Annotated in this window: 48 protein-coding genes and 2 pseudogenes (2 of these 50 only partly in view); 17 read left to right on the top strand and 33 right to left on the bottom strand. The window is 73.5% G+C overall.

The features are described from left to right. On the top strand, nt 1–797 hold the 3' portion of the coding sequence (locus tag AB0O53_RS18435) for a DUF418 domain-containing protein (protein WP_365196715.1). It extends 460 nt beyond the left edge of the window; the window shows 797 of its 1,257 coding nt (coding positions 461–1,257); its start codon lies off the left edge, out of view; it ends in the stop codon at nt 795–797. A gap of 18 nt (nt 798–815) precedes the next feature. Here AB0O53_RS18435 and AB0O53_RS18430 read toward each other — a convergent pair whose 3' ends face one another. After that, nucleotides 816–1,409 (bottom strand): MBL fold metallo-hydrolase, encoded by a 594-nt coding sequence (locus AB0O53_RS18430; RefSeq protein ID WP_350993565.1) that lies wholly within the window; start codon nt 1,407–1,409, stop codon nt 816–818. A 130-nt stretch (nt 1,410–1,539) separates the two neighbouring features. On the opposite strand from AB0O53_RS18430, the gene AB0O53_RS18425 reads away from it, so the two are divergent. Then, nucleotides 1,540–2,448 (top strand): GlxA family transcriptional regulator, encoded by a 909-nt coding sequence (locus tag AB0O53_RS18425; protein ID WP_350993765.1) that lies wholly within the window; start codon nt 1,540–1,542, stop codon nt 2,446–2,448. 17 nt (nt 2,449–2,465) lie between these two features. On the opposite strand, the gene AB0O53_RS18420 is transcribed toward AB0O53_RS18425, so the two are convergent. Continuing rightward, nucleotides 2,466–3,545 carry a DNA polymerase III subunit beta family protein gene (locus AB0O53_RS18420; protein WP_350993567.1) on the bottom strand — a complete coding sequence of 360 codons (1,080 nt, stop codon included), beginning with the start codon at nt 3,543–3,545 and terminating at the stop codon, nt 2,466–2,468. A 342-nt stretch (nt 3,546–3,887) separates the two neighbouring features. On the opposite strand from AB0O53_RS18420, the gene AB0O53_RS18415 reads away from it, so the two are divergent. Next, nucleotides 3,888–4,949 carry an AraC family transcriptional regulator gene (locus tag AB0O53_RS18415; RefSeq protein ID WP_350993569.1) on the top strand — a complete coding sequence of 354 codons (1,062 nt, stop codon included), beginning with the start codon at nt 3,888–3,890 and terminating at the stop codon, nt 4,947–4,949. Nucleotides 4,950–5,019: 70 nt separating this feature from the next. On the opposite strand, the gene AB0O53_RS18410 is transcribed toward AB0O53_RS18415, so the two are convergent. From AB0O53_RS18410 to AB0O53_RS18400, 3 genes are read right to left on the bottom strand one after another with little or no spacing between them, the layout of a single operon-like run. Further along, nucleotides 5,020–5,373, bottom strand: coding sequence for a UBP-type zinc finger domain-containing protein (locus AB0O53_RS18410; RefSeq protein ID WP_350993571.1), 354 nt, complete (start codon nt 5,371–5,373; stop codon nt 5,020–5,022). Next, nucleotides 5,370–6,845, bottom strand: coding sequence for an ATP-binding protein (locus AB0O53_RS18405; protein WP_350993573.1), 1,476 nt, complete (start codon nt 6,843–6,845; stop codon nt 5,370–5,372). Before AB0O53_RS18405 ends, AB0O53_RS18410 begins: the two co-directional genes overlap by 4 nt. Then, complete coding sequence (locus tag AB0O53_RS18400) at nt 6,842–8,518, bottom strand: NAD(P)/FAD-dependent oxidoreductase (protein ID WP_350993575.1); 1,677 nt, start codon at nt 8,516–8,518, stop codon at nt 6,842–6,844. Before AB0O53_RS18400 ends, AB0O53_RS18405 begins: the two co-directional genes overlap by 4 nt. Nucleotides 8,519–8,786: 268 nt before the next feature. On the opposite strand from AB0O53_RS18400, the gene AB0O53_RS18395 reads away from it, so the two are divergent. From AB0O53_RS18395 to AB0O53_RS18385, 3 genes are all read left to right on the top strand, one after another. Continuing rightward, the gene (locus AB0O53_RS18395) at nt 8,787–9,284 is read left to right on the top strand and encodes a hypothetical protein (protein WP_365196710.1); all 498 of its coding nucleotides are present in this window, start codon (nt 8,787–8,789) and stop codon (nt 9,282–9,284) included. A gap of 70 nt (nt 9,285–9,354) precedes the next feature. Continuing rightward, nucleotides 9,355–11,172, top strand: a complete 1,818-nt coding sequence (locus tag AB0O53_RS18390) for an RNA ligase family protein (protein ID WP_365196879.1) — start codon at nt 9,355–9,357, stop codon at nt 11,170–11,172. Beyond that, nucleotides 11,159–14,059 carry a poly(A) polymerase gene (locus AB0O53_RS18385; protein WP_365196708.1) on the top strand — a complete coding sequence of 967 codons (2,901 nt, stop codon included), beginning with the start codon at nt 11,159–11,161 and terminating at the stop codon, nt 14,057–14,059. The genes AB0O53_RS18390 and AB0O53_RS18385 overlap by 14 nt, the downstream gene beginning before the upstream one ends. A 62-nt stretch (nt 14,060–14,121) precedes the next feature. On the opposite strand, the gene AB0O53_RS18380 is transcribed toward AB0O53_RS18385, so the two are convergent. From AB0O53_RS18380 to AB0O53_RS18370, 3 genes are all read right to left on the bottom strand, one after another. After that, a complete protein-coding gene (locus AB0O53_RS18380) occupies nt 14,122–15,039 on the bottom strand; it encodes an NADP-dependent oxidoreductase (RefSeq protein WP_350993769.1) in 918 nt (305 codons plus the stop codon). 123 nt (nt 15,040–15,162) lie between these two features. Further along, nucleotides 15,163–15,759, bottom strand: coding sequence for an HD domain-containing protein (locus AB0O53_RS18375; RefSeq protein ID WP_350993581.1), 597 nt, complete (start codon nt 15,757–15,759; stop codon nt 15,163–15,165). A 74-nt stretch (nt 15,760–15,833) separates the two neighbouring features. After that, the gene (locus AB0O53_RS18370; protein ID WP_365196705.1) at nt 15,834–16,910 is read right to left on the bottom strand and encodes an RNA ligase (ATP); all 1,077 of its coding nucleotides are present in this window, start codon (nt 16,908–16,910) and stop codon (nt 15,834–15,836) included. A gap of 205 nt (nt 16,911–17,115) precedes the next feature. Between AB0O53_RS18370 and AB0O53_RS18365 the strand changes: the two genes are divergently transcribed. Beyond that, complete coding sequence (locus AB0O53_RS18365; RefSeq protein WP_365196703.1) at nt 17,116–17,859, top strand: SDR family oxidoreductase; 744 nt, start codon at nt 17,116–17,118, stop codon at nt 17,857–17,859. A gap of 15 nt (nt 17,860–17,874) precedes the next feature. Here AB0O53_RS18365 and AB0O53_RS18360 read toward each other — a convergent pair whose 3' ends face one another. After that, on the bottom strand, nt 17,875–18,651 hold the full coding sequence (locus AB0O53_RS18360; RefSeq protein ID WP_365196701.1) for a peptidoglycan-binding domain-containing protein: 777 nt from the start codon (nt 18,649–18,651) through the stop codon (nt 17,875–17,877). 423 nt (nt 18,652–19,074) lie between these two features. Between AB0O53_RS18360 and AB0O53_RS18355 the strand changes: the two genes are divergently transcribed. Next, nucleotides 19,075–19,542: a hypothetical protein gene (locus AB0O53_RS18355; protein ID WP_365196699.1), complete on the top strand. Its 468-nt coding sequence runs from the start codon at nt 19,075–19,077 to the stop codon at nt 19,540–19,542. 10 nt (nt 19,543–19,552) lie between these two features. Here AB0O53_RS18355 and AB0O53_RS18350 read toward each other — a convergent pair whose 3' ends face one another. Further along, nucleotides 19,553–19,870, bottom strand: coding sequence for a hypothetical protein (locus AB0O53_RS18350; protein WP_365196696.1), 318 nt, complete (start codon nt 19,868–19,870; stop codon nt 19,553–19,555). Nucleotides 19,871–19,974: 104 nt separating this feature from the next. Between AB0O53_RS18350 and AB0O53_RS18345 the strand changes: the two genes are divergently transcribed. Beyond that, on the top strand, nt 19,975–20,430 hold the full coding sequence (locus tag AB0O53_RS18345) for a hypothetical protein (RefSeq protein WP_403138311.1): 456 nt from the start codon (nt 19,975–19,977) through the stop codon (nt 20,428–20,430). A gap of 94 nt (nt 20,431–20,524) precedes the next feature. Then, nucleotides 20,525–21,391 (top strand): GNAT family N-acetyltransferase, encoded by an 867-nt coding sequence (locus AB0O53_RS18340; RefSeq protein ID WP_365196693.1) that lies wholly within the window; start codon nt 20,525–20,527, stop codon nt 21,389–21,391. Here AB0O53_RS18340 and AB0O53_RS18335 read toward each other — a convergent pair. Beyond that, nucleotides 21,382–22,371, bottom strand: a complete 990-nt coding sequence (locus tag AB0O53_RS18335) for a helix-turn-helix transcriptional regulator (protein ID WP_365196690.1) — start codon at nt 22,369–22,371, stop codon at nt 21,382–21,384. The two genes, AB0O53_RS18340 and AB0O53_RS18335, sit on opposite strands and share 10 nt — an antisense overlap. Nucleotides 22,372–22,472: 101 nt before the next feature. Here AB0O53_RS18335 and AB0O53_RS18330 point away from each other — a divergent pair, with 101 nt between their 5' ends. Beyond that, entirely contained in the window at nt 22,473–22,883 is a 411-nt protein-coding gene (locus tag AB0O53_RS18330; protein ID WP_350993599.1) for a DUF3224 domain-containing protein, read from the top strand. A 91-nt stretch (nt 22,884–22,974) separates the two neighbouring features. Here the strand turns inward: AB0O53_RS18330 and AB0O53_RS18325 are convergent, their stop codons facing one another. Both AB0O53_RS18325 and AB0O53_RS18320 read right to left on the bottom strand, forming a co-directional pair. After that, nucleotides 22,975–25,716, bottom strand: coding sequence for a DNRLRE domain-containing protein (locus AB0O53_RS18325; RefSeq protein WP_350993601.1), 2,742 nt, complete (start codon nt 25,714–25,716; stop codon nt 22,975–22,977). Nucleotides 25,717–25,915: 199 nt separating this feature from the next. Beyond that, entirely contained in the window at nt 25,916–26,506 is a 591-nt protein-coding gene (locus AB0O53_RS18320) for a helix-turn-helix domain-containing protein (RefSeq protein ID WP_350993602.1), read from the bottom strand. 79 nt (nt 26,507–26,585) lie between these two features. Here AB0O53_RS18320 and AB0O53_RS18315 point away from each other — a divergent pair, with 79 nt between their 5' ends. Then, nucleotides 26,586–28,154 carry an MFS transporter gene (locus AB0O53_RS18315; RefSeq protein ID WP_350993603.1) on the top strand — a complete coding sequence of 523 codons (1,569 nt, stop codon included), beginning with the start codon at nt 26,586–26,588 and terminating at the stop codon, nt 28,152–28,154. Here the strand turns inward: AB0O53_RS18315 and AB0O53_RS18310 are convergent. Further along, complete coding sequence (locus tag AB0O53_RS18310) at nt 28,078–30,012, bottom strand: glycoside hydrolase family 5 protein (protein ID WP_365196687.1); 1,935 nt, start codon at nt 30,010–30,012, stop codon at nt 28,078–28,080. The two genes, AB0O53_RS18315 and AB0O53_RS18310, sit on opposite strands and share 77 nt — an antisense overlap. A gap of 258 nt (nt 30,013–30,270) precedes the next feature. Here AB0O53_RS18310 and AB0O53_RS18305 point away from each other — a divergent pair, with 258 nt between their 5' ends. Beyond that, nucleotides 30,271–30,573 carry a hypothetical protein gene (locus AB0O53_RS18305; protein WP_350993606.1) on the top strand — a complete coding sequence of 101 codons (303 nt, stop codon included), beginning with the start codon at nt 30,271–30,273 and terminating at the stop codon, nt 30,571–30,573. Nucleotides 30,574–30,613: 40 nt separating this feature from the next. Beyond that, nucleotides 30,614–31,375 (top strand): annotated as a pseudogene (locus AB0O53_RS18300) (transposase family protein); the annotation flags it as partial. A gap of 161 nt (nt 31,376–31,536) precedes the next feature. Here AB0O53_RS18300 and AB0O53_RS18295 read toward each other — a convergent pair. The 4 genes and pseudogenes from AB0O53_RS18295 to AB0O53_RS18280 form a co-directional block, all read right to left on the bottom strand. After that, nucleotides 31,537–32,073 (bottom strand): hypothetical protein, encoded by a 537-nt coding sequence (locus AB0O53_RS18295; protein ID WP_365196686.1) that lies wholly within the window; start codon nt 32,071–32,073, stop codon nt 31,537–31,539. A gap of 28 nt (nt 32,074–32,101) precedes the next feature. Then, nucleotides 32,102–33,135 (bottom strand): annotated as a pseudogene (locus tag AB0O53_RS18290) (transposase); the annotation flags it as partial. A 79-nt stretch (nt 33,136–33,214) separates the two neighbouring features. Next, the gene (locus AB0O53_RS18285; protein ID WP_365196683.1) at nt 33,215–36,358 is read right to left on the bottom strand and encodes a lantibiotic dehydratase; all 3,144 of its coding nucleotides are present in this window, start codon (nt 36,356–36,358) and stop codon (nt 33,215–33,217) included. After that, nucleotides 36,355–37,707 (bottom strand): lanthionine synthetase C family protein, encoded by a 1,353-nt coding sequence (locus tag AB0O53_RS18280; RefSeq protein WP_350993610.1) that lies wholly within the window; start codon nt 37,705–37,707, stop codon nt 36,355–36,357. Before AB0O53_RS18280 ends, AB0O53_RS18285 begins: the two co-directional genes overlap by 4 nt. A 1,323-nt stretch (nt 37,708–39,030) precedes the next feature. On the opposite strand from AB0O53_RS18280, the gene AB0O53_RS18275 reads away from it, so the two are divergent. Beyond that, nucleotides 39,031–39,492 carry a Crp/Fnr family transcriptional regulator gene (locus tag AB0O53_RS18275; RefSeq protein WP_206309825.1) on the top strand — a complete coding sequence of 154 codons (462 nt, stop codon included), beginning with the start codon at nt 39,031–39,033 and terminating at the stop codon, nt 39,490–39,492. A gap of 53 nt (nt 39,493–39,545) precedes the next feature. Here the strand turns inward: AB0O53_RS18275 and AB0O53_RS18270 are convergent, their stop codons facing one another. After that, on the bottom strand, nt 39,546–41,999 hold the full coding sequence (locus AB0O53_RS18270) for an ABC transporter permease (RefSeq protein WP_365196680.1): 2,454 nt from the start codon (nt 41,997–41,999) through the stop codon (nt 39,546–39,548). Then, the gene (locus AB0O53_RS18265; RefSeq protein WP_350993612.1) at nt 41,993–42,730 is read right to left on the bottom strand and encodes an ABC transporter ATP-binding protein; all 738 of its coding nucleotides are present in this window, start codon (nt 42,728–42,730) and stop codon (nt 41,993–41,995) included. Before AB0O53_RS18265 ends, AB0O53_RS18270 begins: the two co-directional genes overlap by 7 nt. 327 nt (nt 42,731–43,057) lie before the next feature. Here AB0O53_RS18265 and AB0O53_RS18260 point away from each other — a divergent pair, with 327 nt between their 5' ends. Next, complete coding sequence (locus AB0O53_RS18260; protein WP_350993613.1) at nt 43,058–43,501, top strand: SSI family serine proteinase inhibitor; 444 nt, start codon at nt 43,058–43,060, stop codon at nt 43,499–43,501. Nucleotides 43,502–43,574: 73 nt separating this feature from the next. On the opposite strand, the gene AB0O53_RS18255 is transcribed toward AB0O53_RS18260, so the two are convergent. The 3 genes from AB0O53_RS18255 to AB0O53_RS18245 all read right to left on the bottom strand — a co-directional run bounded on the left by AB0O53_RS18255 (nt 43,575) and on the right by AB0O53_RS18245 (nt 45,890). Then, nucleotides 43,575–44,432 carry a GNAT family N-acetyltransferase gene (locus AB0O53_RS18255; protein WP_365196677.1) on the bottom strand — a complete coding sequence of 286 codons (858 nt, stop codon included), beginning with the start codon at nt 44,430–44,432 and terminating at the stop codon, nt 43,575–43,577. 94 nt (nt 44,433–44,526) lie between these two features. Then, entirely contained in the window at nt 44,527–45,333 is an 807-nt protein-coding gene (locus AB0O53_RS18250; protein ID WP_350993617.1) for a hypothetical protein, read from the bottom strand. A gap of 107 nt (nt 45,334–45,440) precedes the next feature. After that, on the bottom strand, nt 45,441–45,890 hold the full coding sequence (locus AB0O53_RS18245; RefSeq protein WP_350993619.1) for a hypothetical protein: 450 nt from the start codon (nt 45,888–45,890) through the stop codon (nt 45,441–45,443). Nucleotides 45,891–46,052: 162 nt separating this feature from the next. On the opposite strand from AB0O53_RS18245, the gene AB0O53_RS18240 reads away from it, so the two are divergent. Then, complete coding sequence (locus AB0O53_RS18240; protein WP_350993621.1) at nt 46,053–46,790, top strand: SIR2 family NAD-dependent protein deacylase; 738 nt, start codon at nt 46,053–46,055, stop codon at nt 46,788–46,790. Between the two features lie 80 nt (nt 46,791–46,870). Here AB0O53_RS18240 and AB0O53_RS18235 read toward each other — a convergent pair whose 3' ends face one another. The 10 genes from AB0O53_RS18235 to AB0O53_RS18190 all read right to left on the bottom strand — a co-directional run. Then, nucleotides 46,871–47,353, bottom strand: coding sequence for a VOC family protein (locus AB0O53_RS18235; RefSeq protein ID WP_350993623.1), 483 nt, complete (start codon nt 47,351–47,353; stop codon nt 46,871–46,873). Nucleotides 47,354–47,478: 125 nt separating this feature from the next. Beyond that, a complete protein-coding gene (locus AB0O53_RS18230) occupies nt 47,479–51,054 on the bottom strand; it encodes a CDP-glycerol glycerophosphotransferase family protein (RefSeq protein WP_350993625.1) in 3,576 nt (1,191 codons plus the stop codon). Between the two features lie 190 nt (nt 51,055–51,244). Further along, the gene (locus AB0O53_RS18225; RefSeq protein ID WP_350993627.1) at nt 51,245–51,619 is read right to left on the bottom strand and encodes a hypothetical protein; all 375 of its coding nucleotides are present in this window, start codon (nt 51,617–51,619) and stop codon (nt 51,245–51,247) included. A gap of 106 nt (nt 51,620–51,725) precedes the next feature. Next, entirely contained in the window at nt 51,726–52,136 is a 411-nt protein-coding gene (locus tag AB0O53_RS18220) for a roadblock/LC7 domain-containing protein (RefSeq protein ID WP_350993771.1), read from the bottom strand. An 80-nt stretch (nt 52,137–52,216) separates the two neighbouring features. Continuing rightward, nucleotides 52,217–53,008: a transcriptional regulator gene (locus AB0O53_RS18215; RefSeq protein ID WP_350993629.1), complete on the bottom strand. Its 792-nt coding sequence runs from the start codon at nt 53,006–53,008 to the stop codon at nt 52,217–52,219. Continuing rightward, the gene (locus tag AB0O53_RS18210; protein WP_350993631.1) at nt 53,005–53,418 is read right to left on the bottom strand and encodes a hypothetical protein; all 414 of its coding nucleotides are present in this window, start codon (nt 53,416–53,418) and stop codon (nt 53,005–53,007) included. The genes AB0O53_RS18215 and AB0O53_RS18210 overlap by 4 nt, the downstream gene beginning before the upstream one ends. A gap of 160 nt (nt 53,419–53,578) precedes the next feature. Then, nucleotides 53,579–53,821, bottom strand: a complete 243-nt coding sequence (locus tag AB0O53_RS18205; RefSeq protein ID WP_030818314.1) for a helix-turn-helix domain-containing protein — start codon at nt 53,819–53,821, stop codon at nt 53,579–53,581. Between the two features lie 116 nt (nt 53,822–53,937). After that, nucleotides 53,938–54,558 (bottom strand): DUF6461 domain-containing protein, encoded by a 621-nt coding sequence (locus AB0O53_RS18200; RefSeq protein ID WP_365196670.1) that lies wholly within the window; start codon nt 54,556–54,558, stop codon nt 53,938–53,940. A 57-nt stretch (nt 54,559–54,615) separates the two neighbouring features. Beyond that, on the bottom strand, nt 54,616–55,179 hold the full coding sequence (locus AB0O53_RS18195; protein ID WP_350993635.1) for a TetR/AcrR family transcriptional regulator: 564 nt from the start codon (nt 55,177–55,179) through the stop codon (nt 54,616–54,618). A 161-nt stretch (nt 55,180–55,340) separates the two neighbouring features. Beyond that, on the bottom strand, nt 55,341–55,572 hold the 3' end of the coding sequence (locus AB0O53_RS18190; RefSeq protein WP_365196667.1) for an APC family permease. The gene runs 1,730 nt beyond the window's last position; 232 of the gene's 1,962 nt are visible here — the last part of the coding sequence; its start codon lies off the right edge, out of view — the gene reads right to left on this strand; the stop codon is at nt 55,341–55,343.

The raw sequence follows: 55,572 nt of genomic DNA, 5'->3' as shown, positions 1-55,572 counted from the left end.
GTGCGTCGGTGGTGGTGGGGCCGCTGCTGTCGTTCCTCCTGGGCCCGCTGTTCGGGTACGGCTCCTCCGGGCGCGGCCTGGTCCCCGAGGCAGCCGACCTGACCAGCTGGCCGGGAGCGGGCGCGGTGGTGGTCGAACTGCTGCTGACCGGGGCGTATCCGCTGGCCACCTACTTCCCGTACGTCCTGGTGGGAATGGCCCTCGCCCGGTTGTGCGACGTGCGGGAGCGGGTGATGGCCCGGCGGATGGCGGTGTGGGGCACGGCCGCCGCGGTCGCCGGGTACGGCGCCGCCTGGCTGGCCACCCATGTGTTCGGTACCCGGCAGCGGCTGCTGGAGGCGATAGCGGTCCACCATCCGGAGGCCATGGCCGCGGCCGACCCCGTACGGGAGGTGCTGAGCGGCCAGTTCGGCGCCGTGCCGAGCACCTCCTGGGACTGGCTGCTGCTGGCCGATCCGTACAGCCAGACCCCGTTGGAGACCCTCGGGAACGCAGGTGTCGGGTGCGCGCTCATCGGCCTGTGCGCCCTGGCCGCGCGGCACGCGGTGGGCGTCCGCCTGCTGCGGCCGCTCACGGTACTCGGGGCGATGGCGCTGAGCGCCTACGTCGCCCACGCACTGGTCCTGGCCGGCCCGGCCCACGGCGCCGCTTCCTGGTGGGCGTTGCTCGCCTTCAGCGGCGCCGCCCTCACCCTGACCTGGGTCTGGCAGCGGATCTGGGCCGACAGCCCCCTGCGCCGCGGGCCGGTGGAACACGCCCTGCGCCTGGCCACACAGGCGGGCGGCCGGGCCCGCTGAACCCTTGCGGTCGCGGTACTAGCGCGGCGTGCTGTCGTCGGCCTTGAACGGGGCGCCGTGGCCGGGCACGATCAGGTCCGCGGCCGCCAGCACCCGCAGCCGGGAGGCGCGCAGGACCTCGCGGTCGGGGGCCACCGGGTCGTCCGCCGGGCCGTCCGCGTGCCACCACAGGTCACCGGCGAAGGCGACCACGCCCGCGTCCGTGCCGGCCAGCAGCGTGATGTCCTCGGTGCTGTGGCCCGGGGTGCGGATCAGCCGCAGCGACGGGGTGAGTTCGTATCCCTCGGCGTCGCGGTTGCGCCACTGGTCCCCGCGGTACTCCACCTTGTGGTCGTGGACCAGGGCCCGCCCGAACAGGCCCACGTTCATGGTGTTGTCCGGGTGGTGGTGGCTGAGCACCACGTCGGTGATGTCGTCCGGCCCGAGCCCCAGCTCCGCGAGCGGGGCCAGGATGAGGTCGGGGCTCGCCACCATGCCCGGGTCGAAGATCACGTGCCGGCCGGCGTCGGACACGTAGGAGACGGTGGCGGCGACTCCGGGGCCGGTGGAGCCGACGTATCCGGTGGTCAGAATCGTGTGTACGGCGCTGCGGCCGAGCGGTGCGTCTGTCATGCCCCCATCCTCCGGGCCGGGGGCGGCCGTTCACGAGTGGCACATCTGCCACCCATCGCAGGATTAGTGCCACACTGCACGCGTGCCTGCCTTCGTGTCCGTCGCCGCGTACGCCCCGCCCGGAGTCGGCATGCTCGCCGTCGGGATCGTCAGCGAGGTCTTCGGCCCGCGCGGCGGAGAACTGCCCGGCTTCGACTTCGCCCTGTGCACCGAGCGGCCGGGGCCGGTCCCGACCGACCTCGGGGTGCCGCTCGCCATCGCGCACGGCCTGGACCGGCTCGCCGAGGCCGATCTGGTGATCGCCCTGCCGTGGACCGGCTTCCGCACGCCCCCGGCTCCCGCCGTGCTCGCTGCGCTGTCGGCCGCACACGGACGCGGCGCCCTGGTCGCGGCCCACTGCGTCGGCGCCTTCGCGCTCGCCGCCGCCGGACTGCTCGACGGCCGGCGGGCCACCACCCACTGGCGGTTCGCCGAACTGCTCGCCGGCCGCCACCCCGGGGTCCGCGTCGAACCCGACGCCCTCTACATCGACGAGGGGACGGTCCTCACCGGCGCCGGAGCCGCCGCGGGCTTCGACCTCTGCCTGCACCTGCTGCGGCGGGAGTACGGAGCCGCGGTGGCCAACACGATCGCCCGGGACATGGTGCTGCCCTCCCACCGCGACGGCGGGCAGGCACAGTACCTGGCCGCTCCCGTGCCCGAGGACTGCGGCGACGAGCGTCTCGCCGAGGTGCTCGCGTGGGCGGTGCAGAACCTCCACGAGCCGCTTCCCGTCGCGGAACTGGCCCGGCGGGCCCTGATGAGCAAGCGCTCCTTCGCCCGCCGCTTCGCCGCCGCGACCGGCACCACCCCCCACGCCTGGCTGCGGAACCTGCGCCTGAGCAGCGCCGAGGAACTCCTGGAGACCACGGACCTGCCCGTCGAGGAGATCGCACGCCGCGTCGGCTACGGAAGCGCCGCCATCCTGCGGGACCAGTTCGTGCGCCGCCGGGGAGTGCCGCCCCGCTCCTACCGCCGCTCGTTCACCGGCACGCCGTGACGGTCGGTCGTTCCGGGTCAGTCGTCCAGGCGGACGGGCATCAGGATCGAGAAGGTGTCCTCGGTGTCGGTCCGCCGGACGGCCAGCGGCGCCGTGGGGGCGCCGGCCTCGACGACCAGCCGGTCCCGGGCCCCGGCCGCGAGGGCCTGCAGCAGGAAGGTGCGGTTGACGGCGACGTGGTCCGGGGCGCCCCGGCCGTCCTCGCACACGGTCACGGCGCCGTCGGCCACCTTGAGCACGCTGAGGTCGACGAGCGGGCCGTCCGGCTCGGGCCTCTCGCCCTCCCGGACGGGGCCGGTCTCCACCGCGCGGCGGAGCGCCGCGACGTCGACGAGGGCCCGGCGTCCCGCCGGCAGGCGTACGAGGCGGCGGTGGTCGGGGAATTCGTGGTCGAGGCACCGGCCGGCCGCCTCGTGGTCCCCCGAGCGCAGGGCCACGCGGTCGCCGTCCACGGTCAGCAGGACGGACGCGTCCTCGCTCAGCAGGGCCCGCATGGCGTCCGCCAGCCGGGAGGGCACGATCACCTGGACGCGGGGTCCGTCGTACCCGGCGGCCCCGGACCGGGCGACGGCCATCCGGTACCGGTCGGTGGCCGCGAGCCGGAGCGCCCCGCCGTCGATGTCGAACAGGACGCCTGCGAGCATCGGCAGTTCCGGGTCGGTACCGGCGGCGAAGCGCACCGAGTCGAGGGCTTCGGCCAGTTCCGGTGCGTGGAGGGTGAGCCGGACGGTGGCGGTGCGGAGCGAAGTCATGGGGTTCTCCCTGCGTTCGAGTAGCGCTCGGACCGCGGAGAACTCGCTGCGGGCATCGTTCAGCCCCTGCTCCAGGCGGCGAAGGTGTGCCTGGAGGAGCCCCCGTACCAGGTCGGTGTCCGCACCGGACAGGCCCGCCAGCACCAGCCGGATGTCCGCCAACGGCATGCCCGCCCGGCGCAGCCGGGCCAGCACCCTCGACTCGTCGAGCTGTTCGGGGCCGTACCAGCGGTACCCGGTCACCGGATCCACCCGGGCCGGGACCAGCACGCCGGCACCGTCGTAGAACCGGAGCGCGCTCACGCTCAGGCCGCTGTCCCCGGCCATCTCACCGATGCTGCGCATGTCGTTCTCCACACCCGAACTCTGCGCCCTCCACCAGGTCGAGGGTCAAACAGCGTCCGCCGCGAGGGACGGGAGGCGCCTGCGCGTCCTCGGTCCGAGCCCCCCACCCCCGTGGGGGGACTCCGATCCGGACGGGGCCTCCCGTACACGTCTCCGGGTGCCGGGGCACCCCGCGAGAACGATCACCACGCTAGGCCGGGGAGGCCGACCCGACCCATGGCAGCGGACGTCAGCAAGGGGACCGAACGCGCCAAGGAGGGACCGGCCACGCCGAATTGGGGACATCAGGACCCACATGGCGACGATGTGCTGGCATTTCGCGCTCGTCTATGCTCACCACCTGTGGTCTCGCATGCGCATCCGGGGACGACGTCCTCCGCCCTCACCCGCCTGAACGTCAGTGCCGCACGTCTGCTCGGGCTGCCCCCGACCGGGTACGCGCATCTGCTGGGCATGTCGCCCGAGCACCTCAACGACGACCTGTACCGGCCCCCCGCCCTCACGAGCATCCGCATCGCGGAGCTGGCGACCGTCCACGCACACTGGACCGAGGTGGCCCTGCTGCTGGCCCGGCAGGCGGACGTCGGGAGCCTAGGGGTCTGGGACTACCTGATCACCTCCGCGCCCACTCCGCTCGAAGGGATCCGGGACGCCGCGGCCCACCTCGCCACCGTCCTCGACACCAGCACGGACGACCTCCGCGTCACCGAGGACGGCGGCCGCGTCACCCTCAGCCATCTCAACAGGGGCGATCTGGCCCACGAGGCGGCCTGCGCCGTCCGCGCCTGCGCCCTGGGCCTGTACCTGCGCCGGCTGCGCGAGGCCGCCCAGCGGCCCCTGGTCCCCCTCCACGTGGCCCTGGCCGCCGATGCGCCCCGCCGGTACGACGCCCTGATCGAGCTGTACGGAACGCGCGCCATCGAGTTCGGGGCCCCGGTCAGCTCGATCACCTTCCGCAGCGCGGACCTGACCGCACCGGCGCCGCACGCCCAGCCGGGGCTGTCGGCGGTGCTGCGCAGGCACGCCGACCAGACCCTGGCCGCGGCCGTCCCGCTGCGCGACTGGCTGGACCTCTTCCGCAGCGCGCTCGTCTCCGTCCAGGACGAGGGGGGCCCAGCCCTGTCCACCGTCGCGCGGCGCATGGCCGTCAGCCCGCGGACGCTCCAGCGCCGGCTCGACGAACACGGCACCACCTGGAGCGCCGAGGTCGAGGCCGTACGCCGGGACCACGTCGCGCGGCTGCTCCACACCACCGCGCTGAGCGTCGACGCGGTGGCCGCCCGCAGCGGCTACGCCGATGCCCGCGCCCTGCGCCGGGCCGTCCGGCGCTGGTACGGCACGACGCCCGCCGCGCTGCGCCGCGCCGGCGACCGGCAGGCCGGGGCCCTGGAGCCCGCCCGGTAGCGCGCTCGCGCCGACGCCCCGGCGGGACGGCGGGTCAGCGGGTCGGCAGTGCAGGCGGCGGGTCAGCGGGTCAGCGGTGCAGCCGGCGCGTCCAGTCCTCCGGCACCCGGTCGGCCGGTCCGGGGGCCGGCTGGTCCGCGGGGTGCTCGCCCGGCGGGGCCAGCGGGGGCCCGGACTCGTACATCTCGCCGGTGTCGTAGTCCCAGAACCACTGCTCGCCCGGCTCGAAGCTCTGCACCAGCGGGTGCCCGGTGGCCTTCCAGTGGGCGGTGGCGTGCTGGGCGGGCGAGGAGTCGCAGCAGCCGACGTGGCCGCACTGTGCGCAGCGCCGCAGGTGGAACCACCAGCCGCCGACCGCGTCGCAGTCGGCGCAGCCGGTGCCGGTCGGCGGGGCGGTCGGTTCGATCCCCTTGATGTCGCTCATGCGGGCTCCTCGGCGGTCTCGGTCCCGGGCGCGTCGTCGGGCTCCGGTGCGGTCAGCGGCAGCAGTACCTGGAAGCGGGTGTCGCCGGGGGCGGATTCGACCTGGAGGCTGCCGTGGTGCTTGTTGACGACGATGCGCCAGGAGATGTCCAGGCCGAGGCCGGTGCCCTCGCCGACCGGTTTGGTGGTGAAGAAGGGGTCGAAGATGCGGCTGCGGATGTCGGCGGGGATGCCGGGGCCGGTGTCGCGGAACTCCACCAGCAGCCGTTCCCCCTCCCGTGCCGTGCGGACCGTCAGGGTGCCGTCCTGCCCGGTGCTCCCGATGGCGAAGACGGCGTTGTCGATGAGGTTGGTCCACACCTGGTTGAGTTCCGCCGGGTACGCGGGCACGTCGGGCAGGGAGCGGTCGTAGTCCTTGACCACCCTCACCCGGGGGCCGATCTTGCCGGACAGCATCAGCAGGGTGCTGTCGAGCAGTTCGTGGACGTCGACGACCCGGGTCGGCGCCCGGTCCAGCTGCGAGTACTGCTTGGCGGCGTCGACGAGGTGGGAGATGCGGGTGGTGGAGTCGTCGATCTCGTCCATCAGCAGCTCGGTCTCGACCGAGTAGTTGAGCCAGCCGATGGCTCCGGGGAGGATCTCCTCGTCCACGGCCGCCGCGACCTGCTCCAGCCAGTCCACGTCGAGTCCGGCCTGGACGAAGGTCGGTGCGATCCGCCACCCATCCGCGATGCCGTGGTCCTCGAGCCAGTCCCCGAGCTCGTCCTCCCGGTCGGACGCCTCCAGCGGGCTGAGCGCCGTCGCCTTCGCCACGCGCTCCACCGTGCGCTCCTGCACCTCGATGAGGTCGGCGATCGCCTCGCGGGAGTAATCGCCCTGGGCGATGACCGCGAGCTTGTGCCGCATCTTGCCGACGCGTTCGCGCAGGGTGGCGGTGGCCCGGACGGCCGCCGCGGCCGGGTTGTTGAGCTCGTGGGTGAGGCCCGCGGACAGCGATCCGAGGGCCAGCAGCCGTTCGCGCTGCCCGATGGCCCGCTGGGTGTTCCTCGCACCGAAGAACAGCCCCTCCAGCAGGTGGGCGGCCATCGGGAACCACTGCTGCATGAAGTCCGCGAACGCCTGCGCGGGCAGCACGAAGAACCGGGTCGGCTCGGTGACGCGCATCGAGTTGGTGTAGGTCTGGGGCACGCGGTCGCCGAGATAGGCCTGCATGGCGCCCGCGTACACGCCGCGCTGCGAGGTCCGGCTGACCTCGATGTCGTCGCCGCCGACCCGGCGGGACAGCACGACGGTGCCCTCGATCATCACGTAGAAGCAGGTGGCCGGGTCGCCCTCGGTGTAGACGGGGCCGGTGTCGAAGCGCTCCACCCCGCCCTCGGAGCACAGTTGCCCGAGCTGCTGCGGGGTGAGCTTCTCGAACAGGAACAGCGAGGCGATCTCCTGCGGGTCGCAGTGCACGAACTGCCCGCTCATGACTGCTCCAGGTAGCGGTGGACGAGCATCACGGCCATGGCTCCCTCTCCGACCGCGGACGCGACGCGTTTCGCGGACTGGGCCCGCGCGTCGCCCGCGACGAACACGCCGGGAATGTTGGTCTCCAGGTGGTAGGGCGGCCGGTCCAGCGGCCACTCGGCGGGCGGCCGCCCGTCGGGGGTGAGGTCGGGGCCGGCCAGGATGAAGCCGCGGTCGTCGCGCAGTACCGTGCCGTCCAGCCAGTCGGTCAGCGGGGCCGCGCCGATGAAGACGAACATCCACTGCGCGTCGACGAGTTCCGTCGTACCCGTGTCGACGTCGCGCAGGGCCAGCCGCTCCAGGTGCTCCTCGCCGTGCGCGGCCTCGACGACGGTACGGGTCCGCACCGAGATGTTCGGCGCCTCCTCGATCTGCTGGATCAGGTAGTACGACATCGACGCGGTCAGGGACTGCCCGCGCACCAGCAGCGTCACCGACTTCGCGCCCCGCGACAGGTACATGGCCGCCTGGCCGGCGGAGTTGGCGCCGCCCACGATGTACACGTCGTGGCCCTGGCAGGAGGCGGCCTCGGTCAGCGAGGAGCCGTAGTACACCCCGCGGCCGGTCAGGTCGTCACAGCCCGGCGCCATGAGCTGGCGGTAGGAGACGCCGGTCGCCAGGATGACGCTGTGCGCGGCGACGGACGAGCCGTCGGAGAAGCGGACGACGCGCGCGGGGCCGTTGACCTCCAGGCCGGTGACCTCCCGTGCCGTAAGGATCTCGGCGCCGAACCGGCCGGCCTGGCGGCGGGCGCGTTCGGTGAGCTGGGCGCCCGAGACGCCGTCGGGGAAGCCGAGGTAGTTCTCGATGCGTGAGCTCTGCCCGGCCTGCCCGCCGGTCGCCGACCGCTCGACCAGTACGGTCCGCAGTCCTTCGGAGGCCCCGTACACGGCGGCGCCGAGCCCGGCCGGGCCGCCTCCGATCACGACGAGGTCGTAGAAGTCGGCGGCCGGTGTGGTCGCGAGACCCACGTGGGCGGCCAGGTCGGCCGCCTCCGGCTCGATCAGCACGGTGCACTCCGGGGTGACGACCAGGGGAAGCCGCTGTCCGTCGGCCCCGGCGGCCTCCAGCAGCCGCCGCCCCTCGGGCTCGTCGGAGGAGTACCAGCGGTACGGCACCTGGTTGCGCGCCAGGAACTCCCGTACCTGCGAGGAGCGGGCCGACCAGCGGTGCCCGACGACCTTGGTGGCGGGCACGGGCCGGTAGTCGCTGGCCCGCCAGGCCGCGAGGAGGTCGTCGACGACCGGGTAGAGCTTCTCCTCGGGCGGGTCCCAGGGTTTGAGGAGGTAGTGGTCGAGGTCGACGACGTTGATCGCGTCGATGGCCGCGCCGGTGTCGGCGTAGGCGGTCAGCAGGACGCGCCGCGCGCCCGGGTACACGTTCAGGGCCTGTTCGAGGAACTCGATGCCGTTCATCTGCGGCATGCGGTAGTCGGCGAGGATCACCGCCACCAGGTCGCCGCGCAGTTTCAGCTCGTGCAGTGCCTCCAGCGCGGACTCGCCGGACTCGGCGCGCACGATCCGGTACCCGGCGCCGTAGTGGCGCCGCAGGTCGCGGGCGACGGCACGGGAGACCCCGGGATCGTCGTCCACGGTCAGGATGACGGTCCGCGCCGGTTCGGCGGCCTGTGTCATGCGTCTCCCAGGGGCGGCCCGGTCCGGCGGCGCGGCGAGCCGCCCGCGCCGGTTCCCGCCCATCGTATGTTCGATCGTCCGGATCCGCTCCGGAACGGGAGCCGATCCGCTCCGGGCCGTCACGGAGCGTGCGCGTCCGCTCCCCCGCCGAGCACGCGGGAGCGGTGTCGCCGGTGCGGTCGCCGAAGGGTTCCGGGTCGGCGGGCCACCGTCACCCGACCGTGTGATCGGCGCGGCCCGCGCGGCGCCGGTGCGGCAGGGTGGACGGATGCAGCTGCGCCGGGTCCTGCCCCTGACACTTGCCGCCCTCGTCATGGCCTCCGGATGCGTGACGGTGCATCCCGCTCCCGCCCGCGCGCCGGACGCGCCACAGCCGGACACCGCCGGACACCGCGGCATGGACCACGGGGTGCGGCGTGAACCCACCCATGCGGCAGGGCCGTTGGTCCTGCTGCCGTCCGCGACGGCCGCGGAGCCCGCCTCGGATCCGGGCGAACCCGCTCCCCCGCCGGCGTCGGCGCCGCACCCGCCGGCCGCCGCGCCCGAACGGCCCGCCCCGCAGGTGCGCCGGCCGCGCGGGGCCGAGCCCCCCAGGGCCTCGAAGCCGGTGAAAGCGGCGGGGCCGAAGGCCCGGGCGAAGGCCCGCCGGCAGCCGGCGGCGCCCGCGAAGTCCCGGCCCGCCCCGGGGCGTTCCTACGACATGGCGCCCCTGTGCGAGGCGGCGAAGGGGACGGTGTCGCCGGCCATCGTGGCCCTCTGCCGATGAATTGGGTGGAGCCGCCCGCTCCCGCATACCTACAGTGACGGCGGACCACGTCGTCGAGCCGGAGCGGATCATGCGCACCCACTATCCCCGTACGCACCATCTGCCCTGGTCGCCCGGGGCTTCGGCGGACGACGTCCGGGCCGTCGGGTCGGCCGGGCTGGCCGGACGGGAGGTCGTGGTCACCGAGAAGCTCGACGGGGAGAACACCACCCTGTACGCGGACGGGCTGCACGCCCGCTCGCTCGATTCCGGGCACCACCCCTCACGGGCCTGGGTCAAGGGCCTCCAGGGGCGGATCGGACCCGGCATCCCGGACGGATGGCGGGTGTGCGGGGAGAACCTCTACGCCCGCCACTCCATCCCGTACGAGGACCTGGACAGCTGGTTCTACGGTTTCTCGGTCTGGGACGGGGACCACTGCCTCGACTGGGACCGCACCGCAGGGTTCCTGCGGGGCCTGGGCGTGCCCACCCCCCGCGTGCTGTGGCGCGGCACCTTCGACGAACGCGCGCTGCGCGGGCTCAGGCTCGACACCGCCCGGCAGGAGGGCTACGTCGTGCGCACGGCCGCCGGCTTCGACCGTGCGGACTTCGCCGGTCGTGTGGCCAAGTGGGTGCGGGGCGGCCACGTGCAGACCGACACCCACTGGATGTACGCGGAGGTCGTGCCCAACGGGCTCGGTCCGGCGGCCCCGTTGTGGGCGGTGCGCTCGGGCGCCGAGCCCGATGCCGCGGCCCTGTCGGCCGCCGTCGGCACGGCCCCGGACCCGGACACGGACACGGACACGCTCGCCGATGCCTCGGAGGTCGCCGAGGCCGCCGCCCGGATCGACGCCTCGGGGCGGATCGACGCCTCGGGGCGGATCGACGCCTCGGGGCGGACCGGCGAGGACCGGCTGGCCGGGGTGCTCGCCGCCGTGCTGCGCCGCGAACCGCGGGCGCGGGTCGCGGCGCGGCTCGCCGCGGGACCGGCCGGCATGCGCCTGGCCCGGCGCGTCGGCGACCTGCTCGGGCTGTACCCCCGCCTCCAGCGGCCGTTCCCCGACGCGGACCGGCGGGCGGGGCTCGTACGGATGGCCGCCGCGGCCGATCTCGGGGTGCTGCACGCGCTCGCCGGGGCCCTGGCCGACGGGCCCGGGGCGCGCGAGTGCGTGGAGTGGTCCGCGCTGTGGGCCGAGGAGGCGGGTCTGCTCGGCGGTCCGGATCCACTGGAGTCCCTGCGCCTGGCGCTGCGGGAGCCCCTCGCCGGGCTGGGCGCGGACGCGGCCGACCGCTGCTGGGCGCAGGCCCGGAGCGCGTTCGCGGACGGCAGGATCTCCGGGTCCGCGGTCGAGGAGGCCGTGGCGGCGACGTGGCAGTGGCGCGACGGATCGTTTCCCCGGCTGGTGCAGCTGTGCGGCCCCTCGGGCAGCGGGAAGAGCACCTTCGGCCGCGGCCTGCCCGGTGTGGACGCGTACGTGTCTCTCGACGACCTTCGTACGGAACGGGGTTCGCGTACGGACCAGCGGGCCAACCCGGACGTGCTGCGCGAGGGCCTGGACCGGCTCGACGCCGCCCTGGCCCGCGGCGGGACCGTGGTGTGGGACGCCACCTCGCTCACCGAGCAGCAGCGCGGGCTTGCCGCCGCGGTGGCGCGCCGCCGCGACGCGCTGGTCACCCATGCCGTGGTGCTGGTCGAGGAGGCGGAGCTGGAGCGCCGCAACGGTGTCCGCCCGCACCCGGTGCCGCCCGCGGTACTGGCCTCGCAGCTGCGCCGGTTCAGCCCGCCGTACGCGGGCCGCGCACACCGTACGTGGTACGTCGGTGCGGGCGGGGACGTTCAGGACACGGCGGGCACCCTCGTGGCGGGCCCGGTCACGGCGGGCGGAGGTCGCGATGCGGACCAGTGAGCAGCTCTACCACCAGGTCCGCTGGGACCCCCGGTTCGATCCGGCGCGGTTCGTGCTCGGCCTGCTCCAGCGCGGAGCACCGCCCAAGCGGGTCCCGCTGCCCTCCTTCGTGCCCGGCGGCGACATCCCCTGGCACCGGGTGCTGTTCGTCGAGGCGGACGGCGAGCTGGTGTGGGACCGGGCCACCGGTGTGGACCTGATCGACTCGAACGCGGCGGGCCGGGTCCGCGATCCGCGCCTGCTGCGCTCCCCCTTCTTCGGCGCGCGGACCCCGTACGCGTGGGATCCGGCGGGCGGCGGCGCCTGGCGTCCCGCCCAGGCCGGCCCCGTGGACGCGGCGGCGGCGCCGTCCTCGGTGCGGCTGCTGACCTGGAACACCCTGTGGGACCGCTACGACGCCCCGCGCATCGCCACCGCCCGGCGCAGGCCGCTCCTGCTGGACGATCTGGCCGTCGCGGACGCCGATGTGATCGCCCTCCAGGAGGTCGAGCCCGAGCTGCTCGGCATGCTGCTGGCGGCGCCGTGGGTGCGGGCCGGTTACACCCTGGGCACGGATCCCGGCGGCCGGGACGTCGCCGAGTGCGGGCTGCTGGTGCTGAGCCGGCTGCCGGTGCGCGAGGCGGGCCTGCACGTGTTCCGCGCGCACAAGGCGGTCACCGCCGTGACGGTGGACACCGCGGCCGGGCCGCTGGTCGTCGCCGCCACCCACCTGACCAGCGACCACACCGAGAACGGGCACGAGCGGCGGGAGGCCGAACTGGCCCGGCTCGCGGAGGGCCTGGGCGGCGTCGACGCCGGTGTGGCCCTGCTCGGCGACTTCAACGACGGCCGCCACGGGGCCGAGGGCCCGGCGCCCGCGCTCGGCATGCGGGACGCCTGGTGCGAGGTGCACGGGGCGGCGGACGCCACGCCGACCTTCGACCCGGTGGCCAATCCGCTGGCCGCGGTGGGTTCGCTGACGGGCCGTGCCGCCCGGCTGGACCGGATCCTGCTGGGCTCCGCCCCGGCCCGGGTGACGCGGGCGGCGCTGCGCGGTGACTCCCCCGCCCCCGACGGGCTGTTCGTCTCGGACCACTTCGGGGTGGAGGCGACGGTGGAGTTCGGGACGCCGGACGGCGGGCCGGCGCGGCTCGACGTGCCGGCGACGGTGCGGACGGCGGTGGCGTGGCTGCCACCGCACCTCCCGGACGCGGTGCGTCAGGTGCGCCGGGAGCACGACCCGGCGGCCGGGCGCTGGCCCGCGCACGTGAACCTGCTCTTCGGTTTCGTGCCGGAGTCCTCCTTCGCCGAGGCGGTCCCGCTGCTGGCCGAAGTGGCCGCGGGGACCGCTCCGTTCGAGGCCCGCCTGGAGGGCGTGCACAGCTTCGGGCACCGTGAGGAGGCCACCGTCTGGCTGGATCCGGCGGCGGCCGGCGAGGCGCCGTGGCAGGAGCTGCGGCGCGCGCTGGCGGAGCGGTTCCCCGGATGCCGGGGGCGTTCCGGCGCGTCCGGGGGGTACACGCCGCACCTGACGCTGGGACGCAGCCGGGACCCGCAGCGGGCGGTCGCCGCGTTCGCGGCGCGTCTGGGCGGGGCGGTGTCCGCGCGGGTCGGGGAGCTCGCCGTGCTCTCGCGGCGCGGGGACGGGCCGATGCGGGTCCGGGCGACGGTGGCCCTGGGTACGGGCGAGGTGCGCTGGACCCCGGAGCCGCCGGAGCCGCCCGAAGCGCCGGCGGAGCGCCCGTCGGGAGCCGGGGCCGGTCTCGGCGAGTCGGATCACCCCGAACCGGATCACGCCGAGTGGGATCACGCCGAGTCGGTCGCCGCGCGCATCGGGGCGGCGCTGCCCGGCGCGCGGGTGCACGTGGCCGGCTCCCGCCGGATGGGCTGCGAACTGCCGGGTGCCGATCTGGACCTGGTGGCGGCGCTGCCGGGGTCGGTCGACGTGGGCCTGGTGCGCGAGCGGGTGGCGGCCGCGCTGCCCCGGGCCGGCGGGCTGCGCGAGGTGGCGGGGGCCCGCGTGCCGGGCCTGCGCTTCGGTGTCGGCCCGCTGTCCGTGGACCTGGTGGTGGTCCCCACCGGCGACCTGGATCCGGCGCTGGCCGTGGCGCGCCGGGCGGAGCTGGGCGAGGCCGCCTCCGTCGCGCTGAGCGCGGTGAGCGACGCCGACGCCGTACGGGAGGCGGTGGGTGCGGAGCACGCCGCGTTCGCCGCGCTCGCGCGCAGGGTGAAGGCGTGGGCGCGGGCCCGGGGGCTGGACTCGGCCCCGTTCGGGGGCCTGCCGGGACTGGCCTGGTCGGTCCTCGCGGCGCGCACGGTCCAGGAGGCGGGGGCCCTGCCGCCCGACGTCCTGGTACGGGAGTTCTTCGGGCGGTGGGCCGCCTGGGACTGGCGCGAGCCGGTCGCGTGGCGGGCGTCCGCCGCGGGGCCGGATCCGGTCACGGTCCTCACCCCGTCGGAGCCGGTGCGCAGTTGCACCGCGCAGGTGACAGCGGGGCTGCGGGACCTCCTGGTGCAGGAGCTGTACACGGCCTGGGAGCTGCTGGAGTCGGGGCTCGGGCCGGAGGCCCTGGCCGCGGCCGCGCCGCCGCCGCACCGGCGGCACGCCGCCTGGGCGGTGGTGACCGTACGGGCGTCCGAGGCGGAGTTCGAGGAGGTACGGGGCCGGGTGCGCGGGCGGTTGCGGGCGCTCCTCGGGGCGCTGGAGGAGGCCGAGTTCACGGGCGTGCACGCGTGGCCCCGCCCCTTCGAGTCCGGGCCGGGACTGGCCCGGTACGCGATCGGCCTGGGTGCCGCGCCGCCGGACGCGGCGCGGCTGGCCGGGCCGGCCGACCTCTGGCGGGCCGGCCTGCGGGGGGTCGAGGTGTCCTGGGCGGCGGGCGGCGAGGTACCGGACCTGCGCGCCTGAACCGGCGGCCGACGGCGCGCTGGTCAGACCTCGGGGTCAGGCCTCGGGCTCGGACCTCGGGTTCAGATCTCGATGATGATCTTTCCCGCGGTGTGGCCGCCCTGGCTGAGTTCGAAGGCGGCCGCCAGCTCGGACAGCGGGAAGGTCTTGGCGACGGGCACCTTCAGCTGTCCGCTGTCGGCGAGCCGGCCCAGTTCGGCCAGGTCGCTGCCGACGGGGCGGACCCAGATCCATTCGCCGCCGGATCCGAGCACGCTGGGGTCGGCGATGGACGCGTGCCGGCCGTCGTCGTGGAGGACCTCGCGGGTGACGCCGCCGACCCCGCCGACGAAGTCCGCGACGACGGTGGGCCCGTCGGGCACGAGGGCGCGGACGCGGTCGGCGAGCCCGTCGCCGTACGCGACGGGCTCGGCGCCGAGTTCGCGCACCCGGTCGTGGTTGCGGGGGGACGCCGTGCCGATGACGCGGGCGCCGAGCGAGCGGGCGATCTGCACGCCGAGGGATCCGACGCCGCCGGCGGCGCCGTGGATCAGGACGGTGTCGTCCTTGCCGGTGCCGAGGCGGGTGAGCAGCTGGTAGGCGGTGAGGCCGGCGAGCGGCAGCCCGGCCGCCTCGGCCCAGCTCAGCGAGGTCGGCTTGTGCGCGAGGGCGCGGACGGGCACGGTGACGAACTCCGCGAAGGTCCCGCCGTGGACGTAGTCCTTGCGGGCGTAGGCGATGACCTCGTCGCCCTCGGCGTACTCGGGGACGTCGATGCCGACCTTCTCGACCGTGCCGGCGACGTCCCAGCCGGGGACCACGGGGTAGACCACGTCCATGAGGGGGTCGAGTCCGCCCGCCATGATCTTCCAGTCGACGGGGTTGACGGCGGCGCACTTGACCCGGACGAGGACCTCGCCGGGGCCGAGCTTGGGCAGCGGCAGCCGGGTTTCGGAGAGCACCTCCGTCCCGCCGTACGTCTCGTACGCCATCGCCCGCATGGTTTCCTGACCGCTCCGGCCCGACTCGGACATGTACCCGACCTCTCCGTGTGCTGGTGGACCCCGCCCCGGCCCATCCCACCACGCGCGCGGCGCCCCGGCCGCTCGGACACGACCGCCCGCTCAAGGCTCCGCGCGGAACGCGGCCTGGAACGCGAGCCGCCCGTCCGCCCCCTCGGCGATCCCCCCGAGCACACCGTCGAGTTCCAGGTACGCGGCCCAGCGCTCGGCGCCGGTCGCCGCGGCGAGACGGCCCACCAGGAGGTCCTCCAGGTCCTGGACGCGCTTGCCCTTCCACACCTTGTCGGCGGTGCTGACCAGCAGCTCCTCCACGCTCACGGCGTTCCCGTGCCAGGTGGCGTGGGTCGCGGCGAAGCGGGCCAGGTGCTCGGGAAACCCGTGCGCGAGCAGGAGTTCCCGGCCTGCCGGCTCGTGTGCGGAGCCGGGAGCGCTGAGCTCGGCGGTGTGCACCGCCTTGCCGATGTCGTGGGTGGCCGCCCCGAACAGCACGGCCTCCCGGTCGAACTCCAGGGCCGGGCAGTGCGCGGCCAGCCAGTCGGCCAGATCGTGCGCGACGTCGTGCACGAGCCGCAGGTGCGCGGCCAGCCGGGGCGGGGCCGTCAGCGTGCGCAGCAGCGCGGACACCGTCGGCGGCAGGGGCCGCACGGGCGGCTCCCCCGGGCTTTCGAGGGCCCTGGTCAGGGCATCGGTGGCAGGCATCCGGTCACCCTAAGGGGTGCCGTGCCGGTCGGCGTGAGCGCGGCCCGACCGGCGGGACGTCCCCTGACGGGCGATCACTCGTACTCGGTGCCGCCCTTGCGGGTCAGGTAGGCGGGGCTGACGGCCTTGGCGATGGCGCGGCCGCCCACGACCGGGCTGTACCTCTCGGTCGCCGGGCGGATGACCACGCCCTCCCTCAGGTGCACGGCGCGCCCGGAGACCGTCTCGCGGCCGCTCGCGTGCTCCAGCACCGTGTCCAGGTCGTACGGGCCCTCGTACAGCCGCGGCACCAGCGGCAGTTCGCCCTCCGTGAGGACGGTGGCCGGGTCCAGCCAGCGGACCTGTCCGTCGATCTCCGCGGACACGTCGAAGACGGCGTATCCGGGCGGGGTGTCGGCGGTGCGTACGTCGGTTCCGTACCCCAGGTCCTGGACCCCCGCGCCGTACACCTCGCCGAAGATCCCGACCCGTGTCGCGCCGAGGCGTTCGGCCAGGGCCTGGGCGACGGCCGGCACCCCGTGGCCGCGCACCGCCCGCCAGTACAGGTTGCGCTCGTCCTCCTTCAGGGCGAGCCCCTTGGCGCCGAAGCCCTTCGAGGAGACGATGGAGCGTCCGCCCTCGACGACGTACGTGAACAGGCCGGCCGTTCCGTGGAGTTTCTCGGTGAGGACGACGGGCTCGCCGGGCTCGAAGATGTGCGGATAGCGCTGCAGGTTCTCGATGTCCACCCACGGCATCAGGTCGGCGGCGGCCTCGACGTCGCCGCTCATGGTGGTGGGGATGGGCGGGGCCCATTTGGTGATGCCGAGCAGCTCCGCGAAGTCGGTGCCCTCCTTGGCGGCCTGCACGAGGTCGACGTCGGCCAGGGCGCGGGGCCGGCACACCAGGCCCTGCGAGAGTTCGCCGCGCAGCCGGACCGCCTTGACCCGGTCGGCGTTGCCGCCGGCGAGCCGCCCGGTGAGTCCCAGCTCCTCGATCAGTCCGGCGGGCAGCACGGCCTGTTCGGGTATGTAGAGCGCGAAATCGCCGGTGCGGTAGGCGCCCTTGGCGATCACCGCTCGGTAGAGGCCCACCTGGGCCAGTTCCAGCGCGTCGGCGTTGGGATGGTCGTGGACGGTCAGCTCTTCGGCTGTGACGCGCAAGGTCGACATGGGAGGGCTCCAACGGGTCGTCATGGACGGTTCCGACACGCGCGATTCACGGCCGTCGGTTGGCGCGGCGCATCGGTGACGCCACTCTCCGTCCCGCCATTTTCGCTGGTCCAGCGATTATCACGGTGTTAGCCTGCCGCACTGTGCGACGCGAAGGGCGCCCGCACGCGCCCGCTCCACGATCCGCGTCCCGCAGGAGGCTCACATGTCACCTCGTCCGGTCACCGTCGTCACGGGCGGCAGCAGGGGCATCGGCGCGGCGACCTGTCTGCGGCTGGCCGCCGACGGACACGACCTGGTGCTGGGCTACGTGCGCGACGAGGTGTCGGCCGAGGCCGTCGCCGGGCGCGTACGGGCCGCCGGGGCCCGCTGCGTGACCGTACGGGCCGACACGTCCGGGGAATGCGGGGTCGAGCGGCTCTTCGACATCGCCGGCGCCGAACTCGGCACGGTGACGGGCCTGGTCAACAACGCCGGGGTGACGGGACCGCTGGGCCGGCTCGCCGACGCCCGCACCGAGGACCTGCGCCGGGTCGTCGAGGTCAACCTCCTCGGGTACCTGCTGTGCTGCCGCCGGGCCGCCCGCGACATGGCGGCGTCCGGGGGCGGGGCGATCGTGAACGTCTCCTCGGCGGCGGCCACCCTGGGCAGCCCCGGGGAGTACGTGCACTACGCGGCGACCAAGGCGGCCACCGACGCCCTGACGGTGGGGCTCGCCAAGGAGCTGGGCCCGGACGGCATCCGGGTCAACGCCGTGGCGCCCGGCACCATCGAGACCGACATGCACGCCGCGATGGGCGACCCCGGCCGCGCGGCCCGCATCGGGGCCGCGACCCCGCTCGGGCGGCCCGGACGGCCCGAGGACATCGCCGGGGCCATCTCCTGGCTGCTGTCCGCCGACGCCTCGTACACCACGGGCACCGTGCTGCGGGTCGCGGGCGGCCGCTGAGGCGCGGGACCCCTCCTACCGCAGGGCGGCCTGGGTGTTCGGCCCGTAGACGCCCTGGGGGTCGCCCTTGATGGAGCGGTCGCGCTGGAGCTGGCCGACACCGCGCTTGGTCTGGCCGTCGTAGACGCCGGTGACGGAGACGTACGTGAACCCCTGCCCGTAGAGCATCTCCTGGAGGGCGCGCACCTCGGGCCCGCTGTCGCCCATGCGCAGGGTCGCGTACCCGCTCGACGGCCGCGGGGCCGACGCGCTCGGCGTGGCGGGCTGCTGCGTGCCCGGGCCCGCCGTCGCCTCCGGCGTGCCGGAGGCCGTGGCCGACGGTCGCGCGGACCGGGCGGACGGCTCCGTACCGGGGGACTGCGCGGCGGCCTCCGGACTGCGGGCCGGAAGCACCGGCAGGGACAGGTCGGCCGGCGGCCCGGCCCGGGGCGGCTCCGGATCGGGGCCGGTCAGCAGGAGCACGAGGGCACCGACGGCGGCGAGGGCGAACAGGCCGGCCACGGCCACCGGGAGCCGGCTGCGCCGTCCGGGCCCCGCCGCCTCCCGTACCGGGTGCGCGGCGGGCCTCCGGGCCGCGGTGGGCGCGCCCGTCGGCGCCGTGACCGCGGAATCCGGGCCGTGCGCATGGCCGTACGCCGCCGCGCCGTGTGCCGGGCCGGGGAAGGCGGACGGCCCGGTCTGCGGCCAGGCGGGAGTCTCCGCCCGGGCCGGCGGGCCGGAGGGCGCCACGTACGGGCGTACGAGCAGGGCGTCGTCGGGAGCGAGCCCGTTCTCATCAGGGTGCTGGGACATGGCTGTCTCCCGGCTGGGGCGGGGGCCGGCGCGGCGGTGCGGTGCCGGCCCCCGCCCGGCCGGTCAGGCCCTGCGCCGCCGGGCGGCGGGAGCCTGGGGCGCGTCGGCGCCCCGGGCGCCGGACGTGCCTGGTGCCGGAGAACCGCAGATCACCGGCGGGGCGAGGGGTGAGCGAACCGGTATGGACATCTGCGTATCTCCGAGGTGCGGCCCGAACGGTGGTTCTTGATCGGGCGCACTCTCGCCCTCCGGCCCGGGCCGGGTCAAGCCCCGTGTCCGGTCTGCTCACTTCCGTCCGGTCTGTCGGGCACGATCCGTCAGCCGGGGCTCCCACACGCCCGTCCGTGCCCTCGGCCGCCCGCTGTCACCCGGACGCGTGAGGCGGTGGGCGGGACGCGCCGGGCCGTACGGCAAGGTGGTCGGATGCAGTTACGCCGGGCCCTGCCCCTCTCCCTCGTCGCGCTCCTGGCGAGCGCCGGCTGTGTCTCCGTCGGTCCGCAGGACCCGGCTGCGGTTCCGTCTCCCGTACGGGGGGCCGTGCCGGCGGCCGACGCGCCCGGGCGGGCCGCCTCGCCGGGCCTGCCGCTGGGGCAACTGCCCGCGGCCGTGGCGCCCGAGCCGTCTGCGGACAGCAACCGGGGACCGGCCGCGGACGGGGACGCGGCCGCGGAGGGTGACGGGGACCGGGCTCCCGCCCGGGTCTCGCCCCGTGAGCGGGCGCGCGCGAAGCAGGCGGCCCCGCCCCGGCGGACGCGCGTGCCCGGGGCCGTGACCGCGCACCCGCGCCGCAGGCCGGTGGCGCCGCCCCGGCCGGACGAGCTGTGCGCGGCGGCCGACGGCGTCGTGCCGCCGTCCATCGTCGACCTGTGCGTGCGGCAGTACGAACGCTGACCGGGCAGCCTCAGCCGGCGTGGACCCGGTCGCGGGGGCGCAGGCCGCGGGCGCGGGCGCAGCGGCGGACCGTGTCGCGCCGTGCGGTGCGCAGCCGGTGCAGGGTGGTGTGGCCGCGCCGCTTCCACTCGCCCCGGGGCAGGGCGGCGCGCTGTCCGCCGCCCGCGATCAGGGCGTTGACCGGGGTCATCGGGTCGGCGGCCATCGCCTTGGCGAACAGGACGCCGACCACGAGCGGGACCAGGGCCACGGCCAGGGCCGAGCCGGCGGTGGTCACGTGCTGCATGCGCGGGCGGGCGGTCGCGCTGCGCGGGGCGTCGTCGTTCATGGCCCCATTCGACCAGCGGCGGCGCTCCGGGGAATCGGGGCGGATACTCAGGCCGTTGGGCGTGAGGTACTCAGGTGTGGCACACGGACGGGTGGGTGGTGGGGGTGGTGACGGATCCGGGGCGGGGCTTCGAACCGGCGACCGGCGACGGTGCCGCAGCGCCGCCCGGGCTGCGGGAGGCCGAGGTGCGCACGGCGTACGAGGGCCTGCTGCAGATCCGCCGCCTGGTGGGCGGCTCCGCGGGGGCGGGGGTTCCCGCGCCCTGGGAGGTACGGCAGGTGCCGCGTGCGGTGGCCCTCGTACTGGAGGCGGCGGGGTTCACGCCCTCGGCGCTGGATCCGCAGGGGCGCCGTACGCGGACGGGCTACCGGGTGGCCGCCGGGTCCGGACCGGAACGGGTGGAGGTGACCTGGGTCGGGCCGCCGGGCGGTGGCGCGGCCGGGGAGGAGCAGGAGCGTCTGACGGCCTGCGCGGCGGTGCTGGAGGAGTCGGGGTGGGTGTGCCTGCTGTACCGGGGCCCGCGCCGGCGCCGTTTCCTGGAGGTGGAGCCCCCGCGCTGACCGCCACGGCCGGGGGCCGCGCCGGGCCGGCGGCCGCACCGGGCCGGGGGTAATCCGGTGGCCGCGGGGCCGTGCGCGCGGCGAGACTGGCCCGATGGGCATGCTCGACACACAGGCGGACCGCGTCGGCCGCGGCGAGACCGTGGAATTCCGGCCGACCGGCGGGTCGATGGTGCCGCTGGTGCACAGTCGGCAGAAGGTGCGGGTCGCACCGGCGGACCCGGCCCTGGTCGAGGTGGGCGACATCGTCCTGGCCCGGGTGGCGGGCACGGTCCACCTGCACCTCGTGTCGGCGGTGGACGCACCCCGCCGGCGCGTGCAGATCAGCAACAACCGCGGCCGCGTCAACGGCTGGACCGGGCACGACCGGGTGCTGGGCATCTGTCTTGCCGTGGACGACGTGCCCCGGCCGGGGGCGGCCTCGAAGGTGCGCAGGCCACCGGTCCGTCCGGTCGCCCTGGCCACCTCCCGCCTGGAGCTGCTCCCGCTGCTGCCGGAGCACGCCGACGAGATGGGCCTCGTCCTCGCGGATCCGGCCCTGCACGCCTTCACCGGCGGTGTGCCGCTGTCACGGGAGGCGCTGCGCGCCCGCTACGAGCGGCTCGCCGCGGGCTCCCCGGACCCGGGAGTCGTCTGGGCCAACTGGGTACTGCGGCTGCGCGGGACGGGGAGGCTGGTGGGCACCGTCCAGGCCACGATCACCCCGGCCCGCGGCCTCGCGGAGCTGGCCTGGGTCGTCGGTGTCCCCTGGCAGGGCAGGGGCTTCGCCTCGGAGGCCGCCCGCGCCCTCGCGGCCTGGCTGGAGCGGCTCCCCGTCGACCGTCTCGTCGCCCACGTCCACCCGGACCATGCCGCGTCGGCGGCGGTCGCGCGGGCCTGCGGGCTCCGCCCGACAGGGCATGTCCAGGACGGCGAGGTCCGCTGGCAGTCCGCCGTCCCCCGGCCCGGCGCTCACCCGTAGCGGCCGGCGAGGGTGGCCACCGTTTCGGCGAGGGCGCGGCGCAGTTCGGGCGGGCCGAGCACCTCGGCCTCCGCGCCCAGACGCAGGAGGTCGCCGACGGCGAGGGTCTCGGACTCGACGGCGAGGCTGATCCGGACCCAGCCGTCCGCGTCGGGCGGGCCGGCATCGGCGAGGGCCCGGGTGCCCGCCGCCCCGAACTGCATCGGCAGCAGCTGCCGGCCGCGCGGGGAGAGCCGCACCTGCGCGGTCCGCCGGCGCAGGGCGGCGTCCAGGCGGTCGGTGGACTCCTGCCAGTACGCGGCGAGTTCGAAGCCGGCGGGGCGTTCGAAGCCGTCCTCGGCGGTGTCCACCTCCAGGAACCGGGCGACGCGGTAGGTCCGTACGGCGTCGGCTCCGGCTCCGGCTCCGGCTCCGGCTCCGGCTCCGGCGACCAGGTACCAGATGCCGCCCTTGAGGACGAGGCCCAGCGGGTGGAGTGCGCGCCGTACCTCGCCGCGCGGGCGGTGGTAGCGGGCGTGCAGGACGCGCTGGTCCCAGACGGCCCGGGCGATGCGCGCGAGGTGCGGCACGGGGTCGGCGTCGCGGAACCAGGCCGTCGCGTCGAGGTGGAAGCGCTCCTGGATCCGCCGGGCCCGTCCGGCGAGCCGGCCGGGCAGCGCGGCCTGGAGCTTCAGCTGGGCCGCGGCCAGGTCGGCACCCAGTCCGAGGTCCTGTGCGGGTCCGGGGGCACCGGCCAGGAACAGCGATCCGGCCTCGGCGTCGGTGAGGCCGGTGAGGCGCGTGCGGTAGCCGTCGGCCAGCCGGTAGCCGCCCGCGGGGCCGCGGTCGGCGAGGACGGGGACGCCCGAGGCGCTGAGCGCGTCGATGTCGCGGTAGACCGTGCGCACGGACACCTCCAGCTCGGCGGCGAGCTCGGGGGCGGTCGTCAGGCCGCGGTTCTGGAGCAGCAGGAGCAGGGAGAGGAGCCGGTCGGCGCGCATGGCGGCCATTGTCGCCGTACCTGACAGGAGGTGTCAGGTACGGCTGCCAGCCTGGGGGAACGCCGGGCGGAGGGACCGTCCGGCCGACCGGGAGGACCGTCATGCCCACGCCCGTGGAGACCCGTGGCCGCTTCACCTTCGCCGGCTGGGAGGAGACCCCCGTCGGACCGGTGGGGGCGGCCCCGCGGCTCGCCCGTGCCCACGTCACCAACGCCTTCACCGGTGGCGTCGAGGCGGCCGGCACCAGCTGTGACTACACGATCGCCTACACCGGTGAGAACACCGGGAGTTACAGCGGGATGGAGCTGCTGTCGGGCAGCGTCGACGGCCGCAAGGGCAGCTTCGTGCTGGAGGAGCGCGGCACCTTCGACGCGGGCGGCACCGTCTGCCGTTTCGAGGTGGTCCCCGGCTCCGGTACCGGGGACCTCGTGGGCCTCACCGGTTCCGGCGGCTTCACCTACCGCCACGGCGACACCTCCGTGGAGTACGCCTTCAGCTACGCCCTGGCCTGACCCGGGCCCGGACCTGCCGGGAGGCGCGGACCGGTGTGGTCCGCGCCCCCCTGGCGCCCGGCCGCCTCAGGTCACGGCGCGCCGCCTCAGGTCACGGCGCGCCGAAGGTGAGCGTCAGCTGCGGCGTGCCCTCGCCGGCCTGCGCCTCGGAGGACCACAGCCACAGGGCGTCCGTGCCGGAGCTGCTCAGCGCCAGCCCGAGGCTGCCGCCGAGCGCCCCGGCGACGGGGCCCGTCGTCAGCGTGGCGGTGTGCACCGCCGAGCCGTCCGGGATCCCCGGGTAGCTCCCGAGGGCCGGAGTTCCCAAAGCCGGGCGGTTGTTGTACGTCGTACCGCCCTCGCTCCACGCGCCGGTGACCGGGACGACCGAGACGGTGTCCGTCGTACCGGCGCCGCTCATCGTGCTCGTCTTCACGCCGAGCACGGCCGACTTCAGGACCGTGCCCGCGGGTGCGGCCGGCAGGTCGAAGCGCAGGTAGCTCGCGTAGAAGGAGCTGCCGCGCACCGCGAGCGAGGAGGAGGTGCCGTAGTTCGTCCCGGGGGCGCCCGCGTTGGCGTAGGTGTCCTCCGCGGCGGTGACCTGGACCACCGAGTCGGCCGGGGCGGTGGCGAGGGCGTAGTGGTTCTGCACCTGCGCCGCGCTCAGGACGGTCGGGTAGACGGCGCTCTCGTCGAGCTGTCCCGCCCAGAACTCGCTCGTCGGGCGGTCGGGCCAGCCGCCGAGGCTGTCGCCGCCCGCGTGCCAGTAGCCGGTGTAGTTCTCGTGGGTGGTGACGGCCAGGGTGCCGCGCTGGACGCCGTCCACGTAGAGGGTCATGCCGCCGGGGCCCTGGGTCGCGACGGCATGGTGCCACTGGTTGTCGTTGTACGCGCCGGTGGTGGTGATGGTGCGGGTGGCGCCGGTGTAGACGCCGAAGACCAGCCGGCCGTCGTTGGTCATGTAGAGGTGCTTGTCGTACTGGTTGCTGCCGCGGTCCTGGTTGCTTCCGAAGCCGAAGAGCTTGCCGCCGCGGGTGGTGTTCGTCCGGAACCAGGTCTCGACGGTGTAGGCGCTGCCCACCGTCTGCCGCTTGTCCGCGTAGATCCGGGTGTCCGTGCCGTTGAAGCCGATCGCCGTGCTCGCGCCGGAGACCGCGCCGGGCGTCTGCCGCAGGGCAGGGGCGTTCATGTGCACGCCGTTCTGGTTGCCGCCGGCGGAGGAGTCGGCGACGTAGGGCAGCACCGGGTCGTCGTAGCGCCAGTAGACCTGGGCCCCGTCGGCGCGGACCCGGCTCGGGTAGCTCTCGGGGCCGGTGGGGACGGTCACGCTCGCGGTGGCGGACAGGGCGCTGGTGTTGCCGGCCGCGTCGGAGGCCGTCACCCGGTAGCTGTACGACTGGCCCGCCGCGACGGTCGTGTCCGTCCAGGAGGCCTGCGGGCGCTTGAAGAACAGCGAGTCGGCCGTGACCGTGCCGATCGGGGTGGCCGAGCCGTTGCGGTAGATCCGGTAGGTCAGCGCACTGTCGTCGAGGTCGAGGCTGGTGCGCCAGCGCACCTGGACCTCGCCCGGCGCGAAGCTCGCCGCGCTCGCCACCGGCACGGTGGGCGCACCCGTGTCCCCGGTGGAGGCGAAGCGGGTCAGGCTCTGCTGCGCCGCGCCGTTGACGGTCGTGAACTCACCGCCGACCCACAGGTACTGCACCCCGTTCTTCGAACCGACCTCCATCACGCGCGGGCCGATGCCCTCGCCGATGCCGTCGTTGGTGTCGGGGGACCAGCCCAGCTTGCCGATGCCGCCGGTGGGCTGGGCGAGCAGGTGGTGGCGCTGCCCGTCGGGGAACTCCCCCACGAGGGAGCAGTCGTGCGCGTGCGAGGCGCTGTAGAGGACGTTCTGGTACGGCAGGACGGCCTGGGTGGCGCCGAGGCAGGTGTCGCGCCAGCGCTGGCCGAAGCCCGGCAGGTCGAGGGCGATCCGGCCGTCGAAGACGCCGCCGCCGGTGCCCTCGTTGGCGGTGTAGAAGCCGGTCGCGTCGGTGGCGATGTCCTTGACGACGGAGTTGGTGTCGATGAAGCCGGGGTAGGACTTGGTGAGCGCGCCGCTCGCCGCGTCGACGACGGCCAGCGCGTGGGTGTTCGTCCCGTTGACGGTGAAGAAGTCCCCGCCGAGGACGACGTTCTCGCCATCCGGGGTGACCTCGACGGCGCGTCCGGGCTCGTCGGCGTCGGCGGTGAAGGGCTTGAGGGCTCCGTCGGCGGCGCCGACGGCGGCGAAGCGCTGGCGTGGCTGGCCCGCGACGGTGAGGAAGTCGCCGCCCGCGTAGACCGTGTCGCCGGTGACGGCGAGGGCCCGGACCGTGGCCGCGAAGGCCGGGCGGAAGCCCGTCTTCACCGTGCAGGTCGCCACGTCGATCGCGGCGAGACTGGAGACGGCGGTGCCGTTCACCGCGCCGAAGTACCCGCCGGCGTAGAGCGTCGTCTTGTCCGGGGAGAGGGTGAGCGCGCGGACCGTCGCGGTGCCGGAGCCCACGGTGAAGGACAGCTTGCAGGAGGTCGGCGCGCCCGTCGCGGCGTCCAGCGCCACGAAGTTCACGGCCTGCTGTTCGCTGCCGGCGCCGCCCGCGGGCGGGCGCACGGTGGAGAAGGTGCCGCCGGCGAAGACCTGTCCGCCGGCCTCGGCGAGGGCCCATACGACGCCGTTGGGCTGCCAGGTGGGCAGTGCGTCGGCGGTGAAGGCGACGGGCGGTGTGATGGCGGCCGCCTGCGGGGCGAGGGCGAGGCCCACCAGCCCTGCTCCGGTGGCGGTCAGGGACAAGGACAGGGCGAGAGAGAGCGCCGGCCTACGGGATCTGCGCATGAACCCCCCAGTTGAGTGTGCGGTGCGGCCGGAAGGCGCCACTGGCGAGGCATGGCCGGAAACCGCCGAACAGGTGTCCGCGACGATGCTTACGGGCGCACCTTAGATCGGTTCGGCGCTCCGTTCACCCCACTTGGCGCATTTCGGCGACGAGATCGCGCCAGAACCCGTCCGCCGGCCACTCCTCACCCACGGTCCGCTACTGTCCGCGCGGCTTGGCGCGGACGTGCATGCGCTCCCCCTGGCGTCCGAACAGGCTGAGGATCTCCACGGGCCGCCCCTCGTCCGCGCTGGTGAACCAGTGGGGCAGCCGGGTGTCGAACTCGGCCGCCTCGCCGGGCCCGAGGACCAGGTCGTGGTCGGCGAGGACCAGGCGCAGCCGCCCGTCCAGCACGTAGAGCCACTCGTAGCCCTCGTGCGTCCGGGGATCCGGCTCGGCGCCGCGGTAGGGGATGAGCATCTTGAACGCCTGGAGCGGGCCCGGGCCGCGGGTGAGGGGGACGACCGTCCCGCCGCCCGGCAGGGTCCGGGGCGTCAGCCGCACCCGGGGATCCCCGACCTCCGGGGCGCCGACCAGCTCGTCGAGGGGGACGCGGTAGGCGGCGGCGAGCGGCAGCAGCAGTTCCAGGCTGGGCCGGCGTCCGCCGGACTCCAGCCGGGACAGGGTGCTCCTGGAGATGCCGGTCGCCTCGGAGAGCGCGGCGAGGGTGAGGCCGCTCTTGGCGCGCAGCCTGCGCAGGCGGGGGGCGACCTCGTCGAGGACCGCTTGGTGGTTCGGCGGTGTGTCCATGCCCGCCATTGCACTGCGCCGTCCCGGAATCGGCAACAGGCTTTGCCGTAGAGGCACCGCGGGCCGGAGGCTGCCCGCCATGAACACCACCGCGGTCCCCGCGTCCGCCGCCCGGCCGGCCCTCGTCGGCCTGTCGCTCTCCATGCTGCTCACCGCGCTCGGCACGAGCATCGCCCCCGTCGCCCTGCCCACGCTGGCGCACGCCTTCTCCGCCTCCTTCCAGGAGGTCCAGTGGGTCGTGCTCGCCCATCTCCTCACCGTCACCGCCCTGGTCGTCGGGGCCGGAAGGCTCGGCGACGTCCTCGGCCGCCGCCGGCTGTTCCTGGCCGGCACGGCGCTCTTCACCGGCGCCTCGGTGCTGTGCGGCGCCGCGCCCTCGCTGTGGCTGCTGATCGGCGCGCGGGCGGCCCAGGGGGTCGGCGCGGCCGTCATGATGGCCCTGACCATGGCGTTCGTCGGTGACGCGGTCCCGAAGGCGCGGACCGGCCGCGCCATGGGCCTGCTCGGCACGATGTCCGCGGTGGGCACCGCCCTCGGGCCCTCGCTCGGCGGCGCCCTCATCGCCGGGTTCGGCTGGCGGGCGCTGTTCCTCGCCAATGTGCCGCTGGGCCTGCTGACCCTGTTCCTGGTCCGCCGCCACCTGCCCGCCGACCGGCCGCGCGGCGGGTCCGGGGCAGCGGCCGGAACAGGGCCGACGGCCGGAGCCGGCGCCGGACGCGCCCGCTTCGACGGCGTGGGCACGCTGCTGCTCGCTCTGGCCCTGGCCGCCTACGCCCTCGCCATGACCCTCGGCCGCGACGGTTCCGGTCTCCTGCGCACGGGGCTGCTGCTGGCCGCCGCACTGGGTGCCGGACTCTTCGTACGGTCGCAGGCGCGGGCGGCGTCGCCGCTCCTCCCGCGGTCGGTCCTGCGCACCCCGGGCCTGCGCGCCGCTCTCGCCACGAACGCGCTCGTCTCCACGGTGATGATGACGACGCTGGTCGTCGGCCCCTTCCAGCTCTCCCGCGCACTCGGGCTCGGCACCGCCCTCACCGGGCTCCTCCTGGCGGTCGGCCCCCTGGTGGCCGCCGTGGCGGGGGTGCCCGCCGGGCAGCTCGCCGACCGCTTCGGCGCGCCCCGTACGACCGTCGTCGGCCTGGCGGCGACGGCCGCCGGAGCGCTCGCCCTGGCAGTGGGGCCGGCGGGGTTGGGGGCCGTGGGCTACGTCGCCCCGCTCGCCGTGCTGACCGCCGGGTACGCGGTGTTCCAGACGGCGAACAACGCGGCCGTCATGGCGGACGTTCCGTCGGACCGGCGGGGAGTCGTCTCCGGCGCCCTGGGCCTCTCGCGCAACCTCGGTCTCGTCACGGGCGCCTCCGTCATGGGCGCGGTGTTCGCGCTCGCGGCGGCCGCGGGCGACGTCGCGACGGCGTCCCCCGCGGCCGTGGCCGCCGCCACCCGGATCACCTTCGCGGTGGCGGCCGCCCTCGTCCTCCTCGCTCTCGCTCTCGCTCTCGCCGTCGCCGCGGGCGGCCGGACCCGGTTCCGGCCCCGGTTCCGGCCCCGGTCCGGCGCCGCCCGTACGGCGGACCTCACCCCGCGTCGGGACCCGGCAGGGGACGGCACAGCAGCGCGGCCGGGGACGGACGCGACGCGACCCGGGTCGTGAAGGCGATGCCCGCCGCGTACTCCGTGGGCAGGCACTGGCCCTTGTAGTGGCCGAGGGCGTAGTCGCCGCCGGGGCCGCCGGGCGGGCGGTTGTCGCCGCGGTCGAACCAGAGCGTCCGGCCGCCCGCCGGGAGGGCGGTGCGGGCCGGGGCGCACAGCGCGGCCGAGACCCGCTCGCCGCGCAGGCTGTATCCGGTGAGGAACTGTCCCGCCGGGCACTGGAACTTCGTGTACCCGCCGGCCCAGTCGCCGCCGGCCGGGACGTAGCGCTCGTCGCGGACCACGGTGTGCCCGCCGGTCGGGGCGCGCAGGGCGGAGGTGGTGCACAGGCCGCGGCCGCCGGTGTGGGCGAGGCCGGTGAGGCGGGAGCCGTCGGGGCAGACCGCCTTGCGTGCGCCGCTGTCCCAGTCCCCGCCGGCCCGGGTGAGCAGTGAGGCGTTGTGGTCGCGGTGGTCGGTGGTCAGCTGGTACCAGGAGGTGGTGGCGGGTACGGGCCCGGTGCGCGCGGGGGCCGTGAGGAGCCCCGACCAGCGTGCGGTGCGCCAGTCCCCCGCGTCCAGGACTCCGGAGCGGCGGCCGGCCGCGTCGTAGCGGAGCATCGCCCAGCTGTCGCCGCCGGGTGCGCCCTGCGCGTCGGTGCTCCAGCCGACCAGGGGCCAGTAGGCGAAGTCGGCGTCGGTGCGGGCCAGCTGTCCGGTGAGGCGGTCGAACCAGGTCCGCGGGGCGGCGCCGGTCTCGTCGGCCCCGATGCCGAACTCGCTGATCCAGACGGGGGCGGTGAAGTGCGCGCCGGTCTCCGCGGAGACGAAGAAGGCCTGGTCGTAGAGGGTCTGTTCGAGCTGCGCCGCGCTCATGTCCTGGTAGCGCAGGTCGCTGGTCTCACCGATGCCGGTGGCTCCGCTGTGGTGGGGGCCGGTGTACCCGTAGAAGTGGGCGGAGTAGACGAGCTTGTCGGAGACGACCAGGGTGTGCGAGAGGGTCCGCGCGGGGGTGAGGGTGGGGCGGCCGTGCGGGAAGCCGTCGATCGGCAGGCCGTACCAGTTGATGCCCTCGACCACGATCAGCAGGTTCGGGTTGGCCTCGGTGAGGATGCGGTCGGCGGCCTCCTGGGCCGCGGCGTGCCAGTCGTGGTTGTCGCCGAGGCCCCAGTTGGGGTCGTCCCAGACGTCCCGGCGGACCTCGTTGTAGAGGTCGGCGCCGACCACGCGCGGGTTGTCCCGGTAGCGGCGGGCGAGGAAGACCCAGTCGTCGGCCCACTGGGCCGTGGAGCGGCCGCTGTTCCAGCGCTCGTTGCCGTCGAGGCCGCAGCACCAGCGGGTGGTGACGGTGTGGTTGTTGAGGATGACGGCGAAACCGCCGTCGGTCAGGGCCGCGACCACCGCGTCGAAGATCTGGAGGGGGGTGCGTCCGCGCAGGGCCGGGTTGGCGGCGACGGCCGCGTCCGGGACCGGGGTGGTGGTCCGCAGCATCTCGTTGGAGAAGGGCAGCCGGATGCTGTTGAGGCCCAGGGCGCGGAAGTCGGCCAGCAGGGTGGGCAGCGGGACGCGGTCGAGGCCGAGCGGGATGCCGTTCGCGTTCTGGCCGCTGTGGTGCGTGGCGGGGTCGTTGCGGTCGCCCGAGCCGTTCCAGGAGCCCTGGGCTCCGTCCCAGTTGCCGGAGCGCAGCCGGAAGCGGTTGCCCTGAGCGTCGACGATGTACCGGCCGCGCGTGGACAGCGGCGGCGTCCAGGCCTCGGCGGCGCCGGCGGTCGTGGCCGCCTCGGGCGCCGGGCCGGCCTCGGGTGTCGCGGCGGCCTGGGCGGGCAGGGCGCCGGCCGTGAGCAGCAGGGCGCACAGGACGGCGCGTAACAGGCTCTTCATTTCGCTCCCACCGGGTCCGGCCGCCCGGCCGGGCGGTTGCCGCGGGCCAAGTTACCGGCGGGTCGCCGCCGGGGGAAGTCGAACGCCCGCACGCTTTCGGGGGTGCTCCGCGGCTGTCGCGGCCCGGGCCGGAACCACCGGATCCGGCCGCCCGCGCCCGCTCACGCAGGGTCACCCTGCGGAAACGGCCCCGCGCCGCTCCGCGCCCCTCTACCGTGCCCTGAGGGAACGGGGGCGCGACGGCGGAGGGCGGGGCGGATGAACGACGAAGAGGACATGCGGCTGGCGGGGATGACGCCCGAGATCTCCCGGCGCACCCTCGTCATGCTGCGCGGCCTCGCCGGCCTGGAGCCGCCCGAGCAGGTCCCGGAGGAGGCCATGGTCGTGGCCGACGCGGTCCTGGCCGAGTACGGCACCGACGGGCTCCGGGTCCTGGTGATGACGCTGGCGGCCTGGGCCACGGCCCAGATCGAGAACGTCGCCGAGCTGAGCGGCCGCAGCCACGAGGCGGTGCTGGACGCGATGGAACTGGCATGCCTGGAGGCGAACGCGGAGGACTAAAGGGTGTTGCAGAACGCTCACTTCCGGGCATTTTGCCTGTATGGGTGGGGAGTTGAGGGCTGAGCCGGTGTGGGTGGAGACGTTCACGGGCTTGCGGATGGACCGGTTCGCGAAGCTGGTGAAAGTGGTGAAAGAGCGGGGCGGGACCGGTCCCGGTGGTGGCAGGCCGTGGTGTCTGCCGCTGGCCGACCGGGTCCTGCTGGTGGCCGTCTACTACCGCACGAACCTCACCATGCGGCAGCTCGCCCCACTGTTCGGGATCTCCCCGACCACCGTCTGCCGGGTCGTCCACCGCCTGCGTCCGTTACTGGCCCTGGAGCCAGCCCTGCGGCCGGTTGCCGACGTCGACCGGCTGTGGATCGTGGACGGAACCTTGATCCCGGTCCGCGACCGCACCGTCGGCGCCTCGTCAAGGAACTACCGGTTCTCGGCGAACGTGCAGGTCATCATCGACGCGGACAGCCGCCTGGTCGTCGCCTCGGCCCGGCCGGCGCCGGGGAACAAGGCCGATGCCCACGTGTGGCGGGAGTCGGGTCTGTCGGCCGCGGCCGCCGGAACCACGGTGATCGCGGACGGCGCCTACCTCGGCACCGGCCTGATCGTCCCGCACCGCAAGAGAGCAGGACGTCCGCTCCTGCGCGGACAGGAGGAGGACAACGCCGAACACCGCCGGGTCCGCGCCCGCGTCGAGCACGCCTTCGCCCGCATGAAGAATTGGAAGATCCTCCGTGACTGCCGCCAGAAAGGAGACTGCCTCCACCACGCGGTCCAGGCCGTCGCCACCCTGCACAACCGCACCCTGACACGGTCAAACAACAGGCCAGACATCACTCAGACCTGCCCGAAACAGACCTGCTGCAACACCCATTAGCTTGACGTTTGACCTCAGTGCGACGGTTCCAAGGCAGGCAGTCAGCATCAAGTCAAGCCGGAGCACACTCGCGTAGCCTGGATCCGGCAAGGTCACGGGCCTGTGTTGCCCTCGAAAGCGCCCAGGTTGATCAGGCTTATTCGATCGTCCCAGGCGTCCCACCGCACATGCTTCTGCGCGCCCCAGTAGTAGTTGTCGTAGCCCATGAGGTCGCCATACGCCTCGTCTTCGTGCGCCCTGTCGGGTGTGCCGAACACAGCCAGGAGATCCTCGTACGAGTTCAGGTGGGCGAAATGGGAGAGATGAGGTCCGTAGATCGCGAAGCCGACGACGGCCCCGGCTCGAATCTTGTAGGTGAGCTTGTCGGCGCAGTACAAGAACCCGTCTGACTGGGCAGCGTGGTCGACGACCTCGTCGAGGGTCAGCCGCCGCCCGTCGGCGTTGTAGTACTCGCTGTCGATGTTGGTCCCGCCGCGGTACCGGGCGACTATGGAGGACTGGGCCTGGATGATGATCCGGCGTGGAATGCTGGCGGCTGGTGCTCCCAGGGGCGTGCCGCCCATCTCGACGGTCGTGAGGTCGAGGCGTGGTCGGGACAGCACGTCCAGGTTGTCGAGGATCTCGATCATCGTCAGAGTCTAGGCTTGGCCTGCATCCAGTGCGCCGGGGTTTGGTGCCGACCTTGTGGTGGGCGCGGCGGGTGTAGGGCTCGCCGGTGGCGAGGACGCGTCCGACGTCGTAACGGGCGGCGGGCCGCAGGTTCTTCGAGCCGGGTGGGCGGCCGGGGCCGGGTCGGGTGGGTTTCGGTGCACGGGCGGGCGTGCCCGTCTTCGCGTGCAGGTTCCTGAACCCCCGGCGGACGCGGGCCGGGGTGAGTCTGTTCGGTTCCGCCGGTCGCTCCCACGGCCGGCGGAGATCCGCGGTGAGGGGACGGGCGAGGCGGAGTTGAGCGTGGGCGGCCAGGACGAGCCAGGTCCAGCGGTCGGCCGCGGCGGAGTCGCGGAGCCTGGGCCGGGTCCAGCCGAGGGTCTGCTTGAGCAGGCGGAAGGTGTGTTCGACGTCGAACCTTCGTAGGAGCGCCCGCCAACACCGATCGACATCCTCAGGCCGCGGCCCCGATGCCCGACCACCCCAGCCAGACCGGCTTGTTGACCCCGCCGCTGGGCAGCTTCGCCACAGTCAACCGGATGACCGTGCCCTCGATGATCGGCAGCGGTCCTTCGTAGTTCCCCCACGCGGCCCTGCGGGTCAGCCGGGGGTGGACCTGGTCCCACGCCCGGGCGGTCGCGGTCCCGTACCGCTCCGTGTGTGGCAGAACGACCGATCCGAGCACGTGTCCGCGTCCGGCCGCAACCACGGAGAGACGTCCACCGCGAGCACCAGACGCCCGTCGGCGGCCCGGGGCAATGGCACCCCGACCAGGGCTCGGCGGAGCCGTTCGACGTCGACCCGGCCCCGGTTGAGTCCGCGTAGAGCGCGCCGTGTCCGCGACGGCGCTCGGGGGCGAGGGCAAGGTCCACGAGCGTGCGGACCGGACCGTCGGTGCACAACAACGCGTCGCACAGCTGGAACAGGGCGCCACCCCGGGAGAACAGGGACGCGTACATCTCCGCGCGGAACCCGGTCACCGCGGCGAACGCGTCTCGTTGAACCCCGTACTCGACCTGTTCCACGATCCGGCAGTGCGGCATGGTCGAGTCTCACAGCGCCCCCGCTCGGAACGCTCACCCCTGACAGGCCTTTCAGCCACCCGTCCGAACAAGGTCGAGGTCACCGCTCGAACGGAGCCCGGAACAAACCTGCGCGGGTTCGTCGGAGCAGTTCGAGAACCAGACGCTCCTGGTTTCTGTCCGTACCAAGGAGGCGGTTTGCATGCATGTGGACGTAGTGGCGGTTCAGCACGGTGCGCGAACACTGCAGCTTGTTGTCGCGGTGCAGCAGGTCGAGGAGGTCGAGGGCCGGTCTGAGTGCCAGGCGCCGGGCCCGCAACAGGCGAGTGGTCTCCGCATCACAGGCTCCGGGGCAGCCGAGTACGCGTCGGAGGGTTGCCTTGCGCTCACGGTAGGCGTTGCCGCCCATGCGTGAGGAGAGCGGGAAGGGCTCGTAGGAGAAGCGCGCTCTCTCCTCCGGGTCCACGCCGAAACAGTCGAGCAGGTCATCGATACTGATCACCGCGAGGTCCTGCATGCCGACTGTGATCAGGCCCTCCTTGCTCGCCTGTAGCAGGTCGCCGACAAGCGGACTGTCTGCGGTGAAAATCGCTTCCGCCGCCCGCATCCCGGCCTCACCGCCATAGCGCTCGACCTCGCGTTCGTACGTTTCGAATGAGAACCTCGTGCAGATGCCGCTTGCCGACAGGTCGGCTGCCCACGCGCAGACCTGTTCCAGCAGCGGACCGATGAGGGCGGACGGTTCTCCATGGAGCCGGACGCGCAGGTGTGGTTCCGGGTCGGCGTAGCGGACGAAGTACCAGCCGTCGCACAGCCCCGAATGCGTCGCAAATTCCCCGAAGGCCCGCAGCGGACCCGCAACCACTTCGTCCTGCTGCCAGAGGCTGCAGTACAGCTTCAGATAAAGCCAGTCGCTGCCCGGCGGGCGGAGCCGGGAAGGCGGCTCAACGACTTCGACAGGAGGCAGTGGACATGCGGGGGTATCGGCCTCGCGTCGGGTGGGACGCTGAACCAGGGGGACCACGATCTCACACAGGTGATCACCCGCCTCTCCAGGCAGCCACGCGTCATGAGGGCCTGGCAGCGCTTCCTGGACCACTGCCGAGCCGCCTGCGGGAAGCCCTTTCAGCTCTTCCCGCAGCAGCTCGACATCCTGTGGTGACGTGAGATCAAGGAGCAGCCGGTTGTCACCGACGGCCAGGTAGACGTCCCGAGGAACGCCCCATTTGATTTGCCACGCACACAATGCACTGGCGAAGCGGTCGCTGGAGTCGGGACGTAGCTCGCCGTCGGGATCGAGGCGCCACTGGGCGAGGGAAAGGATGCTGCGGCCACGCTGTATCCGAGGCAGGAACGGGAGGCCAGCGGCCGGGCCCCAGGAGAACGGCATGAATTGGCAGCGTCCGTCGGTCGCGGCATCGAGCAGGAAGCGAGCGGCGGCGGGTGCCATCCGGGAGTTGAGCATGTGTCCCTGATGTCCGACCACTTCCGCTCCTCCCTCGGGCCAGCTCACGACGAAGCGCCCGGACCGGACGCCGACCATGAGTTCTTCGAGGGGCACGACGCTCTCGGTCGGCACACCTGGCCAGCTGCCGATGACGATCTCGTGTGATCGCATCGCGGGCCTGATCGCCACGTTGGCGGCACGAGCCCGCTCTGGTGCGTAGACCAGCTCGGCCATCACCGTGTCAGGGAGCAACTGCTGCTCTGCTTGTACGACCTCCTCCAGCGCGGCGTGCGCGGCAGGTCCCAGCAGCGCGGCGAAGCGCCCGAGGCCACGGCCCGCAGCAGGTGCACCGAGGTTTGGCCCGACGACGAGTTGGAAATCGCCGGCATCGAGGGCCGGGAGGGACGGGGCCGTGAGGAACAGTGAGAGGTCCAGCGACAGAGGGCAGTTGTCGGGGGTGGGATTCGAGGTGGTCAGGCAGGCGATCTGTTCGTCATCGAGCTCCACTACTGTTCGATGATCACGGTTGGCCTGCAGTGCGAGAGTGAGAAGCAGTTGGTTGCGCCTCTGATGGTCTCGTGTCTCGCCTCCGTTCGTGGTGCGATCGTACGGAGTTCCAAGCCCCGTTGAGGGATCGAGCAACTCCAGCAGCCGGACCTGACGCTCGGCCCCGTACCGGGCCTCGAAAGCATGCCGGTAGCTTTCCAACGCCTGTGTGCTGGCCGGACGAGGACTGAGCCGGAGGAGGAGCTCGGCTGTGGTGGCTGCTTCGGCACCCACAGTGGTGTGCAATCCCATGCCTTGGAGGGCGAGTGCCATGTCGGTCTGCACGAGGCTTCGGGTGGCCCGACCAGCGTCCGACGAAGCTGGGTGAATCCGCTCCATACGGCGGGAAAGGGCCGACCAGTGCGCGGCTCGCTCGGTGAGTGCGATCAGGTCCCAGCGGGCCAGCTCCTCCATCAGCGCTTCGAGCTCGCAAGCCGTCTGCTGGCCTGCGGGAATCGCGGCCAGGCATGTGAATACATGCGAAGCCGGGTCGCCTCCGGTGAGAGGTGGGTGAAGTTCCGAGAGGAGGAAGCCTTGGGCGCAGAGCTCGTCCACCAAGTGGGCGGCGATCTCGGGCGTGGCGCCGGGAATGCGCAGGACTTCGCTCGCCAGTTGTGCCGGTGTGGCGGGGACCCGGGCTGCTTCGAGCACACACCGGACCGCCTCGGTGGCGCGAATGGATGTGCCGGCATGGGGACCATCGGGCACCAAGGCCCGATTGCCCTGCATCGTGACCGTCGAATCCGTGATGTAACGCAGCCCGGCGCGGATGGCGGGGTCGCGTTCGGCTCGAGCGACCAGATCGAGCAACCACGACATGTCGGGGCGGGTATGCGTGCGCGGGGGCGAGGCAGCAAGGGCGAGGTCCGTCGCCGAGGCCCATTTCAGCAGTGCGACACCCGCGAAGAGCCCGAAGGGCGTCGGCCGGGTACTCATCCTTGTGACGTACCGTCGCACCTTCCGGCGTAGCCGCGGTGCTTCCTGGCTCGACGGACGTGTTCTCTCCAGCGCGGCGGCCAGATCGGGACTTGCGAGCGCGATCGCAACCCGTACCCGCGGATCACGGGGCAGGAGAGAGCCGCTGGAAGTAGCCGCCGCCGATGCACACCGGGCACTCACGGGAAGTAGCGGAGCTCTCGCCAGCGCCCACGGCAGCGGCTCGTACAGTGATGTACTCGCCGTCCCGGCAGCTCGGCCGGGGTTCCCCTCGCTGCTGGGGCGCGACCTGGCCGCGGGTTCGTTCCTGGTCATGACAGAAGGAACATTCGGTCCCAGGCCGGCTCGGCACCGGTTGCGGCGGCGAGAAGCACCATCGCAACCCCGGATGCCCCGCTGAGAAGGTCTGCTCGATCCACGTAGTTGCTTCCCCGTTCCAAGTCCGCGTAGCCGAAGGGCCTGTCGTGTTCGTAGGCTCCCAGCAACTGATCGACGAGCTTTCGGGCCCCGCCGGCCAGCACTTCGTCGCCCGTGTCGTGAGCGAATCTCAGAACGATGTGAAGCAAACCGGATACTCCGTGGCAGAAGGTCGATGAATCGACGTGCCGCTGGTCGACGGGGCTCCGGAGCACGCTTGCGATCGCCTCGACCGCCAGACGACGCCAGCCTGAGTGCTCCAGCGCCTCGCCTGCCAGCCACAGGGCTCGGGCGACCCCGGGGCCTCCGTAGCACCAGGCGCTGCGTGCGCGCCTGGAGCCACCGGCGGGTGGCAGTGGCCCGGTCGGCGGGGCAAGCGGAAGAGCCGCCGGCCAAGCGGCTCCCCAGGCATCGTGGACCTGATGGGCGACGAGCCATCCGGCGAGACTGCTGACGGCTTCGGCCTGCCCGGGCACCTCGTACCCCGCGCACAGGGCAAGCGACAGCACGGCCAGCGGACCCGGTATGCCGTGCGCAAGACCGCAGTTGAGACATCCCGACGGGAAGAAGTCGCGCATAGGGTCATTGCGGAGGAACTCGGGCGGGGTGGCCCAGCGAGGGATGCCATCCGTCGGTGCGGCCAGCTGGACCAGAGCCGTGAGGAGCTCTGGCAGAAGGCGGTACGGGTCTCTTGCCAGGAGGTACGCCGCAATCCCGCTCGCCCCGGAGACCACGTCGAAGGCGCTCACCGGCATGCCGGTGGCATCCCTCCGAAGTTGCGCCGCGATCGACGCCGCGCGGGGCACAAGATCCTGGTCGAGGGCGGATAGCAAGCGTCGATATCGCTCGCCGTCCCGGCTGAGCGAATGTACTGCGAAAGCCAGGCCGCTCAGACCGGCAAAGAGGCCAGAGCTGAGCTGGGGGGACCGCTGTGCGGCGCGCGTGCTGGCGACGAGGAATTCGTGGCCGACCGCGTCCCAACCCGCGTTCGGCAGACACTGATCGACGTAGGAGCACACCATGGCGATCCCGGCGTTACCACTGGCAAGCCCGTGTGGTTGCCAAACGATCGCGTCCGGAAACTGCGTCTGGCGATGTGCAGCGGCCAGCGCCTCCATCAGGATTCTATGGTTGGTGACGCGCCCGACGATGTCCTGGGCAACGAACAGCGCTGCACTTTGCTGGCCCGCGCTGAGGATGCTCGTCCAGGGACGAGCGGACTTCGTCTGGAGAGGGGAATCCGGCACCGGACCTCCAAGGTTGGAAGGCGTGCCTGCTCAGGAAAGCGTTCGCGCGACGGTGACGGCTAGCAAGTGCCAACGCAGAAGGTGGGGACATCGGTCGGGTTCGGAATGGGGTCCGGGTCATCCGTGTAACAGCCGCGCCCCTCACCCCGGCAGGTCAGTTCTCCACAGGTGGAGCACGTCTCACCGCAGGTGAGATAGCAGGTACAGGTCCAACTGTCCGACCACTGCTCCTCTGGACACGTTTCACTGCTATTGCAGCAGTCGGTATAATATCCCGTTTGAGTGGAATTCTCATACGTGCGGCGGGATCTACTGGGAATGCGCTGGATATCGAGATCGAATTCATCGGGATAGCGTACTGAGCGGCTACGCGTGTACTCGATCTCCGCCCCCTTCTTGAAGGTGATTCTAGTCGCTTCCTCATCGGGGAATGGCGGGCGATCCGGAGGGATACGAGAGACACTCACCACGTCTTCGGTGGCGAATTCCGCGAAATGGTCGAGCCTTTCTGTGAAGTACAAGCGCCGATGCCCCGGACGGTCGCTGTCTCCCAAGAGACCCTTCAGCGTCAAACCCGCGACTGGGGGCTCGCTCGGTGTCGGCCGCAACTCGTCGACCAATGGATCTTGAGGACCGTTAATGTCCTTGAATCTGTAACGACCTGCAGCGTCGGCTTGATCAGGCATCGTCTGCTCCTCTTGGGAGCTGTGGGACCACCGCCTGCGAATCGTGGGCAGCTCCCCAACGGCTGGGCCTCGGAGCCGGAACCCTTCTTCCAGTGTCTGTCGCTCGGCGAGCGTCTGCCAACCGAGCAACGGACGGCGCAACCGCGCTGTACGGGGGTTCGACTGAGACTGTGTCCTGCGAGGGGGTTGCAGGGGTCGCAGATGTGCGCGGCTTCGAGTGACGCCGGCCGAGGCGGTCGGCGTGATGCCTGAGCCGTCGCTTCGCAGAGTTGCGAAACGCAGGGTTGGGCTGTGCAAGTCCTGAAGCGGGACTGGGCAGTGACAGCGGAGCTGGTCACATGAAGAGGATGAGGCGCAGGGGTCGTCAGAAAGACCCCCTCGCCCCACACCGAGATCATCACGGCACGGGACGAGGAGCACAGCCCACTTCCAAGACACGGCCTGGGAGGGATCCGACGGAGCGGAGCCGGGTAGCGCGGGAGACGACCCCTGGGCGCCGCTCGGCGGTGCCGTCCCCCGCCCCAGCACCGCCGCCCCCGCAGCCGAGAAAGGGGCGTCGCGGGCCGGTCCCGTTCGGGCCGCTTCGGCGACACTGGGAGCAGCAGGAGCGTCGCGGGGGGTCCGATCGGAGGCCGTCGTGAGCACACCTTCCCCCATCCGAATCGCCGCCGTGCTGTCCACGGAGCACCGTGGACGGCTGATGGCGCAGGCCCATGAGGTCAATTTCCCGGAGAACGCACGGATCTTCGACGAGGGCAACCGGGCGGAGTCCTTCTGGATCGTGCGCTCCGGCACGGTGACCCTGGAGGTCCCGGTGGCCGGCCGTCGGCCCGCGCAGGTGGAGAACCTCGGACCCGGCGAGCTGGTCGGCTGGTCCTGGCTGTTCCCTCCGTACGTGTGGCAGCTCGGAGCGGAGGCGATGACGCCGGTGCGTGCGTACGAGTTCGACGCGGCGGCCGTACGGATGCTGATGGACGCCGATCCCGCGTTCGGCTCCGCGATCGGGCACTGGGTGGGCCGCGTGCTCGCGATGCGCCTCCAGCAGACCCGCACCCGTCTGCTGGACCTGTACGCCCCGCGCCTGGGCGCGACCGGCTAGCGGGCCCCCGGCCGATCGGACCGGACCGGGCCGGACCGGGCCCGGTCCGTGTCTCAGTCCCGCAGGCCGGCCAGGTCGACCGCCCGGCGGCGCAGGCACAGGGCCGCCGGGGCGACGGAGGAGACCACCGCGACGGCCGCGCAGGCGGCCGTCGTCGCGCCGAGGGCGTCCCACGGGACCACGACCGCACCGCCGGCGCCCAGGAGCCGCAGCGCGCCCTGGACCCCGGCCAGGTTCAGGGCGGCCACCAGGGTGCCGAGGGCGGCGCCGGCGAGGACGACCGCGAGCGACTCCCCCGCCACCAGCCGCAGCACCTGCCCCCGGGTGGCTCCGGCCAGCCGCAGGAGGGCGAACTCCCGGGTCCGGTCGGAGGTGGCCGTCACGAGGGTGTTGGCGAGGGCGATGCCCGTGTAGAGCAGGGCGATGCCGAGGACCAGCAGGAAGCCGGTCCGCGTGGTGCGCCCGGTCCGCGGGGAACTGTCCGCCACCCACTGCTCCTTGGTGAGGAGCCGGCCCCCGGCCTGCCGGGCGGCGTCGGCCAGCCCGGTGGCGGCCGTCGCGGTGTCGGTGCCCGGGGCGAGCCGTACGTCGATCCGGTCGACCGGCGCTCCGGGCGCGTTGACCGGGGTGACGTAGGCGCCGTTGTTCCCGGTTCCGATGCTCATCACGGCGGCGATCCGCAGCGTCCTCGGGGTGCCGTCGCCGAGCCGGACGTCGACGGTGGAGCCGACGGTGTGCCGCTCCCACTCCTCGGTGACGATGACGGAGCCGTCGTCGAGGTCGGCGACGGTGCCCGCGACGAGGGGCAGGTCGGCGGTCTCGGCGAGGGCGCGCGGATCGGCGGCGCGGGCTTCGGAGCGGACGAGGGCGACGCCCTCCTCCAGTACGTGGAGCTCGGTCGCGGCGGTGGCGGCGACCTCCGTGCCGGGTACCGCCCGCACCCGTTCCACGGCCTCCGGGCCGAACCCGCCGGGTCCGGGGGCCGCGATCACGAAGTCGGCGGTGGTCCGCTGCCGGATCTCGTCGGCCCTGGCCTCCTCCAGGGTGGCGGTGGTGCCGAGCAGGGAGCCGGCGAGGGCCACGGTGACGAGTACGGGCGCGGCGACGGCGGCGGTGCGGCGGACGCCCGCGGCGGCGTTCTCCCCGACCAGCATCCCGCCGGCCCCCGGCAGCCGCGCCGCGAGCCCGGCGACCAGCCGGACCGGCGGCCGGACCAGGACCGGGGCCAGCAGTGCGAAGGCGACGATGAACAGCATCGGGCGGCTGGTGTACGTCTTGCGGTGGAGCAGGTCCGAGGGGTCGGTGCACAGGGCGTGCGCGAGGGTGCCGAGCCCGGCCAGCAGCAGCCCGGCGCCGAGGATCCAGCGGCCCGGTGTCATGGCCATGGTCTCCGCGGCGGCTTCGCGCAGGGCCTCCCCGGGCCGGACGCGTCCGGCCCGCCACGACGCGGCGGCGGCCCCCGCGAGGGCGACGAGCAGGCCGGTCCAGAAGGCCAGGTGGTAGGGCCAGACCGCGTCGCCGATGGCGAACCAGGGCGGTGCGGTGCCGTCCTCGGCCAGCCGGCGGGCGAGCAGGGGTGCCCCGAACGCGCCGAGCAGGCAGCCCGCGGCGGACGCCGCCGCTCCGAGGACGAGCGCCTCGGTGTACACCGTGCGCCGGACCTGGCCGGGGGTGGCTCCGACGGTGCGCAGCAGGGCGAACTCCTTGCGGCGCTGGGCGACGGCGAAGGCGAAGGCGGAGGCGACGACGAAGACGGAGACGAAGCCGGTGATCCCGCCGGCGGTGCCGAGGAGGGCGTTGACGGCGAGGAGCGCCTCGGCGTCGCGCTCGGGGTCGGGGTCGGCGTAGCGGCGGTCGCGCCCGGCGAGGACCCGTACGCCGGCTTCCCGGCCCACGGCGGCCCGTACGGCGGCGGGGTCGGCGGCGACGACGAGCTGGTCGACGGCGGGTGAGAGCCGGGCGGCGCGGCTGTCGGTCCAGAACACGGCGTCCTCGAAGCCGCGGGCGGTGACGGTGCCCACCACGGTGACGGGGCCGCGGTCGGTGGCCAGCCGGGAGCCGGGGCCGGCCCATCCGGTGGTGACCACCTCGTCGTCGGCGTTCGGGGCGCGGCCGGCGTCGAGGGCGTACGGGGCGAAGGCGGCGACCGACCAGGGGTGGCCGACCAGTTGCTCCGGTCCTCCGGGGACGCGGACGGGGAAGGAGCGGTCCTGGGTGGTCGGGCCGAGGCCGGCGAGCCGGTCCACGAGTGCGGGGGTGAGGGGCCCCGGGTGGGCCAGGGTTGGGGTGCGGTCGCCGATCGGGGTCGGCACGCGCAGGATGTCGTCGCTCTTGACGACCACGGGCGCCAGGGCGAGGCGTTCCGGCCCGCGCTCGGGCGCGTCGAGCGTGGCGGCGAGGGCCAGGCCCATGGTGGCGATCAGGCCGGCGCCGAGGGCCAGGGCGACGAAGCTCCCGACGAAGGCGGCCCAGCGGGTGCGTGCGGTGTGCAGGGCGGCGATCAGCACGGGGCGGCCTCCAGTGCCGTCATGTGCGCGGCGATGTCCTGGGCGCTCGCTCCGGCGAGTTCGCCGCTGGGGCGGCCGTCGGCGAGGAAGACGACCCGGTCGGCGCAGGAGGCGGCCACGGGGTCGTGGGTGACCATGACGATCGTCTGGTGTTCGGTGTCGGCCATGTCCCGCAGGAGGGTGAGCACCTGGCGGCCGGTCCGCGAGTCGAGGGCGCCGGTGGGTTCGTCGGCGAAGAGCACCTCGGGCCGGGTGATCAGGGCGCGGGCGAGGGCGACGCGCTGCTGCTGGCCGCCGGACATCCGGGCGGGCCGGTGCCGGGCCCGGTCGGCGAGGCCCACCCGGGCCAGGACTTCGCGGACCTCCGCGGCGGCGGGGCGGCGGCCCGCGAGCCGCAGCGGCAGGGCCACGTTCTGCTCGGCGGTCAGGGCGGGCAGGAGGTTGAAGGCCTGGAAGACGAAGCCGATCCGGTCGCGGCGCAGCAGGGTCAGGCGGGTCTCGCTCAGCCGGCCGAGGTCGGTGCCGCCGAGGGTGACGGTGCCGGAGGTGGGCCGGTCGAGTCCGGCCGCGCAGTGCAGGAGGGTGGACTTGCCGGAGCCGGAAGGGCCCATGACGGCGGTGAAGGTACCGCGGGGGAAGTCGAGGGACACCCGGTCGAGGGCGGTGACCGGGTGGCCGCCGGCCGTGTGGACCCTGCTGACGTCCCGGAGTCGGATCGCGTCGTTTTCCATGCTCCGAGCCAACCGGGCGGGGCGGCCCGGCACAGCGGGTCTGGAGGGTGTTCCGGGGGTGGGGCGGGCCCTACCCCCGGGGTCTGTCCGGGCCCCGTTTCCGGTGCGTGACGGCGGGCCCCCGCATGTTTCGAGGACGTCTCCCGGTCGGTGTTCGGCCGATTCGGGGGCCCGCTCCCCCACAGGTCACCCCTCCGGCACGGCTGCGGTCTGCAGTCATCCGTACACGATCGGTGACGAAAAATGGGGGTGGGAACGGGCGTTCGTGGCGCGCGTCGGCAAGACTGCGTCCGCTATCCGAAACACCAACCCAAGGGAGTGTTCGAAATGCGGTCCATCGCAAGGGGTCTCGGACTCGGTTCCGCCGCCATGGCGCTCACCGCGCTCACCGCGCTGGCCTGGCCCGGCACGGCCGGCGCCGCGCCGACCGGTGCGCAGAGTCTGTACGCACCCTCCGCGCTGGTGCTCAGCGTGACGGCCGGCCCGGACGCCGACACCGGCACGGTGATGCGGGCGGTGACGCTCGTCTGCGCGCCCCGGCCCGCCGGGACCCACCCGAACCCGAAGGCCGCGTGCCGTGAGTTACGTGCGGCCGGCTCGCAGCTGGACCCGCTCGCGGCACCGGCCGCCGACGCCGTCTGTACCAGGGAGTGGGACCCGATGACGGTGACGGCCGACGGCGTCTGGCAGGGCCGTCGGCTCAACTACACCTACACCTTCGCCAATCCGTGCGGTCTGCGGAACACCGCGGGCGCCCTCTTCGACTTCTGATCCCGCGTCATGAGACGGGCCGGGCGGTGCCGTGCGACCGCCGCCCGGCCCACCGCGCCCCTCCGGGCCCCGCTCAGCCGAGTTCGAGGCTGGTGACGCCGAACAGTTCGGCCAGGGCGAGGTCCGGAGCCGGGCCGGTGTACATCCGGGCCGCCTCGAAGGTCGGGACCAGCCCGAGCCCCTTGAACAGTGCGGTCGCCTCCGGGTTCGCGTCCGGGACGTCCACGGCCACCAGGCAGCCGGGCGCGTGCCGCGCGAGCCGGCGCAGCAGGGCGGCCGCCACCGCGGGGGTGGCCGCGTAGAGGGGGCCGATCCGGTGGGCTGCGCTGCAGGGGCGGATCACGCCCAGGCCCTCGATCCGGCCGTCGCGGACGGCAGCCAGGGCGGTCCGGCCCGGCAGCCCGGTCCAGGCGGACAGGAAGGCGTCGCGCGGCGCGGGGAAGAACCGCCGGTCGTATGCGGCGAGCAGGCCGAAGGGGAGCGTGGCGGCGTCCACGATCTCGACCCCGCCGTCACCGTCCGCGGCGTCGCCGCCGGCCTGGGGCACCCCTTCGAGGCGGACGTTGTTCCAGGCCGAACGGAAGCCGGACTTGCGGTAGTTGTCCTGCTGGTCGACGACCCCGTCCAGGCCGACCAGCCGCCCGTCGAGGCGCTCCATCCCGGCGCGCCAGAGCCGGATGCCGTAGCCCCGGCCGCGGAAGGCGGGGCGGGCGATGTAGAAGCCGATGAAGCCGAAGCCGGCTCCGTAGCGGACGGCGGAGATACAGGCCACCGGCTCCCCGTCGAGCCGGCCGACGAGGAAGCCCTCGGGGTCGGCCACGGCGAAGGCGAAACGGTCCGAGTCCCCCGGATTCCAGCCTTCCTCGTCGGCCCAGCCCCGGATCATCTCCATGTCGGCGGCGCTCGCCCCGGTGATCTCGAATCCCGTCATAGCCGTGTTGTACCAGATACGGCCGGTGTGCACGGAGGTCGTTCGGAATGCCCCGAGCCCTGCGCACACCGCTCCCGGGCCGCACCGGATTCCCTCAGGGCAGTCGTACGGCCTCGATCTCCCCGTCGCCGAGGAGGGCTTCGACGAGCGGGGCCGGGCCGGCGACCTTGGTGGCCCACAGGTCGTAGTCCGTGCACAGGACCCAGGACCGATCCTGTGCCCAGAGATTGGACGGGCTCCAGAAGTCTTCATCGGGGTGGTCGTACAGGACCTTCGCGTCCGCGAGCCGTGCGGCCCGGACGTGCAGGTCGTCGAAGTCCTCGGCCCCTTGGCCCAGCGGGGTGTAGTAGGCGAGGCAGGGGGTGTCGGCCCCTCGGGGGCTGTGCTCGATGAGGATCTCGGCCAGCCGGTTCCAGTCGGCACGGTTCAGGCGGCCCTCGGAGGGGCCCGTGATGCCGACCGGCCACCCGCCCGAATCGCGGAGCGAAGGGAAGGACCTGTGGTCGGGCAAGCGCCCTTCGACAGCCAGGGGATCGCCGGTCCGCCGGGCGAGTTCCGCCCATGGCAGACGGCGATGGCGCGGTCCGGGGTGCTCGCCCTTGGACGTGGCGAAGGGGTCCGAGAGGTCGGCGAACACGTCCGCGGGGTCGAGCCCCGGGATGATCTCGGGACCGGTGCCGTTCCTGTTCAGGAAGGCCCGCAGGTACTCGGCGTACGGCATGTCGAAGGGCCCGCGCTCGTGTTCGTACATGGCATGGAGCACCCACGCCGCGTCGGGCAGCGCCGGCGGCATGAAGCCGGTGAGCCCGTCCCCGGCGGTCAGTTCCTTCAGCCAGTCGGTCTCCGCGGACGCGGCGAGCGGCCAGCGGACGGCCGCCAGAGCGGCGGAGGTCTCGTACATCCGCTCAGGATATGAGCGCGGACCCGACGCCGCTCGGGCACCTGCCCGGTGCGGACGCGGCCGCCCTTTCGGCGCCTTCTCAGGCAGCAGTCCGCCCAACGGGCGGGTCAGCCCGCGCAGATGACGTCGTCGACGCGGATCGGCCTGGAGTCGAGGCGGACGTACGCGGTGAAGGTGTCGGTCTTGTCCGTGCCCCAGTGGGTGGTGACCGTGGCCCAGCCGACCCCGGCCGCCTCGGCGACGGTGACCGGGCCGATGCCGATGTCGTGCGGTGCGTTCTGCGCGCAGAGCAGGACGTCCGATTCCGTATGCGTCTGCTGCCGTTCCTGGAGCACCTGCGAGACGTGGTGGCGGCGGTCGTGGGCGGACGGGCCGTGCTCCCCGTAGAAGCGGGCGAGGAAGCGCCCGATCTGATCCGCGGTGTGCCCCTGCGGGGCTGCCGCGGACACGGCGGCGGCCGCGGGGGCGGGGGCGGCGACGGCGGGGGCGGACGGCAGGGCCGGCAGCGCCGACAGGGCCAGCAGCAGGGCACCGAGGCGGTAGGGCTTCAGGATCATGTTCGGTTTGTACCCGCCCGGCCGGTCCATCGGGAGGGCGCGGCGCGGATCTCACTCCTGTGGAGGGCGCGATTCACCGCAGAAACGCCCCCGCCTCCCGCCTGTGGTCGGCGCGCGGTAATGGGGTCGCGGACGGGCGGCCGTCCTTCGTAGGGTCGGCGCATGGGGAAACCGCTCGTCGCAGTGTTCAGTGGGGCCGGAATGTCCACGGATTCCGGAATTCCGGACTATCGGGGGCCACAGGGCCTGTGGCGCCGTGAGCCCGACGCCGAGAAGCTCGTGACCTACGAGTACTACATGGCCGATCCGGAGATCCGGCGGCGGTCCTGGCTGATGCGGGCCGAGATCGGCGCGCTCGGAGCGCGGCCGAACGCCGCGCACGTGGCCGTGGCCGAGCTGGAGCGCGGCGGCACCCCGGTCCGGGTCGTCACCCAGAACGTCGACGGGCTGCACCAGAGGGCCGGGATGCCCGCGCGGAAGGTGTTCGAGCTGCACGGGAGCGCCCGCTCGGTGGTCTGTACGGCGTGCCACGCCCGGTCGGGGATGGACGAGGCGCTGGCCCGGGTGGCCGCCGGGGAACCGGATCCCGCCTGCCTGACGTGCGGCGGGATCCTCAAGGCGGCCACCGTGATGTTCGGCGAGCGGCTCGACCCGGTGGTGCTGGGGCAGGCCATGGCCGTGGCCAAGGGGTGCCAGGTCTTCATCGCCGTGGGGTCGACGCTGCAGGTGCAGCCGGCCGCCTCGCTGGCGGGGATGGCCGCGGAGGCCGGGGCCCGGCTGATCATCGTGAACGCGGAGGAGACCCCGTACGACGCCCTCGCCGACGAGGTCGTCCGCGAACCGATCGGAACCGCCCTCCCGGCCCTGCTGACCCGGATCGCCGAGGGCGGCCTCACCTAGGCCGCACCCGGTCCGCACCCGGGCCTCGCCCGGGCCTCACCCGGTCCGCATCCGGGCCGTCCCCTTCCGGTCCTGCCGGGTCAGCCCGCGTCCGCCGCCCGGCGCATCTCCGCGACGTCCAGCTTCTTCATCGTCATCATGGCGGCCATGGCCCGGGCGGCCCGCTGCGGGTCCGGGTCGCTGACCAGGTCGACGGCGCCCGGCGGGATGACCTGCCAGGACACCCCGAACCTGTCCTTGACCCAGCCGCAGGCGGATTCCTGGCCACCGTCCCTGGTGAGCGCGTCGTAGTAGTAGTCCGCCTCGGCGTCGTCGGCGCAGTCGATCTGGAAGGAGATCGCCTCGGTGAAGCGGAACTGCGGACCTCCGTTGAGGCCCACGAACCTCTGCCCGTTGATCTCGAACTCGACGGTCATCACCGAGCCCTCCGACCCGGGGTTCGCCTCGGTGTAGCGCGCGATCCGGCCGAGCCTGCCGTCCTTGAAGACGGACAGGTAGTAGTCGGCCGCCGCTTCCGCGTCGCCGTCGAACCACAGACACGTGGTGAATCCGTTGCCGCTCATCTCTGCCTCCGGGCCGGTGCGTGGACGGTGGATACCGCTCCGCACATACAGACCGGCCCCGGGCCCGAAATTCATCGGTGGGCCCGGGGCCGGTCCTCATGCGGCCGGGAATTCGACCGTACGGCCTACTTCGCGGGCTCCGCGCCCATGGCGAGCATCCGGTCGACGACGCGCTCGGCGGCGTCGCCCTTGTCCAGGTCGCAGAACTCCTCGCGGAACGCCGCCCGCGCCGCCGCGTACTCGGCTCCGACCGCGTCCGCGTTGCGCACGGCCTCGATCAGGCTCGCCGAGTCGGCCAGCAGCGGGCCGGGCGCCTTCTCCTCCAGGTCGAAGTTGAAGCCGCGCAGGGTGCCGCGGTAGTGCTCCAGGTCGTACGTGAAGAGCAGGATCGGCCGGTCGGTGAGCGCGAAGTCGAAGATCGCGGAGGAGTAGTCCGAGATCAGCACGTCGGCGACCAGCAGCAGGTCGGCGGCGTCGGGCCAGCGGGAGACGTCGATGACGAAGCCGTCGCGGACGCCCTCGCGGACCTGCTCGGTGACGTGGTGGTGGCCGCGGATCAGCAGGACGTGGTCCTCGCCCAGCTCGCGGCGGGCCTGGTCCAGGTCGATCCGCTGGTCGAGCTTGTAACCGCCCGTCCAGCCCTCGCAGTTCTCACGCCAGGTGGGCATGTGGAGGACGACCTTCTTGCCCTCGGGCAGGCCCAGCCGGCGCTTGACCTCGGCGATGCGCTCCGCGTCGGGTCGCACCAGCGCGTCGGTGCGCGGGCTGCCGGCCTCGATGACCTCGCCGTCGTAGCCGAGGGCGCGCTTGAGCACGGGCGTGGCGTACGAGCTCGGCGAGGCGAGCAGGGACCACTGGGCGCTGTCGTGCGCGAGGCCCTCCAGGATCTCCGGGCTCGTGTAGTAGTCGTGCACGAAGTCGTGGCCGATCTGCTTGATCGGCGTGCCGTGCCAGGTCTGGACGACGACCTGGCCGGCGCGGCGCTGGAACAGGGCCGGCACGCTGTCGTTGGTCACGAAGTAGCGGGCGCGGGCCATGATCTCCCAGGACTCCACGCTGCCGTACTGCACGGCGCGGGCGGTCGCGGGGACCTCGGCGCGGCCGTCCTTGACCAGCCAGATGTGCTCCAGCTTCTCGCCGCGGCGCAGCAGTTCCTCGTGGATGGCGCGCGGCGCGTCGCCGGCGCCGTGCCCCTGGAAGGTGTCGTAGACGACGATGTCCTTGACCGGCAGGGCGCGCTGTGCCGGGTAGGTCTCGAAGCGGGCGACGCGCTGGGCGTAGCGGGAGCGGTCGTGCGGGCTCAGCAGCGGGTCCGCGACGAGCGCCATCCGGTCGTGGAAGCGGGTCTCGATGCGCATCCGGCGGCCCTGCACGGTGAGGGGGTGCGGGCCGGAGAAGAGCAGTCCCGGGGCCATCTGGACCGGGGCGCCACGGTCGACGCCGAGCAGGCCGGCGGTGGTCCCGCCCTCGGCGGCCGGGCGCAGCGTGGGCCACCAGCGGCCCTCGGGGAGGGTGGTGCGGCCGGCGTACGGCTCGGGGAGCACGGGCCGGAAGGTGGTCTCGAAGGCTTCGCCGTCACGGGTGACGGGGTAGCTGAACTCCATGCCGTGCGCGTTGTGCAGGACGAGCTCGTAGGGCTCGTCGGTGGGCGCGGCGAACCGGCCCCGCAGGGTCAGGGTGCCGTCCTCGGCCTCGACCGCGTCGACGAGCGGCGGGGAGGGCTGCACGGAGAGGGTGAGGTGGCCGGTGTTGCCGCGCTTGACGAACAGGGCGCGGCCGGCGGTCCCGCCGGGCAGGGGCAGGACGAGTCCGTCGAAGCCGCCGCGCTCGTCGTGGGCGAGGCGGTGCTCGGTGCCGTCGGCGCCGAGCACGGACAGGCTCCACGGCTCGGGGGTCCACTCGCCGGGCTCGCACGCGGTGTCCGGTACGGCGGCCAGGTCGGCCAGCGGGACCCGGGCGGTGAAGGGGGTGCGGCCGGCGATGGCGGCGCCCGTCTCCAGCGGGAAGTCCAGGGCGGTACCGGTGGTGACGTGGACGGCCTTCAGGCGGACGGCGTCCACCCCGGCGGAGAGCTCGCCGATGATCTCGACGGCGTCGTCGCCGGCGGGCCGGGCGTCCAGCCCGCGGGCGCGGGCGATCTCGACCTGGATGGTCAGGGCGCCGGAGACGGCCGGGACGATCCGGACGTCGGGGGCCACCCAGAACGGGGGCGGGTTCTGGCCGGTGTCGTGCTCACCGCCGCGGAGCCGGGCGCGGTGCAGGCCGCCGGCGCCGGTGACGGCGATCGAGGTGGTCCATATCCCTTCGTTCCACTTGCCGCCCGACTGGAAGATCGAGGGGTCCACGACGGCGGTGAAGCCGGCCCAGTCGGCGTGCCGCAGCGCGAGGTGCGGGGACTTCACGGTGGCCATCGGGGAGGCGACCGTACGGGCGCTGACCACCGAGCGGCGGCGCTTGCCGCCCTCGCGGAAGATCAGCATCTTGCGGGAGCCGAGGCGGCTCTCCGCGCCGAGGTGGCCGGGCAGGGCGTAGCCGCGCAGCAGCAGCTTGCCGTCGGACCAGGCAGCCTGCTCCAGGCGGCTGACGACGCGGCGCTCGCGCGTGCCCAGGGTGAGGATCTTGGCGGGGACCGGCGGGCGGCCCTGCAGGAAGGGGTAGTCGGCCTGCGGGCGGGCGAGGCCCTTGACCGGGACGCTGTAGTGGTAGTCGCGCTGGTGGTTCAGGAGCGCGATGAAGTCCTCGACGCGGCCTTCGCCGGCGAGGTACGCCTTGAGGCGGTCCGCGACGGTCAGGTCGGGCCAGGGGCCGGTGCCGATCTCGCGGACGAGGCCGCCGACCTCCTTGACGAAGGCGGCGCGGAAGTCGGGGCCGCCCTCGGCGACGTACTTGTAGATGAGCGGGAGTTCCTCGCTCAGCACGTTGTAGTCGTAGTCGCGCAGGTAGCGCTCGTACTTGGCGCCCTGCTTGGCCTTGAGGGACTCGCGGACCAGGCGGACGGACTTCACGCGGTCGATGAGGGAGACCGGGTCGGTGGAGCGCTGGGTGATGGAGCGCTCTCCGGTCTCGCGGACGCGCCAGTGGTAGACGCAGTCGCTGAGGATGTCGACGCTGGAGGCGAAGTAGTGCGCGGGGATGCTGACCGGGGCGTCCTCGTAGAGGATGCCCTCCGGGTACTGGAAGCCGTGCTCGTCCCAGAAGGTGCGCCGGTAGACCTTGTTCCAGGCGGTGCGGTCGGTGACCAGCGCCGGGAACTTGGAGATGTGGGTGCGCAGCTGCGTCCTGGCGAAGGCGGCCCGGTGGCCCCACGACTGGTTCATGCCGACCGAGCGGAAGCGCTTGACGTTGCCGCCGGCGAAGTCCGAGCCCGTCTCGTCGAGGGCCTCGATCAGGCGCTGGTAGGCGTAGTCCGGCATCGTGTCGTCACTGTCGACGAAGGCCAGGTACTCGCTCTCCGGGTGGATGTGGCGGGCGCCGGCGTTGCGGGCTGCGCCGAGGCCGGCGTTCTCCTGCATGACGACCCGGAAGCGCTTGTCACGCGCTGCGAAGGCCTTGGCTATGACGGCGCTGGTGTCCGTGGAGCCGTCGTCCACGAGGATGGCCTCGAAGTCGCCGAAGGTCTGAGCGGCGATGGATTCCAGGCACTCGTCGAGGTAGAGCTCGACGTTGTAGACGGGGACGACGATGCTCAGGCGCGGGGGCATGGGTGGCGGTTTCTCCAGCGTTTTTTGCTTTTTCGATGATCAGCTCACAGCATCTTACTCTGTAACAGAGCTATAAACTCCACCCATATGGGGCATAGGGAACTGATCGCCGGGGCGGACGGCAAAGAATTCAGCCGTCCGCCACTTGGACGCTGCGGCGGGACGCGGCCCGTCCCGGTCTCCGACCCGTTCAGATCTCCAGTTCTGCTTCGATCCTCTTCAGCTGATGCCGCGCCATGGCGAGGTTGGCCCGCTTCTTGTCCAGGGCCAGATAGAGGAAGAAGCCCACGGAGCCCCGCCCCTTCATCAGCCGGATCAGGTGGTACTGAGTACCGAGGGTGATCAGGATGTCCTCGATCTCGTCCTTGAGGCCGAGGAGCTCCATCGTGCGGACCTTCGCGCGCACCACGTCGGTGTTGCCGGCCGCCGCGACCGCGAGGTCGAGGTCCTTGCCGCCGCCGATGGTGCCGAGGGCCATGCCGCTGCCGTAGTCGACCAGGGCCGCGCCGATGGCGCCCTCGATGAGGGTGGTGGCTTCCTTGAGCGCGGTCTCCACGTTGACCATGAGAGGTACCTCTTTCGTTTCGCTGTATCGGGTTGCGATTGAGAAGTGACTGTCTGTAGTTGTCCTGAATCCGACGGGACCACCGTGCGGCCGGTCCGGTCAGGGATCAGGCGGGCTCGGTGCCCGAGACCCGGCGCGCGAGAGTGTGTTCGATCAGTTCGGCGATCCGCAGGCTGGAGCGCCGGGCCTCCAGGTGGAGGCGCCCGACGTTGACGCGCGGTTCGGCCGTCAGCGTGAGGACGACCGCCACTCCCGCGGCGTAGGTGGCCACGTATCCGTCGGCACCGCGCACGAGCAGCTCGCGGAACGCGCCCTGCCCGGTGCTGTCGCTGAGCCGCTGGGCCACGCCGAGTGCGGCAGCCGTCAGGGCCGCGACGGCCTCGGCCTCGGCGGCGGCGCTGTCCTGGGCGAGGACGAAGCCGTCGGTGCTGGCGGCCAGGGCCCCGGTGAGTTGGGGTACGCGGGCCCGCAGCCTGCGGAGCTCGGCGAGTATCTCGGCCTCCGCCTCGGGGGGCAGCGTACTCATGTCGGCCTTTCTCCTTTCGGGCTGCCTACGCTCGGAGCGGTCGGCGCGCAGGGCCGGTCGCAGCGGGAGCCTCACAGGCTTGCCTCCAGTGCGTCGCGTAACCGGCGGAGCAGCGCCACGTCCGGGGATTGGGCCTGGGTCATCCAGTCGGGCAGGGGTACCTCGACCGGCGGGGGGGCCGGGCTGTGCGGCGTCTCGACCAGTCCGGCGGCCGCGAGGCGGCGGACGTCGAGCAGGGTGTGGAAGGCGGGCCGGCCCAGTACCCAGGCCAGGTCGGCCGGGGTGCGTAAGCCGTCGGCGTGGTCCAGCAGGATCCGCTGCCGGGCGGTGACGGTCTGCCCCGGCGCGGCGGCCCGGGGCACCACCGGGGCGGTGTCGAGCAGGGGGTACGGCCAGACCGCGTCGAGCAGTTCGCGGCGGCGCCGGGTCTCCCGTTCTACGGCGGCCGCCGGAACGGAGCGGACGGAGCCGATCCAGTGGGTGGCCCCGCGGCGGAACCGGGAGGGGCCGCTGCCCGGGGACAGGGCGAAGAAGGCGGCGTCGAAGATGGCGGCGAGGTGGCAGATCTCGAGCTCGCCGCCGGCGAGGCCGCCGCTGTCCACGAGGAAGCGCGCGACCTGGCGGCGGGCCCCGGCCCGGTCCACGGCCTCGCGCCACCGTTCGGGGGCGAGACCGCCGCCGGTGGTGAGGAGGACGTCGAGCCCGGGGGTGGCGGGGCTCTCCGCGTGGACTATTCGTCCGTTCTCCAGGAAGAGGGTGCCCCGGTCGCGGAGCAGGGCGCCGGTGGCCCGTTCCGCCGCGAGCCGGGTGAGGAGGGGGGAGACGGCCGCGAAGGCGTTCGGGGCCGTTGCCGGGGTGGTCATCGGAGCACCAGCCCTTCGGCCAGGGCCCTGAGTCTGAGCCGGGCGAGGGCGAGGTTGCCGTCGGCCCGGTCGAGCCAGACGTGCAGGAAGACGCTGCTGTCGAAGCTCGTCTCGACGAACCGCAGGACGTGGTAGCCGCTGCGGGTCGTGACGATCAGGTCCTCGACGGGCGGGCCGGGGGGCCCCACCACGTCACCGAGGGCCGGGCCCGCCTCCGCGCGGGCGAAGGACTCGTACTCGGCGGCGGCACGGGCCAGCTCGGCGGTCTCGGCGGCGGTGGTCTCGTGGTCCCCGACGGGCGATTCCCCGATGGTGCCGAGAGCCAGTCCGCTGCTCCAGTCGACCAGCGCGGCCCCCCGTGCGCCAGGCAGGGCCATGGCTTCGAGCAGGCATTCGTCGATCCCGGGCACGCGGGCTCCCCTCCCGGCCGGACGTGCGGTGTGCACGGTTGTGCGGCGCGACAGGAGGGAACTTACTCAAGTTCCGCAGTGCGAAAAGGCGTTCTGGCATTTTCCGCTGGAACATGCCATTCAGGGTGTAAGAGCTTGGCCGGAACGCGTCGGAATCTGATCACGAAGCCAGCGGAAGATCGTCCGCGAGACGGAACGAGCCGCCCTCGCGCTCGACGTAGCCCTCGTGGCTGAGCGTGCGCAGCAGGTGGTAGACGGTCGGCAGCGGGATCCCGGTGACCCGCGCGAGCCGTTTGGCGGTCGCTCCGCCCTCCGCGTGCATCGCTTCCACGAGCCGCAGGGCCCGCTGCACGGAACCGATCAGGGTGGGCGTGCTGTCCTTCTGGATGCGGTCGGTTCCCATGAATGGTCCCCCTGCTCCGGTACGACGCCTGGCAGACCCATCAAAGTCCTTCACCGGCTCCAAAACCAGCGGACGCGCGTAAACCCGAGCATAAGATCACCGGACCCGGGGGCGCACTAGCGTGTGCAGGTGACGTAGGCGGGGAGCGGGGTGTCCGCGATCAGGTGGCGCGGCAGGGCCAGCCCGAAGCGCTGTTCCAGGACGGCGAGCGTGCGCCGCTCGCGGTCCCCGTCCGGCTCGCCGTCCGGTCCGCAGGTCTCGCCGTCCGGGCCGAGTACGCCCGCCGCGACGAGCTCGGGGAGCAGGAAGTCCGGCCGGTGGCCGCCCCGCCAGCACTCCTCGCCGAGCCCGAAGCAGCACACCAGCTCGCCGTCGCGGGCGTACGCGAACTGCTTGGGCGGGTGGTCGGGCTGCGGGTCGATGTGGACGGCCTCGACGCCGGCCCGGGAGACCTCGGCGAGGCGTTCGGCGCCGGCCGGAAGGCCGTGCTCGACGGCGAAGGACCAGCCGCCCCAGCTGCCGACCCGGGCCACGCCGTCGCCGTCCGCGGTCTCGGCGACCATGCTCCAGGCGGCCGGTGCGTCGAGCGGGCCGGGGCACACGCCCGGGACCGCGCCGAGCCGGGCGGCGAGTTCGTCGGGCCCTATGCCCCGGGCGAAGGTGAGGCCGGCGAACCATTCGCCCCAGTCCGCCAGCCACTGGATCCCGTAGGTCCTGGTCTCGGTGATGTCGGTCATCCTGCGCTCCCCACGGTCTTTCCCGCGACGCCGGTGCTTCCCCCACCGGCACGATAGTCAGTCCGCGGACTCCTCGGGGAGGAGACGCCGGACCATCGTCTCGATGAGCCCCTCCACCGGGTGGGCCTCCAGCATCGCCGGCGCGGTCAGGTCGTCCACGATGAGGCCGAGCATCGCCAGGTAGACCAGGACCACGCCCTGGCGGTCGCCGGGCAGGCCGGCCGCCATGTGCCAGTCGATGTTCGCCTCCAGCTCCGCGCCCTGGAAGGCGGCCAGCTCGGCCTGGAGCTCGGGGCGCCGCAGGCCCTCCAGCCGCAGCTCCAGCATCGCGATGTGGACGCTGCGCTCGCGCCGCATCCGCTCCAGCAGCCGGCCGAGCAGCACCCTCGTGTCGAACGGGCCGGCCAGGTCCGCGGGGTCCGGGACCAGTCGCTCGCGGGTGCGGTGGAGGATCTGTACGAGCAGCTGGGCGCGGTTGGCGAAGTAGTTGGAGGCGGTGCCGGTGGGCACCGCGGCCTCGGCGTCGACCGCGCGCAGCGTCAGGCCGCGCGAGCCCTCGCGCGCCAGGACTTCGATGGCGGCGTCGAGCAGCGCGGCGCGGCGCTGCGGGTTCTGGCGCAAGGGGCGGTCCCTGGGTCGGTGGGGGCTTGCCGGCCGGTCTCCCGGTCGGTGGGATCACTGCAGGCGCAGTGCTTCGCCCACGGTAGCGGGCGCCCCTGCTCGGACCCTGTCCGGCCCTGCCCGGCACTGACCCTGGCCGACCCCTGCGGTCCTCCCCCGGCTCAGGGGCCCTCCCGGCCCGCGGCCTCGGCCGCCCGCGCGGCCTTCGCGGCCTTCGCCGACTCCAGCAGGTAGGGCACGTCGATGACCGCGACCCCCGGCGTGAACAGCAGGCGTGCCTTGAGCCGCAGGGCGTTCTGGTTGTGCAGGGGCTGCTCCCACCAGTGGCCGACGACGTACTCCGGGATCACCACGGACAGCATGTCCGTGGCCGGTTCGGCGGCCAGTTCCTCG

It is taken from the genome of Streptomyces erythrochromogenes, assembly GCF_040684695.1.
Classification (GTDB): Bacteria; Actinomycetota; Actinomycetes; order Streptomycetales; family Streptomycetaceae; genus Streptomyces; species Streptomyces erythrochromogenes_C.
This window is presented reverse-complemented; position numbering and strand designations above follow the sequence as displayed.

Coding starts and splice junctions, on each gene's coding strand:
- AB0O53_RS18425 (WP_350993765.1), top strand. CDS start 1,540: ATGCTCGCCGTCGGGATCGTCAGCGAGGTCTTCGGCCCGCGCGGCGGA.
- AB0O53_RS18245 (WP_350993619.1), bottom strand. CDS start 45,890: ATGATCCTGAAGCCCTACCGCCTCGGTGCCCTGCTGCTGGCCCTGTCG.
- AB0O53_RS18380 (WP_350993769.1), bottom strand. CDS start 15,039: ATGCGGGCGATGGCGTACGAGACGTACGGCGGGACGGAGGTGCTCTCC.
- AB0O53_RS18250 (WP_350993617.1), bottom strand. CDS start 45,333: ATGTACGAGACCTCCGCCGCTCTGGCGGCCGTCCGCTGGCCGCTCGCC.
- AB0O53_RS18230 (WP_350993625.1), bottom strand. CDS start 51,054: ATGCCCCCGCGCCTGAGCATCGTCGTCCCCGTCTACAACGTCGAGCTC.
- AB0O53_RS18390 (WP_365196879.1), top strand. CDS start 9,355: ATGCGCACCCACTATCCCCGTACGCACCATCTGCCCTGGTCGCCCGGG.
- AB0O53_RS18430 (WP_350993565.1), bottom strand. CDS start 1,409: ATGACAGACGCACCGCTCGGCCGCAGCGCCGTACACACGATTCTGACC.
- AB0O53_RS18205 (WP_030818314.1), bottom strand. CDS start 53,821: ATGGGAACCGACCGCATCCAGAAGGACAGCACGCCCACCCTGATCGGT.
- AB0O53_RS18340 (WP_365196693.1), top strand. CDS start 20,525: ATGGGCATGCTCGACACACAGGCGGACCGCGTCGGCCGCGGCGAGACC.
- AB0O53_RS18235 (WP_350993623.1), bottom strand. CDS start 47,353: ATGAGCGGCAACGGATTCACCACGTGTCTGTGGTTCGACGGCGACGCG.
- AB0O53_RS18395 (WP_365196710.1), top strand. CDS start 8,787: ATGCAGCTGCGCCGGGTCCTGCCCCTGACACTTGCCGCCCTCGTCATG.
- AB0O53_RS18385 (WP_365196708.1), top strand. CDS start 11,159: ATGCGGACCAGTGAGCAGCTCTACCACCAGGTCCGCTGGGACCCCCGG.
- AB0O53_RS18360 (WP_365196701.1), bottom strand. CDS start 18,651: ATGTCCCAGCACCCTGATGAGAACGGGCTCGCTCCCGACGACGCCCTG.
- AB0O53_RS18350 (WP_365196696.1), bottom strand. CDS start 19,870: ATGAACGACGACGCCCCGCGCAGCGCGACCGCCCGCCCGCGCATGCAG.
- AB0O53_RS18315 (WP_350993603.1), top strand. CDS start 26,586: ATGAACACCACCGCGGTCCCCGCGTCCGCCGCCCGGCCGGCCCTCGTC.
- AB0O53_RS18420 (WP_350993567.1), bottom strand. CDS start 3,545: ATGCGCAGCATCGGTGAGATGGCCGGGGACAGCGGCCTGAGCGTGAGC.
- AB0O53_RS18310 (WP_365196687.1), bottom strand. CDS start 30,012: ATGAAGAGCCTGTTACGCGCCGTCCTGTGCGCCCTGCTGCTCACGGCC.
- AB0O53_RS18400 (WP_350993575.1), bottom strand. CDS start 8,518: ATGACACAGGCCGCCGAACCGGCGCGGACCGTCATCCTGACCGTGGAC.
- AB0O53_RS18410 (WP_350993571.1), bottom strand. CDS start 5,373: ATGAGCGACATCAAGGGGATCGAACCGACCGCCCCGCCGACCGGCACC.
- AB0O53_RS18260 (WP_350993613.1), top strand. CDS start 43,058: ATGCGGTCCATCGCAAGGGGTCTCGGACTCGGTTCCGCCGCCATGGCG.
- AB0O53_RS18200 (WP_365196670.1), bottom strand. CDS start 54,558: ATGACCGACATCACCGAGACCAGGACCTACGGGATCCAGTGGCTGGCG.
- AB0O53_RS18240 (WP_350993621.1), top strand. CDS start 46,053: ATGGGGAAACCGCTCGTCGCAGTGTTCAGTGGGGCCGGAATGTCCACG.
- AB0O53_RS18285 (WP_365196683.1), bottom strand. CDS start 36,358: ATGACCAGGAACGAACCCGCGGCCAGGTCGCGCCCCAGCAGCGAGGGG.
- AB0O53_RS18320 (WP_350993602.1), bottom strand. CDS start 26,506: ATGGACACACCGCCGAACCACCAAGCGGTCCTCGACGAGGTCGCCCCC.
- AB0O53_RS18330 (WP_350993599.1), top strand. CDS start 22,473: ATGCCCACGCCCGTGGAGACCCGTGGCCGCTTCACCTTCGCCGGCTGG.
- AB0O53_RS18265 (WP_350993612.1), bottom strand. CDS start 42,730: ATGGAAAACGACGCGATCCGACTCCGGGACGTCAGCAGGGTCCACACG.
- AB0O53_RS18215 (WP_350993629.1), bottom strand. CDS start 53,008: ATGACCACCCCGGCAACGGCCCCGAACGCCTTCGCGGCCGTCTCCCCC.
- AB0O53_RS18405 (WP_350993573.1), bottom strand. CDS start 6,845: ATGAGCGGGCAGTTCGTGCACTGCGACCCGCAGGAGATCGCCTCGCTG.
- AB0O53_RS18370 (WP_365196705.1), bottom strand. CDS start 16,910: ATGTCGACCTTGCGCGTCACAGCCGAAGAGCTGACCGTCCACGACCAT.
- AB0O53_RS18255 (WP_365196677.1), bottom strand. CDS start 44,432: ATGACGGGATTCGAGATCACCGGGGCGAGCGCCGCCGACATGGAGATG.
- AB0O53_RS18295 (WP_365196686.1), bottom strand. CDS start 32,073: ATGATCGAGATCCTCGACAACCTGGACGTGCTGTCCCGACCACGCCTC.
- AB0O53_RS18325 (WP_350993601.1), bottom strand. CDS start 25,716: ATGCGCAGATCCCGTAGGCCGGCGCTCTCTCTCGCCCTGTCCTTGTCC.
- AB0O53_RS18305 (WP_350993606.1), top strand. CDS start 30,271: ATGAACGACGAAGAGGACATGCGGCTGGCGGGGATGACGCCCGAGATC.
- AB0O53_RS18365 (WP_365196703.1), top strand. CDS start 17,116: ATGTCACCTCGTCCGGTCACCGTCGTCACGGGCGGCAGCAGGGGCATC.
- AB0O53_RS18335 (WP_365196690.1), bottom strand. CDS start 22,371: ATGCGCGCCGACCGGCTCCTCTCCCTGCTCCTGCTGCTCCAGAACCGC.
- AB0O53_RS18375 (WP_350993581.1), bottom strand. CDS start 15,759: ATGCCTGCCACCGATGCCCTGACCAGGGCCCTCGAAAGCCCGGGGGAG.
- AB0O53_RS18225 (WP_350993627.1), bottom strand. CDS start 51,619: ATGGTCAACGTGGAGACCGCGCTCAAGGAAGCCACCACCCTCATCGAG.
- AB0O53_RS18355 (WP_365196699.1), top strand. CDS start 19,075: ATGCAGTTACGCCGGGCCCTGCCCCTCTCCCTCGTCGCGCTCCTGGCG.